Raw genomic sequence first — 57306 nt, 5'->3', positions numbered from 1 at the left:
GCGGCCGGTGACCGGTTGCAGCGGCTCGATGCGGTCTCGTTCGACCGGCAGAAGGAGGTCGACCGGACGCGTTTCGCGATCCGGGACGCCCAGCGGCTGGCGATGACGGGGCGCAGCACCCCGGATCCGCGGCACGCGCAGCCGCTGGACGACGCGGTGGCGCGGCTGGAACGTGCGGTCGCGGGCCTGGAGGGGCGGCATCCGGACTGGTGGCACTTCCTGACCGAGACCGAGGCGGTACGGCAGACGGCGGCCCGGGTGGTGCAGGACATTCGTGAGTCCCGGGGCGGTAGTACGTAGTACGGGGTCGGGGACAGGAACGGCGACGGGTAGCTGATCTCGTGCGCGCGCCCGTACGCGGGCCTGTTGTACGGCCGGTACGGGGCTCTGTTGCGCGGCCGGTACGCCGCCCTCTCGCACGGTCCGTACGCCGCCCTCTCGCACGGCCCGTACGCGGGCCTGTTGCACGAGCCGTGCGCAGCCCCGTTTCCATTTCGCGGCGCCCACGCGGCACAGCACGCCGTGCACCGCCGGGCCCGTAGTGCCCTCCCCGCGGTGACGTCACGGGGCGGGTCCTCCCCGGAGCGATGGCGTGAAGTGGCGGGTGGGCGGATCCTGGAGATTGAGTTGAGTACGGCCCAGGCGGCACCTCTGTGCAAAGGAGGCCGGACATGGCTACTGGGGCTCCTGGCCAGGCTCTGCCCGGGGGGCGGTTCCACCGGGCAAAGCGACGCCCACGGCTCGATGAGCATCTGCCCGTTGACCACGGGCTGAGCACGGTCTACCGCATCGGCGCCGGGCTGATGGGACTGGTACTGGTCGCCTTCGGCGTCCTCGGACTGACCCACAACATCGGCTTCTTCGGCACCGGCGGCGACACCGTGGCCGGGCTGCAGACCAACGGCGCCCTGAGCGTGCTCTCGATCGTCGTCGGTGCGATCCTCTTCGTCGGCATGGTGATCGGCGGGAACGTCGCCTCGAACCTCAACCTCACCTTCGGCATCCTCTTCCTCCTCAGCGGGTTCGTGAACCTGGCGCTGTTGCAGACCGACGCGAACTTCCTCGCCTTCAAGATCCAGAACGTTCTGTTCAGCTTCGTGGTGGGCCTGATGCTGATGGTCTTCGGCATGTACGGACGGGTCAGCGGCGGCCTCCCGTCCGACAACCCGTACTGGCGCGCCCGACACCCGGAGGAAGCGGAGCGTTTCGACCGCGGCGAGTGGCGTCCCGTACCCGGTATGACGGCCGGACGGCAGGCGATGGTCGTCAAGATCCAGGGCGCGTCGCACGCGGGGCGCGGTTCGTTCGGTCCCGGGACCAGCGGGAGTGGCATCCGCCGCAGTACTACGGGAGCGCACGGCCCTGCCGGAAGCATTGACAGTAGTGGCAGCAGCGGCGGCGGCAGCAGCAGCACCAGCGGCACCGAACCAGGGGCATCAAGCCAGAGCCGGTCAAGCGAAACGAGTGAGTCCAGAGGGGCGGGCGGCGCGAGCGGCTCCGGCGGCGACAAGCCATGAACCGACCGTGAGCCGACCGTGAGCCGGCGTCGCGCGGAGGCGTCAGGGCGTGCCGAGGAGGGATCGGGGTTCGGCACGCCCTGACGTGACGTCGCATGCATCAGTCCGAGGTCCGGAGGCCGGAGACCGGAGAACGGGGCCGGAGGCCGGGGTCGGGGACCGGGATCCGGAGCCTGGGGCCGGAGAGCGGGGAACGGAGGCCTGGGGCCGGAGAACGGGGAACGGGCACGGGGAACGGAAGCAAGGAGTGGCAGCATGAGCCGGTCGGGGCAGCCCGCCCCCGCCGCGGGGAGCAGTGTGCAGCACGCGGCGATCGAAGCGCTCGCCCAGCGGATCCTCAAGGGCACCTACGAGGAGGGCGAACCCCTCGTCATGCCGGAGTTGATGGCGGAGCTGGACGTCAGCCAGACCGTACTGCGGGAAACGGTGAAGGTGCTGACCACCAAGGGACTTCTCGGCACCGATCAGCAGCGCGGGACGTTCGTGCTTCCCCGGGCGGAGTGGAACCTGCTGGACACGGACGTACTGCGCTGGAAGCTCGCGGCCGGCGTGTCGTCCGACTTCTTCGCTGACGTGCTTGAACTGCGGCGTTCCATCGAGCCGGCCGCGGCCGCACTCGCCGCGGAGCGCCGTACCGACGACGACCTGGCCGCCCTGGACACGGCGCTCAGCACCATGGCCGTGACCGACGACGACCCCGAGCTGCTGGTACGCGCGGACGCGGACTTCCACACGGCGCTGCTGATCGCGTCGAACAACCGGTTCTATGCGCAGCTGCACCGGGTGATCGTGCCGGTGCTGGTCCAGCGCGCCCGGGCGGTGCTCGGTGCCGACGGCGCCATCGAGCACCCGCACGCGGTGCACGCCACGGTCCGGGACGCGGTGCGGGACCGGGACGTGGATGGCGCGTACATGGCGATGCTGGAGCTGCTCGACAAGTCCGCGCGCGAGCATCCCTAGGCACCGCTGTTGCTCGCCCGTGCCGCTGCTGCTCATCTCCCTGCCGCTGTTGGGCCCTCCTCCCCTCCCTCCCCTCTCGCCCTCCATCCCCTCCCTCCCCTCCGCTGCCTTTCCCCTGCGCGACTGCGCAGCTCCGCCCCGGTGCCGTTACGGCCCCCTCGGGAGGGGGCAGATGCCACCGTTGGCTGGTGGGCTGGGGTGAGCCGGTGGTCGAGGGGCGGGCGGAGCCGGTGCGGGCGGCCGTGGAGGTGCTGGCCGAGTACCTCCTGGGGCAGGAGCCGGCGCGGATCTGCCCGCTCGCCCCGGTCGCCCTGGCCGCCCTGGCCGCCCTGGCCTCCAAGTCGCGTTCACCACCCCGAACTTCCTCATCCAGGAGCAGTCCCTCGGCATCCACTACCACCAGGACGCCGAGCTGCTCGACTACGTCGTGGACCCGGAGCCGTTCCGCTTCCACGGCGGCTCACTGCTGCGGACCGAGCGTTCCGGCCTCGGCGTGGAGGTCGACGAGGCCGCCGTACGGGCCGCCGACGCGCGCGGGCACGCCTGGCGGAATCCGGTGCGGCGCCACGAGGACGGGTCGTTCGCCGAATGGTGAACCGAACGGTGAGCTGAACGGAGACCCGAACGGTGAGCTGAACGGAGACCCGAACGGTGAGCTGGACGGAGACCCGAACAGTGAGCTGAATAGTGACCCGAACAGTGAGCTGAGTAGTGACCCGAACAGTGAGCTGAGTAGTGACCCGACCGGTGAGCTGAATGGTGACCCGACCGGCGCCGTATTGTCCGACGCGCCTGTCAGTCCGGACCGGAATAATCGGAGTCGGAGGCAGCACCCGCGCGACCGGACGACCCACCCGCTTGGCATCTGCCGGGCGGGAACGGGAGAAAGTAGGAAACGCCATGGACTTCAGCACAGCGCTCCGCGCCGAGCGGCTGGTCGCCATCATCCGGGGCAGTGACGCGGAGGCGTCCTTCCGTACGGTCATGACCCTCGCGGAGGCGGGGCTGCCGCTGGTCGAGATCTCGCTCAGCGGGAAGGACGCGCTGGGCGTCATCCGGCGGGCCCGCGCCGAGCTCGGCGACGCCGCCTGGATCGGCGCCGGCACCGTCCTGACCGGCAGCGACGCCCGGCGCGCCGCGGAGGCGGGTGCGAACCTCATCGTCACGCCCGGGCTGGGGGCGGGGCTGGAGGAGTCGGTGCGGCAGGGGCTGCCGACGCTCGCCGGGGTGCTGACGCCGTCCGAGGTGATCGCGGCGGAGGCGCTGGGCGTCTCGGCGCTGAAGCTGTTCCCGGCGTCGGCGGGCGGCCCGGCGTATTTGCAGGCGCTCCGCGCGCCCTTCCCCGAGCTGCCGTTCGTGCCGGTGGGCGGGGTGGACGCGGCGACCGCGCAGGCGTACTTCGACGCCGGGGCGGTGGCCGTGGGGGTGGGCTCGCCACTGGTCGGGGATGCGGCGGACGGCGGCGATCTGGATGAGCTGCGCAAGCGCGCGGCGGAGTTCCGGACGGTGTGCGCCCGGTGACGGGAGGCAGTTTGCGCCCGATGACGGGAGGCGGTTTGCGCCCGGCGACGGGAGGCGGTTTGCGTCCAGTGGCGGGAGGCGGTCTGCATCCGGTGACGGGAGGCGGGTTGCGCCCGATGACGGGAGAGGGCCCGATCACGGGAGCCGGTTTGCGCCCGGTGATGGGGGAGCGCCCGGCGACGGGAGAGGCCCCCGTGGTGGGAGAGGGCCCGGCGACGGGAGAGGCACCGACAACGGGAGAGGCCCCCGTGGCGGGAGAGGCACCGGCGACGGGAGAGCCCCCAGTGGCGGGAGAGGCACCGGTGAAAAGAGGGGCGGGGACGGGAACGGGGACGGATGCGGAAGCCGGGGGCCCGGGGCCGGAGGCCGAGGAGGAGCAGGGCGAGCGGCCGCTTCTCCCGGCCCGGCCCGGCCGGCCCGACGTCCTCACCTTCGGCGAGACCATGGTCGCCCTACGCGGCAGCGGCCCGCTGAGGCTCGGCGGCACGATGCAGGTCTCCGTCGCGGGGGCGGAGAGCAACGTGGCCATCGGTCTGGCCCGGCTCGGGCACGCCGTGAGCTGGGCGGGCGCGGTCGGCGACGACGAGGCCGGGCAGTTGGTGCTCCGTACGCTGCGGGCCGAGGGCGTCGAGGTGTCCGGCGCCACCGTGGACCCCGGCGCGCCGACCGGGCTGCTGATGTTCGAGCCACGCCTGCCCGACGTCACCCGGGTGCACTACTACCGCACGGGTTCGGCCGGCTGCCGGCTCACCGCGCACGCGATCGAGGCCGCCTTCGACGCCGCCACGCCCCGGATCCTCCATCTGACGGGCATCACCCCGGCCCTCGGCCCCACGGCCCTCGCGGCGTCCCGGCACGCCCTCGAACTGGCCCGCCGGGACGGCGCGTTGATCTGTCTCGATGTGAACTTCCGCGCCCGCCTGTGGTCCGCCGAGGACGCTGCCGCCGTGCTCCGGCAGTGGATGCCGCGCGTGGACGTGCTGATCGCCTCGGACGACGAGCTCCCGCTCTGTCTGCCCGAGGGGGCGGGCGGGGCAGACGGGTCCGGTGCCGGCCGGATCGCCGCGCTCGCCGCGCAGGCAGAGCCGCTGCTGGAGCTGGGCGTCGCCGAGGTGGTGGCGAAACTGGGCGCGGACGGGGCCGCGGTCTTCACCGGTGACGAGCCCCTCCACCGGCCCGCCACACCGGTCCGCGCCGTGGACGCCGTGGGTGCCGGGGACGCGTTCGTGGCGGGGTACCTCTCGGCGCTGCTGGACGGCGAGGGGCCCGCGGGACGCCTGGAGCGGGCCGTGACCACCGGGGCGTTCGCGGTGGCCTCGCACGGCGACTGGGAGGGCGCGCCGACCCGTGCGGAGCTGGGCCTGCTGGGCGCGCCGCCCGGGACCGTCGTGCGCTGACCGGCGCCGCGGTTAATCTGTGGCCATGCCTCGTTACGAATACCGGTGCCGCCCCTGCGGCAGCACCTTCGAGCTGAACCGGCCGATGGCCGAGTCCTCCGCCCCGGCCGTCTGCCCGGAAGGCCACGAGGACACCGTGAAGCTGCTCTCCACGGTCGCCGTCGGCGGCTCGGCGGCCGCCCCGGCCCGGAGCGCGCCGAGCGGCGGGGGCGGCGGCTGCTGCGGAGGCGGCTGCTGCGGCTGACCCGCCACGGCCCGCCCCACCGCGGGCCCGCGTCCTGCCGTCGGCGGGCGGCCGGCGGCTGCCCGCCGCTCGTGCCCGCCGACCGGTTGCGCGGTCTGTCCGCCCGCTCGTGCCTGTTACCGCTTGCGGGCCAGCGTCACCCCGTCCGCCACGGTGAGCATCACCGCCTCCATCCGGGCGTCCGCCTGCACATGGTCGTTGAACGCCCGGATCGCCAGCGCCGATCCGGTGGCCGCCGGGTTGACGACCTCGCCTTTGTAGAGGACGTTGTCCGCGACGATCAGGCCGCCGGGCCGCATCCGCGGTACCAGCTCCTCCCAGTAGGCGATGTAGCCGCCCTTGTCGGCGTCCAGGTACGCCAGGTCGATATGCGGTTCGGACGGCATCGCCCGGAGCGTCTCCAGGGCGGGCGCGATGCGCAGGTCGATGCGGTCCGCGACGCCGGCGCGGGCCCATGCCTCCTGGCCGTAGGCCGTCCACTCCTCCGAGATGTCGCAGGCGATCAGCGTGCCGTCCGCGGGCAGCGCCTGGGCCATGGACAGCGCCGAGAAGCCGGTGAAGGTGCCGACCTCGACCACCTGGCGGGCACCGATCAGCCGCACCAGGAACGCCAGCAGGGCGCCCTGCTCCTCGGCCGACTGCATCGCCGCGGCGTCGGGGAACTTCTGGTGGGTGAGCTCCACGATCTCGCGCTGTGCGGGGTTCAACTGCGGGTTGTGGGCGAGGACGTAGTCGTACATCTCCGCCGTGATCGGCGTGCTCTTGGACTCGGCCACGGGCTCTCCTCCAGATCGAGATCGGGTGTCGGCCGATCACCGGAAGTGCGGCCGGCCGCCCTCGCGAGACTAGCCGAGGTCCGGGGCCGCCCAGCGGTTTTCCACAGCCCCCAGGAAAGCCCGGACGATCTCCTCGCCCGCGGCGGCGCCCCGGGCGTCGAGCGCGCTCACGTGGCCGGCCTGCCAGCCGGAATCGGCCAGTTCGCCGTGGCCCGGCCGCCAGCCGCGGTCCGCGGCCAGCAGCAGGTCCGCGTCGAGCAGGGAGTCACCGGCGGCGAGCACCTGGGACGCCCCGGTGCGACGGGCCACCTCCGCCACGGCCGCGCTCTTGGTCAGCGGCCGGGGCACCGCGTAGATCTTGCGGCCCTGCAGGGAGACGGTCCAGCCGCGCTCCCCCGCCCAGCGGGCGAGTTCCTTGACCCAGGTGTCGGGCAGCAGCGCCCGCTCGACGACGAGGTAGGCGAAGAGGTCCTCGGCGACCCGCTCCTTGAGCAGCCAGGCCGGATCGGCGGTGCGGACCAGGTGTTCCCGGATCTCGGCCAGGGGCGCGCACTGCGCGGCGAGCCGCTCCGCGACGGTGCGCCGCCAGTCCGGGTCGGACTCGCCCCGGACGAGCAGATGGCCGCCGTTGGCGCAGATCGCGAACTCCGGCGGCGGGCCGGGGAGATGGATGCGGCCGTACTGCTCGCGGGTGCGGGTGGTGGTCGGGACGAAGGTGGTGCCGGCGGCGAGTTCGGCGAGCAGCCCGGCGGCCGTCTCGGTCATGTAGGAGAGCGGTTTGCCCTGGTAGACCTCGACGCACAGCAGCCGTGGAGCCTCGGCGTCCGGCATGTCGAGGCCGAGGGCCGGGGCCGAGTAGATCAGCGTGCGGTCGAGATCGCTGGCGACGACCGTGCTCATGCCGAGACCACCGCCTTGCCGTCGGCACCGGTGGCGCCGCGGGTGAAGCGCGGGTGGATCAACCCGACGCAGCTGTAGGGGAGTTCGTCGACCTCTTCGACGGGCACGCCGCGCTGTTCCGCCAGGAGACGGACATGGTCGAGGTCGGTTCCGGCGCCGCGTCGGGCCAGGATCTTCCAGGGGACCCGGCGCAGCAGCACGCGCGTGGTCTCGCCGACGCCGGGCTTGACGAGGTTGACGTCGTCGATGCCGTACTCCGCACTGATCCGCTCGACGGCCGCCCAGCCCTCCCAGGTGGGGGTCCGATCGGCGCCGGCCAGCTCCTTCACCTCCGCGGCGACGTCCTCGGCGACCTCGTCGAAGCAGGCGCTGACCGTGTCCAGGAACGCCCGCGAGACATCGGCGCCGGCCAGTTCGCGGTAGAACTTGGCGCCGTGGAAGTCGTCCGGGCCGACCAGGTCGTCGCGCAGGACCGTGCGCGATATCAGGCCGGAGACGGTGGAGTTGAGGCAGGCGGACGGGATGAGGAAGTCGTCGCGGGTGCCGTAGGTCTCGACGCAGCCGCCGGGGTCGGCGAGCACGGCGATCCGCGGGTCGAATCCGGGGAAGTCGGCCAGGGCCTGGGCGAGTTCGCGGGTGATGGCGCCCTTCCCCGTCCAGCCGTCGACGAAGACGACGTCCGCCGGGTCGTGGTGGGCGGCCAGCCAGCGCAGTGCGGTGGTGTCGATGCCCCGGCCGCGGACGATGGAGACGGCGTAGTGCGGCAGGTCGAGGCCGTGGGCGTGCCGGGCCCAGCGGCGCATCAGCACGCCGACGGGAGTGCCCGCCCGCGCCAGGGACACCAGTACGGGGCGGGGGCTGCGCTCGGCGAGCACGGTCTCGGTGACCGTGCCGACGGCGCGCGCGATCCGGCGCGCGGAGCCCTGCAGCGCACTGTGGAACAGCGCCTGGTAGCGCTCGCTCGGCTGGTACTCGACCGGCAGCGACTCGGCGTAGTGGGCGCCACCGCGCTGGATCGCCTCCTCGCGTTCCTCGGTGGGCGCTTCCAGGGTGACGTCGGACAGGTCCTGCAGCAGCCAGCCGACCTCGTCGGCGTCGTAGGAGGAGAAGGCGGGGCCGCGCAGCGGCTCGGGGAGGGGCATGGGGGCGGCCTGGGGTTGCGGGGTGTACGAGGGGACGACGGCGAGCAGCAGCCGGTCGGTGTGGCCGGCGAGCCGGTCCAGCAGGCCTCCGGGGGCCTGTAGTTCGGGGCGGTCGCCGTGCGAGTCCACCACGGCGACGACGGCGTCGAAGCGGCGGTCCGGGTCGCTGCCTGCGGCGACGTTGTAGGCGTACCGCTCGCCCGGGCCGTCGGCCGGCCGGTCGTGGGCGGGGAAGGACAGCCGGGTGCGTATCGCGTAGCCGGGGTCGTCCACGGGGAGGACGGGCGAGCGGGTGGTGGTCGAGAAGTGCACCTCCGCGCCCGCGCCGAGGTGGGAGTCGAGGGCCCCGGCCAGCCGCAGCGGCGCGTACATCAGCTCCTCGTTGCCGAGGACGAGGATGCGGCGGGCGCCGTCCAGATGGGGCGCGAGGCGGGCCGCCATGCCCGGGAGTGCCGCCTCCAGGCGGGCGCGGTGCGCCGGGGTGAAGCCGTGCCGCCCGCCGTCCGGCAGCCCGGCGGGCCAGCCGAGGTCGATGCGTACGACGTCCGCGCGGGCTCCGTCCTCGGGTCCGGGCGGGCCTTCCGGAGTCGTCGGTTCCACCGGCGTGCGGGCCTCGTGTTCCGCGACCAGCGCCTGCCCGCGGGCCAGCACGTCCTCGGGCAGGCATACGCCCCCCGCGGCGAGCGTCACGAGGTCGACCCGGGCGCCCAGTTCCGCGGCGAAGTCCTCCAGCCGGCCGCGGTCCGCGTCGGAGCGCATGTCGACCAGGGCGACGACGACGTAGTGGGCGCGCGGGAAGCGGGCGTGCAGCGCGCTGATGGTGTTCAGGACGGTGCGGCCGGTGGAGAACTCGTCGTCGACGAGCACCAGCGGCCCGTCCCCCGCGAGGAGTTCCCGGTCCTCGGGGAGCAGCAGGTGCGAGGTGGCGTGGCTGTGCTCCTCCTCGAACCCCGCCTGGTGGGCCACCCCTTCGACCGGCCGGCGGGTGGAGTGCAGATACGGCGCGAGCCCCAGCCCGTCGGCGACGGAGTGCCCGAGACCGGTGGCGGTCTCGGCGTAGCCCAGGACGACGGCGCGGGCGGCGGCCTCGTCACCGAGCAGCGCGCGCACCCGGCGCCCTAGGCCCACGCCCGCGCCGTGCACCACGTCCGGCCGCTGCGGTACGTGCTTCCCGAGCACGTTCGAGACGAGCAGGTGGGCCCGCTTGGGGTTGCGCCGCAGCGCGAGTCCCAGCAGGCCGGTCAGCTCGTCCCCGCCGCTCAGCGAGACGCCGAGCCGGCCGGCGACCCATTCTCCCGTCCAGACCACGCGTTCCGTCTCCTCCGTCGTGCCGTTCATGTCGTTCGTCGTGTCCAGGTGTTGGTGCTCAGGTCTGCGGCAGGCTCGCCGTCAGCAGTTCCACGAAACCGATGCCCTCCCGGGCGACGCCGAACGCCTCGGCCCGCAGCAAGGTGCGCTCCGCCCAGGCGCGGTGCGGCTTCACCTCATTCATCTTGTTCGTGTAGGCCGAGCGCAGGACCCCGCCGTCGCAGCGTTCCGGCCGCAGGATGTCGACCGCGTCGCTGAACTCCTCGTGGCTGACCACCGAGAGGGCGTGCACCGGCGCGACGTGCGAGGGGTGGATGCAGGTCTTGCCCTGCAGGCCGTTGGCGCGGTCGAGTTCGATCTCGCGCAGCAGGCCGTCCATGTCGTGCTCGATCAGCGCGGTGCGCAGTTCCTCGGCGCGTCCGAGGAACGGCGAGCGGCGCAGCTGGGGCTTGAACATCCGCTCGTGCAGCCGGAAGTACTCCCAGACCGGCCCGGTGACGGTGAAGCCGGTGCCGTCCGCCCGGCCCAGCACGTTCACCACGTCGGCGATCACGGAAGCCACGATCTGGACGTCGTACGCCGTCATGTCGGGCGCCCTGCGCAGCCCGTAGGCGGAGCAGAAGTCCGTGACGCCCAGGCGGAGGGCGAGCACGCGGTCCCGGTATTTGTCGACGGTGCGGGCGATGCCCTGGAGTGTCTCGGGGCGGGTCTCCAGGTGGAGCAGCTCCGGGGATTCCAGTACCGGCATCGCGAACAACCGCCGGCCGCAGTCGGACTCGGCCGCGGTCAGCGCTTCGAGGAACGGCACGCCACGTTCTTCGGTGAACTTCGGAAGTACAAATCCAGACAGTCGCTGCGCGGCCGGGCCGATACGGCGGATCAGGTCCGGTATCTGCGTGGCCGTCCGTACCCGGATGAACAGCAGCGGCAGGTCCGTGCCCGTCTCGGCCGCCTCGTCGAGCAGTCCGAGTTGCCGTACGAGGTTCTCCTCGCCGGCCGCGACGTCCCCGTCCCCTATGGAATCCTCCAGGCACAGGACCATGGACGTCACGCCGCGCCCGGCCTGTTTGAGCACGTCGGAGGCGAGTCGCGGCCGGGTGGCGGGGCTGTAGAGGGTGGCGCCGAGGGCGGCCGCAAGCGTGCGGGCCGGGGAATCCGCGGTGAACTCCACCGGCTCCTGGTGGAACAGTGTCTTCCGGATGTCGGGCGGAAGATGCCCAAAATGCCGCATATAACTCCCCGAATACATGCGGGACCCGGGCCCCCCGCTGCGTCTCGCTGTCTGGATCCAGCCGGTAATCGTACGTCTGTGGGGGTGGGGTTGGTTCCCGCGTGCGTGAAAATCACGTAACCCTCATGAGGCGCCCGGGTGTCCGGACAGACGCCCGACGCACCGGCTCGCGGGCCCCGCGTTGTCCCTGCCACCTCCGGGAAGGCAGGATTGCCGCATGACGCACGCGATGTTGAAAGGGTCGAACGTACCCCTCGACGCCACGGCTGTCCGGGCCGTCCTGCGCTGGACGCCCGGCGCCGACGTTCCCGACGTCGATGCCTCGGCGCTGCTGGTGGGGCCCGAGGGGCGCGTGCGTTCCGATGAGGACTTCGTCTTCTACAACCAACCGCGGCACCCGAGCGGTCTGGTGCGGCATCTGCCCAAGGCCCCGCTCGACGAAAGTCTGGCCGAAACCATCGAGGCGGACCTGGCCCAACTGGATCCCTCGATCGAACGGGTCGTACTGGCCGCATCCTCCGACGGCGGTGCCTTCGCGGGCGTAGCCGACCTGCGTGTGCTGCTGTACGACGCGGCGGCGGGCGACGGCGAGCCGATCGCGGTCTTCGACGTGGTACCCGAGACCGGCGACGAGACCGCCCTGATCTGCGGGGAGTTGTACCGCCGTGCCGAGTCCTGGAAGTTCCGCGCCCTGGGACAGGGGTACGAGAGCGGCCTGACGGGCCTGGCGACCGAGTTCGGCATCTCGGTGGAGGAGAACGACGACGGGGCCGGTGGCGACGCCCCCTCGGAGGGCGCGGCAACGGCCCCCGCGGCAGCGGCACCGGAAGCAGCCGCGCCCGCCTCGGACGCCACCACGGCGGTCGCCCCGCCCCCGCGCAGCGAACCGGCCGGCACCGGCGCCGTCACCCCGCCGCCCAGCACCTGGCCCGAGGGGGCGTCCGGCCCGGGAGCCGCGGCCGACGCGCAGACCTACCCGGCGTCGGACCCGGAGGCCGTCACCCAGCACGTGGCGGACGCGATGCCCGAACCCTTCTCGGCCGCTCCGCTCCCGCCTGCGGGCGCCGCGCCCCAGCCGCCGACGGCCGCACCGACGGGCGGTTACGGCTACCCGCCGCACGTCCCGCCGCCGCCCACCCAGCCCCCGGCCCAGCCCGGCTACGGCTACCCCGGCCCGCCCCCGCAGTACGCGCCGCAGCAGCCGCCACCGCCCGCGTACGGCTACCCGCAGCAGCAGCCGGCCCCGGCGTACGGCTACCCGACCCAGCAGTACCCCGCGCCGGACCCGTCCTTCGTGCTGCCGCCGCAGGGCCCTCAGTTCCAGCGCCGCTAGCCGGCGGCCGGCCGGGCCGGTGCGGTGCGGTGCGGGTCAGACCTTGGACTTATATCCGCGCCCCCACTGGAGGCCCCAGCCGTACAGCCGGTCGAGCTCCGCCTGGAAGCCGTAGACGTACTTGACCTCGCGGCGCACCGTGAGCTCGCCCTTGGTGTTCTCCAGCGTGAAGATCGCGCAGGACCGGGCCTGTGGCGCCCGCTCGTCCAGCTTGACCTCCACCCGCGGCCCGCTGCTCGGATAGAGCGTCACGACCGCGTGCGTGCGGTCGAACGCCGGCGTGCCGTCGTAGATGTAGACGAAGATCAGCAGCCGCTTGATCTCGTCGCGGTGGTCCAGGTTGATGTACAGCGTCTCGCCGGACCCCGAACCGAACCGGTCGTCGCCGCTGAGCTGCACGAACGGCGGGCCGTTGAGGTCCCCGAGGAAGTTCCCCAGCGGCTGCACCACGCCCTTGGTGCCGTCCTTTAGCTCGTACAGGCAGGCCAGGTCCAGGTCGACGTTGACCACGGCCGGGCCCTGCGCCTGGACGATCTCCGGCTTGAAGAGCTTGCCGGGGTGCCGCAGCAGCCCGCCCCTGCCCTGTCCGCCCCGCTCGTGGAAGTCGGAGGTCCGCATCTGCCAGTGCAGATTGACCCGCAGATGCCCGGCCGCCGCGCCCTGCTTGGTCAGCGAGATGACCGGACTGCGTTTCGTCAGCTCGACGACGTATGACGCCCCGCCGCTGTCGAAGTCGAATTTCTGGGCGCCACCGCGCCACAGGTTCCCCAGGAACGACACCTTGCCCACCCCATACCTCGGCCCCAATTACCGCGGGGCGGCCCGGGGTCCGTACCCCGGGCCGCCCCGCAGAGAGCGTTCCTCAATCAGCGCCGCGTCACACGCCGGACGCGACTTCCGGTTTTGCTCCGGAGGTGTCGCCCGGCTTGCCCTCGCGCCGGTTGCGGATCACCGACGAGGCGAACGAGAGGCCGATCAGCACCACACCGACCAGACCGGTGACGACCTCGCTGATCTCGTACTTGATCGTGATGAGCAGGATGACGGCGAGCGCGCCGATGGCGTAGTGCGCGCCGTGCTCCAGGTAGACGTAGTCCTCCAGGGTGCCCTTGCGGACCAGGAAGACCGTCAGCGAGCGGATGTACATCGCGCCGATGCCCAGGCCCAGCGCCATCATGAAGATGTCGTTGGTGATGGCGAACGCGCCGATGACGCCGTCGAAGGAGAAGGACGCGTCGATGACTTCGAGGTAGAGGAACAGGAAGAACGCGGCCTTGCCCGCCAGGCCGACCGCCGAGCCGGCCCCCTTCGTCGCGGGCGTCGCGGCGGCCGCGGTGGCCTCCTCGCCGTCCTCGTCCTCCTCGTCCTCCAGCTTGCCCTCGAAGTAGCCCGAGATGCCGCCCACGACGAGGTACGTGATCAGGCCCGCGACACCGGACAGCAGGACCGTGGCGGTCTTGTCACCGCCGCCGTGCGCGACGTCCGTCGCCACCGTCATCGCGCTCACCAGCAGGGCGACCAGCGCGACGATGACGGAGAGCATGTCGAGCTTGCCCATCTTGGCCATCGGCTTCTCGATCCAGGAGAGCCACTTGTAGTCGCGCTCCTCGAAGATGAAGTCGAGGAAGATCATCAGCAGGAACATCCCGCCGAAGGCCGCGATGGCCGGGTGGGCGCTGGTGACCAGCTCCTGGTAGTGCGCCTTGTCGTTGAGGGCGAGCTTGACCGCCTCGATGGGCCCCAGTTTCGCGGTGATCGCGACGATCACGACCGGGAAGACCAGGCGCATGCCGAACACCGCGACGAGAATGCCGATGGTGAGGAAGATCTTCTGCCAGAAGGCATTCATCTTGCGCAGGATGCCTGCGTTGATGACGGCGTTGTCGAACGAGACCGAGATCTCCAGAACGGACAGGATCCCGACGATCGCGAGCCCCTGCCACCCCCAGAGCACGCCGGCCAAGGCGAGACCGATCACCGTGATGGCGAACGACCAGCCAAAGGTTTTCAGGAGCACTGCCTACCCAATCCCTCGCTGTGTGGGTCCCCCGCGCGCAGCGCGCGGCGCTTTACGAAACGTTGACCCCGAAGTCTAGAGCGATGCCCCGGAGACCCGACGCGTACCCCTGTCCTACTGCCCGGAACTTCCATTCGCCGTTGTGGCGGTACACCTCGCCGAAGATCATTGCGGTTTCACTCGATGCGTCCTCACTCAGGTCGTAACGGGCGAGTTCACTGCCGTCGGCCTGATTCACGATCCGGATGAAGGCATTGCTGACCTGGCCGAAACTCTGGCCGCGCAGATCCGCCTCATGGATCGAGACCGGAAAGACGATCTTGTCGACCTGTTCGGGCACCTGCGAGAGGTCCACCAGGATCGACTCGTCGTCGCCGTCGCCCTCACCGGTGAGGTTGTCACCGGTGTGCTCCACGGAGCCCTCGGGGCTCTTGAGGTTGTTGTAGAAGACGAAGTACTCGTCGCCCAGCACCCGGCCCGACCGGCACAGCAGCGCGCTGGCGTCGAGATCGAAGGGCGCGCCGGTCGTGGACCGCGCGTCCCAGCCGAGGCCCACCATGATCTGGGTGAGATTCGGCGCGGCCTTGGACAGGGAGACATTGCCCCCCTTGGCGAGCGTGACACTCATCGTTCGCTTCCTCCCCGGTGTCGTACGGGCCCGCCCTGGCGCGGCCCGGCTCCTTCCACGCGCGCCCGGCGCCGCACTCCCCGGACGGGGCGTACGGCGCCGGGCGCGGTCACTCTCCCGGCCGGGCGGCCGCCACTGCGGCACTTGCCCGGCCGAACGTCGGCGATCGGCTCGGGGCCGGTCAGACGTTGACGCCGAAGTCCTGGGCGATGCCGCGCAGGCCCGAGGCGTAGCCCTGGCCGATCGCGCGGAACTTCCACTCCGCGCCGTTGCGGTACAGCTCGCCGAAGACCATGGCGGTCTCGGTCGAGGCGTCCTCGCTCAGGTCGTAGCGCGCCAGCTCGTTGTTGTCGGCCTGGTTGACCACGCGGATGAAGGCGTTGCGGACCTGGCCGAAGCTCTGCTGGCGGGTCTCGGCGTCGTAGATCGACACCGGGAAGACGATCTTGGCGACATCGGCGGGAACGGCGGCGAGGTTCACCTTGATCTGCTCGTCGTCGCCCTCGCCCTCACCGGTGATGTTGTCACCGGTGTGTTCGACCGAACCGTCGGGGCTCTTCAGGTTGTTGAAGAACACGAAGTTCTGGTCGTTGGCCACCTTGCCCTGGTCGTTCGTCAGCAGGGCGCTGGCATCCAGGTCGAAGTCCGTACCGGTGGTGGTACGCGCGTCCCAGCCCAGACCGACGACGACCGCGGTCAGATTGGGGGCTTCCTTCGTCAGCGAGACGTTGCCGCCCTTGCTGAGGCTGACTCCCACGAGTCCTCCCGTAGATTCGAGGGGTACGTAAAGATTTGCGCCCCCATCGTGCATGGCATCGGATCAACGAATTGATCCTAGTGACCGGTTCCCACCGATTGCAGATATCGCACCTGGATCGCTGCGGATGTCGGCGCGGCGTGCTCCGGCGGGTGGGAGAGCGCCCCGGTTCAGAGGGCTTCGAGGGCCTTGACGTAGTCGTTCAGGTCGCGGGCGTCGGGCAGGCCGTTGACGACCGTCCAGCGGACCACGCCCTCCTTGTCGATGACGAAGGTGCCGCGCACCGCGCAGCCCTTCTCCTCGTCGAAGACGCCGTAGGCGCGGGAGGCCTCGCCGTGCGGCCAGAAGTCCGACAGCAGCGGGTACTCCAGGCCCTCCTGCTCGGCGAAGACGCGCAGCGAGAACGGGGAGTCGTTGGAGACGGCCAGCAGCTGGACGTCGTCGTTGACGAACTTCGGCAGCTCGTCGCGGAGGGCGCACAGCTCGCCGGTGCACACGCCGGTGAAGGCGAAGGGGTAGAAGAGGAGGACGACGGCCTTCTCGCCGCGGAAGTCGGAGAGCTTGACCAGCTCGCCGTGCTGGTTCTTCAGCTCGAAATCCGGAGCCTTCGTGCCGACCTCGATCGCCATGGGGGTGCTTCCCTTCCGCTCACGCTCAACAGAACGCGACCACCCTACGCGCCGGGGCACCTGGTCGGGGACCCGACCTGAGCGGGGCCGAGCCCCCTCCGGAACAGGGCGGAGGGGGCTCGGTGGCGGATGAGAGGCCCGCGGCTCAGCGCTTGCCGGACTTGGGCGTGACCAGCCGGCTGCCGGTCCAGTCCTTGCCCGCGTTGATGCTGCGGGTCTGCGACAGGCCCGCGGTCTGCGCGGCTTCGTTGATGTCGCTGGGCTCGATGTAGCCGTCACGGCCGGTCTTGGGCGTCATCAGCCAGATCTGGCCGCCCTCGTCGATCAGACCGATGGCATCCACCAGCGCGTCCGTGAGGTCGCCGTCTTCATCGCGGAACCACAGCAGAACGACGTCGGCCACATCGTCGTAGTCCTCGTCGACGAGATCCTGGCCGATCACGGTCTCAATGGCTTCGCGGAGATCCTGGTCGACGTCATCGTCGTAGCCGATCTCCTGGACCACCTGTCCGGGCTCGAACCCCAGCCTGGCGGCAGGGTTGGTCCGCTCCTCCGCGTGGTCCGCGGTCGCGCTCACGGATTGCCTCCTGTCATGTTTCGGAAAATGCTCGGGGACTCCGCGCGTGCGCGGAGCATTGGGCGTAGTCCACACGGGCCGGGCGGATCGCGCAAGTACCCGGCGGTCCAGACCGCCGAAACGGTGACGTTTGGCGGCGTCTCGCCGCAACCGCGACCCCCGGGAGACAGGGTGAAGTGATTCACACCACAGCGTTCTGCGGGGTTTATCGGGTAGTCGCGCGTGACTGGTCCCTTCGGGGGGTGGCCGGGCCCGGCACCGGATCTCATTTCGGAGAGCGTACGTCCGTACGCGAAGCACTTTCGGCGTGGGCGTATGGTTGCGATTTGGCCGACCTGAGAAATCGGCCTTTTCAGCGCCATCTCTCAGCGGATGGTTACCCATCGGTAGAGGTGACGTATCGCTGTGGCTCGGTACACGATGGAAGACGGCGCGACACCAAGGCAGAGACAGCATTCGTCCCGTGCACGGCATGAATAGCGTGCGGAGCACGACACGACCCGAACACGAAGGAACAGCGTGGCTTCCGGATCCGATCGCAACCCGATCATCATTGGCGGCCTTCCCAGCCAGGTCCCGGACTTCGATCCCGAAGAGACCCAGGAATGGCTCGACTCGCTCGACGCGGCCGTCGACGAGCGAGGCCGGGAACGTGCCCGCTATCTCATGCTCCGGCTGATCGAGCGGGCCCGCGAGAAGCGCGTGGCCGTGCCGGAGATGCGCAGCACGGACTACGTCAACACCATCGCGACGAAGGACGAGCCGTTCTTCCCCGGCAACGAGGAGATCGAGCGCAAGATCCTCAATGCGACCCGGTGGAACGCCGCCGTGATGGTGTCCCGCGCCCAGCGCCCCGGGATCGGCGTCGGCGGCCACATCGCCACCTTCGCGTCCTCCGCCTCCCTCTACGACGTGGGCTTCAACCACTTCTTCCGGGGCAAGGACGAGGGTGACGGCGGCGACCAGATCTTCTTCCAGGGCCACGCCTCGCCCGGTGTCTACGCCCGCGCGTTCCTGCTGGACCGGCTGAGCGAGGCCCAGCTGGACGCCTTCCGCCAGGAGAAGTCCAAGGCCCCCAACGGCCTGTCCAGCTACCCGCACCCGCGGCTGATGCCGGACTTCTGGGAGTTCCCGACCGTCTCGATGGGCCTCGGCCCGCTCGGTGCGATCTACCAGGCCCGGATGAACCGCTACATGGAGGCCCGCGGCATCGCCGACACCTCCAAGTCGCACGTGTGGGCCTACCTCGGCGACGGCGAGATGGACGAGCCCGAGTCGCTCGGCCAGCTGTCCATCGCCGCCCGGGAGGGCCTGGACAACCTGACCTTCGTCGTGAACTGCAACCTGCAGCGCCTGGACGGCCCGGTCCGCGGCAACGGCAAGATCATGCAGGAGCTGGAGTCGCAGTTCCGCGGCGCCGGCTGGAACGTCATCAAGCTGGTCTGGGACCGCAGCTGGGACCCGCTGCTCGCGCAGGACCGCGACGGCATCCTGGTCAACAAGCTCAACAGCACCCCCGACGGCCAGTTCCAGACGTACGCGACCGAGACCGGCGCGTACATCCGCGAGCACTTCTTCGGCGACGACCACCGCCTGCGGAAGATGGTCGAGAACATGACCGACGACCAGATCCTGCACCTGGGCCGCGGCGGTCACGACCACAAGAAGATCTACGCGGCCTATGCGGCGGCCAAGGCGCACAAGGGCCAGCCGACCGTGATCCTCGCGCAGACCGTCAAGGGCTGGACGCTCGGCCCGAACTTCGAGGGCCGCAACGCGACCCACCAGATGAAGAAGCTGACGGTCGACGACCTCAAGGGCTTCCGCGACCGGCTGCACCTGCCGATCCCGGACAAGGACCTGGAGGACGGCCTGCCGCCGTACTACCACCCGGGCCGGGACTCCGAAGAGATCCAGTACATGCACGACCGCCGCAAGTCGCTGGGCGGGTACGTGCCCACCCGTGTCGTGCGGGCCGAGCCGCTGCAGCTGCCGGACGACAAGGCCTACGCGGGCGCCAAGAAGGGCTCGGGCCAGCAGAAGATCGCCACGACCATGGCGTTCGTCCGCATCCTGAAGGACCTGATGCGGGACAAGGAGATCGGCAAGCGCTTCGTGCCGATCGCGCCCGACGAGTACCGCACCTTCGGCATGGACGCGTTCTTCCCGTCGGCCAAGATCTACAACCCGCTGGGCCAGCAGTACGAGTCGGTGGACCGCGAACTGCTCCTGGCCTACAAGGAGTCGCCGACCGGCCAGATGCTGCACGACGGCATCACCGAGGCGGGCTGCACGGCCTCGCTGATCGCGGCGGGCTCCGCCTACGCCACGCACGGCGAGCCGCTGATCCCGGTCTACGTCTTCTACTCGATGTTCGGGTTCCAGCGCACCGGTGACCAGTTCTGGCAGATGGCCGACCAGCTCGCGCGCGGTTTCGTGCTCGGCGCCACCGCGGGTCGTACGACGCTGACCGGTGAGGGCCTCCAGCACGCCGACGGCCACTCCCAGCTGCTCGCCTCGACGAACCCGGCCTGTGTCGCCTACGACCCGGCCTACGGCTACGAGATCGCCCACATCGTCAAGGACGGTCTGCGGCGGATGTACGGCGAGAACTCCGAGGACGTCTTCTACTACCTGACCGTCTACAACGAGCCGATCGTGCACCCCGCGGAGCCGGCCGACGTCGACGTCGAGGGCATCCTCAAGGGTCTGCACCGCATCAAGCCCGGTGAGAAGGGCGAGCACGCCGCCCAGATCCTCGCCTCCGGCGTCGCGGTGCCGTGGGCGATCGAGGCCCAGCAGATCCTCGCGGACGAGTGGAACGTCAAGGCCGACGTGTGGTCGGCGACCTCCTGGAACGAACTGCGCCGCGACGCGGTGGAGGTCGAGGAGCACAACCTGCTGCACCCGGAGGAGGAGCAGCGCGTCCCGTACGTGACGCAGAAGCTGCAGGGCGCCGAGGGCCCGAAGGTCGCGGTCTCGGACTGGATGCGTTCCGTCCCGGACCAGATCTCCCGCTGGGTCCCCGGTACGTACCAGTCGCTGGGCGCCGACGGCTTCGGCTTCGCGGACACCCGTGGCGCTGCCCGTCGCTTCTTCCACATCGACGCGCAGTCCATCGTCCTGAGCGTGCTCACCGAGCTCGCCAAGGAGGGCAAGGTCGACCGTTCCCTGCTGAAGCAGGCCATCGACCGCTACCAGCTCCTGGACGTCGCGGCCGCCGACGCGGGTGAGGCCGGCGGCGACGCCTGATCCTCCCGCGGCCTGCCGCCGCACCGCTTCCGTCGCGCCCCCCGGCCGGTGTCCTCCACCGGCCGGGGGGCGCGGTGGTGTGCGGCCCGGCGGGCCGGCGGCTCGCGGTGGCGGCTGCGGTGCGCGGTTCATCGCTCCCACACCTTGAACGCCCTTACCTGGTAAGGGGATCGGGGCACCCAGGTGCCGCCGCCGGGGTAGGTGTTGTACTCGGCGGTCTCGGCGCACTCCGCGCTCTGGTAGGTGGTGACCGGCCGGCCCATCCGGTTGGCGAACGAGGCGGCGCTGATGCCCTTGGGCAACGGGATGCAGCTCTCGATGTCCGTGTCGGACAGCTCGAAGGTCCGCCGCTTGCCGGCGAAGTCCGCCCTCGGCCAGAGGCACAGCTGCCCCGCCGCGCACTCCCCCGAGGCCGCGGCGGTGCGGCCGGTGGTGGCCGCGTGCGCGGGGACGGTGCCGAGCGCGGACGGCAGGGTAAGCACGGCGGCCAGGGTGGCGAGGCCGGTGAACAGCGCGGTGGCGGTGGTGGTGGCGGACGTGTGCGGACGCAGACGCAGACGCATAGGAATCTCTCCCCCGTGAGGTACGTGACGTTCCGCGGCGGGCGGCTGCCCGCGGCGGGTTCGTCATCGACCTTCGCCGGGCCGCGGGGCGGTTGCCAAGGCCCGGCCGGGTCCACCACCCGGATCAGGTATGTGGACAAGCGGACCGGACCGAAACGGCGCTGCGGCGTACCAGGTTGACGTGGCTCGGGCCGGCCGAGCGGTCCGCCGAAACCGTTCTTCGCGGCCTTCTGCCGGGAGCGGCGCCAAGGGCGTCACCTGTAATGCGCGCAGGGGCCGGGTCGGTTCCCGGACCGGCTCACCAGGATGAGGGATTCGGCGTTCCGGAAGGGGCCAACTGCCGCTTGGCCCGCGGCCGATGGGCCGTACGGCGGCCCGGAGCGGGGGGTTGACGCGGCGGGTGCCAGTTCCGCGCGACGGGCCGGCACGGGCGGCGTGCGCGACGGGGCGGCGATGGCGCGCGGGGAAGGCGGCGTGCGCGACGGCTGCGTACGCGACGGCGCGCGGCCCGCCGAGGACTGCCTCGACCGGCCGCGCGCCGGGTGATACGGGGTGGGCCCGGGGCGCTCACGTGCCCGGGCCGCCCGGGTCAGATGTGGCCGACGCCGGCTCCCGCCTCGGCGTTCGCACCGCGCTTGGTGAAGAGCGCGACGACCGCCGCGACGACCGCGACACCGCAGGCGACGGTGAAGGCCAGGCCCATGCCGGACACGAAGGTGTCGTGCGCGACCGAGGTGATCTTCTGCGCGAACTCCGGCGGGGTGTGCTTCGGGACCGGTGCGATACCGGCCGAGACGGCGTCGGAGACCTTCGGCATCTGGGCGGGCGGGATCGGCGGGAGGCCGGCCGACTGCCACTTGCCCGGCAGGTCGTTCTCCACGCGGGAGGCCATCACCGCGCCGAGCACGGCCGTACCGAGGCTGCCGCCGACCTGCATGGCGGCCTGCTGGAGACCGCCGGCGACGCCGGAGAGCTCCAGGGGCGCGTTGCCGACGATGACCTCGGTGGCGCCGACCATGACGGGCGCGAGTCCGAGGCCGAGCAGCGCGAACCAGACGGACATCGGCCCGGTGCCGGTGGCGGTGTCCAGCCCGGACATGCCGTACATGGCGACCGCGGTGAGGACCATGCCGCCGACCAGCGGGATGCGCGGGCCGAACTTGGTGATCAGGGCACCCGCCACCGGGGAGCCGACGATCATCATGCCGGTGAGCGGGAGGAGGTGCAGACCGCTGTCCACGGGCTTCATGCCGTGGACGTTCTGCAGGTAGAACGTCACGAAGAACAGGCCGCCCATGAAGGCGAAGGCCATCAGCACCATCAGGATCGTGCCGGCGGTGAGCGGCACGGAGCGGAACATCCGCAGCGGGATGAGCGGTTCGCGGACCTTGGTCTCCAGGAGGGCGAACAGCGCGAACAGGACCACGGCCCCGATCAGGAAGCCCCAGGTCTTCATGTCGCCCCAGCCCCAGTCCGTCGCCTTGATCAGCGGCCAGATGAGGCAGAACATCGCGGCGGAGAGCAGCACGATGCCGGGGACGTCGAACGAACGGGGGGCGTTCTCCGCGCGGTGGTCCTTGAGGATCACCAGGCCGAGGACCAGGGCCAGCACGCCGACCGGGACGTTGATGAAGAACACGGACTGCCAGTTGACGTGCTCGACCAGCAGTCCGCCCACTATGGGGCCGCCGGCGGTGGAGGCGCCGATGACCATGCCCCAGATGCCGATCGCCATGTTGAGCTTCTCGGCCGGGAAGGTGGCGCGCAGCAGTCCGAGGGCGGCGGGCATCAGCAGCGCCCCGAACAGGCCCTGGAGCACGCGGAAGACGATGACCAGCGTGACCTGGCTGGAGAAGCCGATGGCTCCGGAGGCGGCGGCGAAACCGATGATGCCTATGAGGAAGGTCTGCCGGTGACCGAAGCGGTCACCGAGCTTTCCGGCCGTGATCAGCGAGACGGCCAGGGCGAGCATGTAGCCGTTGGTGATCCACTGCACGTCGCCGAACGAGGCGTTGAGATCTTCCTTGATCGCCGGGTTGGCGATGGCGACGATCGTGCCGTCCAGGGCCACCATCATGACGCCGATGGCGACGGAGAAGAGGGTCAGCCACGGATGGCCTCGCAGCCCCCTCGGGGGCTCCGGTACGGGAAGTTCCGGCGCGGCGTGGGCGACCGGGGTCTGAGAACTCATACCCGAAGGGTAATGTCAGCGACTGACAATTGACAAAGCGATTCATGAGTCGGTAACTGTCATCTCCCTCACAGGTAACCTGAGCAGCGAGAACACCACGGAAAGGCGGCGCAGGATGGCCACCTCGACGCCGCAGACGGCCCCCGGAGGCGGACTGCGCGAACGCAAGAAGCAGCGCACCCGTGACGCCCTGATCCGCGCGGCGCTCGAACTCTTCACGGAGCAGGGCTTCGAAGAGACGACCGTCGACGAGATCGCCGAGGCGGTGGACGTCTCCCAGAGGACGTACTTCCGGTACTTCGCCAACAAGGAGGACGTGGCCTTCGCGGTCCAGGAGATGGTCGAGGCCCGCTTCCTCGACGAGCTGACCGCGCGCCCCGCCTCCGAGGATCCGCTGACCGCACTGCGCAACGCGGTGATGGTGGCGTGGGACGACATCGGCAGCGCCATCGAGTCGGTGATCCCGGTGGAGCTGCACATGCGGACGTACCGGATGATCGAGTCCACGCCCACCCTGATCGCCTCCCACCTGCGACGCTCATCCGAAGTGGAGGAGCGGATAGCGGAGTTGATCGCCCGGCGGGAGGGGCTGGACGTCGACGCCGATCCGCGGCCGCGGGTGCTGGTCGCCGCGTTCTGCGGGGTGATGCGGGTGGCCGGCAAGGTGTGGGGCGAGGGCGCGGACTGCAGCGTGGCGTCCATCCGCGCGCTGACCCGGTCTTATCTGGATCACATCCAGCCGGCGATCGGCGGCGACTGGCGTTCCGCCCGCTGAGGCCGTATCGCCCGCAACTGCCCGTAACGGACAGCCATCGTTGAGCAACCCATTAATCGCATGATGAGACGGCTTCTGCACGACTGAGCGCGAGAAATCGGCAATTCATGTCCGGTTTGGTCGAAATACCCGCCGCGAAACGTGATATCACTCACGGGCCCGGCAGCTGGCCTGCCCTGTCTCCTAGGGTGGCCCGCGGTGACTTCCTTCCCGGGCCTGGGCCCCTCCTCCGGTTTTCTGCAGTCCACCGCCTGGCGTGCGGCGCTCGCCTTGGCGGTGGTGTTCGTGATGCTCGCCATGACCGGCTGGACGGCCGTCAGAGGCACCAAGGACGACGCCAACCCCCTGGCCACGGCGAGAAGCGCCTGGAAGCACGCCACCTTCCTCGGGCGCCCGCTGCCCGACCCCAACGCCTCCCCGGCCACCCTGCGGGCCTTCTTCGGCACGCTCACCGGCGCCCAGAAGCAGCGGCTCGCCACCCGCTATCCGCTGGTCGTCGGCAACATGGGCGGCGCCCCCGTATCCCTGCGCTACCGGGCCAACCGGATGGCGATCGACGACGCCCGCGCCGTGGAGCAGCGGCGGATGGGCGACCGCCGGCTGACGCCCGTGGGCCGCCAGGAAGCCGGCCGGCTGATGCACCGCTTCGAGTCGATGATGAGCCGCGGACGGCAGATCCTCGCCTTCGATCCGGCCGGCGGCGGCCGGGCCGCGGAGGTCTTCGGCAGCCTCCCGGCGGCGAAGCGGGTCTCCGTAGTGGTGCCCGGTGTGGACACCAACCTGGCGACCTTCGAGCGGACGGCGCGGGCCACCGCCGCGCCCGTCGGCATGGCGCGCTCCCTCTACGAAGCCGAGCGCGCGGCCAAGCCGGGTGTGCGGACGGCTGTCATCGCCTGGGCCGACTACACCACGCCGTCCGGCCTCGGTGTCGAGGCCGCCACCGGGAAGCTCGCCGAGGCCGGCGCGGTCCGGCTGCGCGCCCTGGTGAAGTCACTGCCGTCCTCCGACACCGTCTCGCTGTTCTGCCACAGCTACGGCTCGGTGGTGTGCGGCGTCGCCGCCCGGCGCCTGCCGGCGAACGTCGAGGACATCGCGGTCGCGGGCAGCCCCGGCATGCGGGCGGAAAGCCTCTCCGGCCTCGGTACCCGCGCCCGGGTCTGGGCGATGCGGGACTCCGACGACTGGATCCAGGACGTGCCGTACCTGGAGGTCGGCGGGCTCGGCCACGGCGCCGACCCGGTCGATCCGTCCTTCGGCTCCCGGATCCTGTCCGCCGACGGCGCCGTCGGGCACGCCGGCTACTTCGCTCCCGGCACCCGCAGCCTGCGCAACTTCGCGCTCGTCGGGGTCGGGGCGCTCGACTCGGTGGACTGCGCGACCGACGATCCGCACTGCAGCACGGGCCTGGCCTGATCTCCCCCGCAGAAACGGCCGGTTCCCGCCGGCGCGGCCCGGCGCCCGGGGACGGGCCGGGCCGACGGGAACCGTCCTCAGCAGCGGGCGCGTCAAGGGAACAAGGGCCGGAAGCGGCGGGGCCGGCGGCCCATGACGCGCGTAGTTCCGGCAGGCGCCTTCGAGGTGTCCGGAAGGGGGACGGGCGGGCAACCGCCCGCATACGATGAGCCACATGGGTGATGTGCTGGCCGGTTTTCATGCCGTCTGGGAGTTCGACACAGACTCGGTACTCATCCGCTTCGAACGGGGGATCCGCAGGCCGAAGCTCTTCCAGGCGCTCGGCGAGCGACGCATTCCGTACGAGGCGCTGAGCTCCGTCGAGGTGATCGAGGGCAGACGCGGCACGGTGGTGCTGCGCGCCGTGCCCCGGCCCGGCGCCGACCCCCTGATGGAGGCGGCGAACGGGCAGCTCAAGGAGGAGGCCGACCCGTACCGGCTGGTGCTGCCGGCCGAGCGCGAGACGCTGGCCGAGTTCTACGCCGACGAACTGCGCACGGCGCTGGGCCCCGACGCCAAGGAACCCGCCGAGCGTCATCTGGTGACCGCGCCGGAACCTCCGCTCCACTTCAAGGCGTACGACGGCAAGGCGTCCTTCGACGGCCGCTCGGTCGCCTTCCGCTGGTTCTGGACGGGCGCGTCGTCGGCCAAGTGGAAGTGCGGCGACCAGACCTTCCCGGTGGGCGAGTTGGCCGGCGTCGAATGGCGCTCGCCGGAGATCTTCAACGGCTACCTCCGGCTGCTGGAACGCGGGGCGGCCGAGCCGGGGAAGGGCGAGGCCGATCAGGACCCGGCCGCCGTGGTGTTCGGGCTGGGGTACGGCCCGGTCCACGAGTCCCTGCCGTTCGCCGCCGCGGTGCTGCAGGCCGTGCGCGCCGCCGGGCCGGAGCAGGAGACCGCGGAGCGCGAGCCGGTGTGCCGCCGGGCCGGGGACGCCCGCCGGGACCCGGCGGACATCGCGGACCGGATACGGCACCTGGGCGAGCTGCACGGGGCCGGGCTGCTGACGGACGACGAGTTCAGCGCGAAGAAGGCCGAACTGCTCGCGGAGCTGTAGGAGTTCGGGTCCCGGCCGCCCGCAGGACGGCCGTCTCCACGCGGGGCGTATGCGCGGTGTCGTACCGCGGTGGGTCATACCGTGGTACGGGTCCGAAGGCCGACCCGTGGTATGACGCCCGGGTCCCGGCGGTCCGCTTACATTGACTTCGCAATGAACGGACGATCCCCCACCCCAGCCCCCGAGGCGGCCCGCAGCGCCGAGCGCGAGCCGGCCCGGTCGAGAGCGCTGCGCGCCGCACGGCAGGCGCTGCGCATCCTCGCCGTCGAGCTCGGCACCCCGACCGAGCCCGGCATCCCCCTGTTCGCCGGTGTGCAGAACCGCTGGCTGCGCCGGGTGCCGTATCTCGTCGCCTTCACGTTCACGGTGTCCTTGCTGCCGACGACCATCAACGTCCTCGGCAACGACTACGGCATGCACGGCGGCTGGGCCGGCGCGCTCGCCATCGCCCAGACGGTGCCCTTGATGCTGGCCGTGACCCGGCCGCTGCAGGCCTGGTGGGTGATCTTCGCCGCGGATGTCCTCTGCGCCCTGGGGCTCACGGTGGTCGACGGCGTGGCGGACCGCGCCTGGCCCTGGACGCCCCCGGCGATCGTCGGCTATCTCGCACTGATGCTGGCGCTGTCCCTGCGCGAGCGCCGGCGCACCCTGATAGCCGTCTGGCTGACGACCGGCTTCGCCGGAATACTCTCCGAGACGATGACCCCGGAGCGCAGCCAGAGCACCTGGGTGCTGACGTTCGTGCTCGCCGGCGTGATGCTGCTGATGGGCGCCACCCTGCGCGAACGAGGCGATGCACAGCGGAAGTTGATCGAGCAGGAGACCATCAGCGAGGCCGAACGCGCCCGCCGTACGCTCCTGGAGGAACGCACCCGGATCGCCCGCGAGCTGCACGACGTGGTCGCCCACCACATGTCGGTGATCACGGTCCAGGCGGACAGCGCTCCGTACCGCATCAGCGGGATACCCAAGGAGGCGGAGGAGGAGTTCGGGTCGATAGCCGCGACCGCGCGCGAGTCCCTGGCGGAGATGCGCCGGCTGCTCGGTGTGCTGCGCAGTGAGGAGACGGAACGGCAGGGCGGCGGCCCGGAGAAGACCCCGCAGCCCGGGGTGGCGATGCTGCCGAAGCTGGTGGAGGGGACCGTACGGGCCGGTGTGCCGGTGGAGTTGGTACTGCCGAAGGAGCCGGTGGTGCTCGAACCGGCGGTGGATCTGTCGGCGTACCGCATCGTGCAGGAGGCGCTGGCCAATGTGGTGCGGCACGCCCCCGGCGCACAGACCCGGGTGTCGGTCGTCACGAGCGCGGACCGCACCCGGCTGACGGTGCTGATCGTCAACTCCGCCCCGCCCGTGCCGTCCGCACCCTCCGCGCCGCTGGAGACGTCCGGGACCGGCCACGGTCTGGTCGGGATGCGGGAGCGGGTGCGGCTGGTGGCCGGTTCGCTCGACACCGGTCCCCTGCCCGACGGCGGCTTCCGGGTCGCGGCACAGCTCCCCCTCGCCCCCGCGCCCGGCACCGCGGCACCCGGCGACCCGGCGCCCGGTAGCCCCGCCTCCGGCCTTTCCGTCTCCCCCTCGGCATCTCCCCTCTCAGAGAAGGATTCCGGCTCTTCATGACCACGCGCGTGATCATCGTCGACGACCAGGCCATGGTGCGCGCGGGGTTCGCCGCACTGCTCGCCGCGCAGAGCGACATCGATGTGGTGGGCGACGCCCCGGACGGTGTGCAAGGGGTGGAGCTGAGCCGTCGGACGCACCCCGATGTGGTGCTGATGGACGTCCGGATGCCGGAGATGGACGGGCTGGAGGCGGCCCGGCGCCTGCTCAGTCCGCCGCCCGGCGTCACCCACCGCCCGAAGGTGCTCATGCTGACCACCTTCGACGTCGACGACTACGTCTACGAGGCATTGCGCGCGGGGGCCTCGGGCTTCCTGCTCAAGGACGCCCCACCGGCCGATCTGATATCCGCGGTGCGCGTGGTGGCGGCCGGGGAGGCGCTGCTGGCGCCGTCGGTGACCCGTCGGCTGATCGCCGATTTCGCCCGCCAGCGGCCGGCCCCCCGTAAGGACCGCGCCTCGCTGCGGCTGAACGGCCTGACCCCGCGGGAGACCGAGGTGCTGGAGCTGATCGCCCGTGGTCTGTCGAACCAGGAGATCGCCGAGGCGCTGATCCTCGCCGAGCAGACCGTGAAGACCCACATCGGGCGGGTGCTGGCCAAGCTGGAACTACGGGACCGCGCCCAGGCCGTGATCTTCGCGTACGAGTCGGGGCTGGTGTCCCCGGGGAGTGGTGGCTAGAGCGGCAGGCGGGAACGGTACGGTCTCGGCGGCCCCGGTTGCCGGCCCTCGCGGGGCCTGCGGCAGGGGCCGCGCCCCGTCACCGCACCCCGGCTGCCGGCCAGCGCACCCCTACGCGCCACCTGCGGCCCTGCGCGGCCACCTACTGCCCTGCGTCCCTGGTCCCCGCCCGTCCGTGCTCCTTCCTGAGGACGAGTGCCGTGGCGGACCCCCTACCCCGGTATCACCCGGGAGTTGGCACCGCGGTGTGACGCCGCGTCCTACACCGTCTCCCTACCTTTCCCCCGCCACGCCAATGGGAGAGGGAGACACACCATGTCCGTGCTGCGCACCGTCGCTCGACGCAGCAAGCGCACGCTGATCACCGCCGCGCTCGCGGTGACCGTGGCCGCCGGAACCGGCGGCTGGGCGGCCGGTTCCGCGCAGACCGCCGTCACCGGCCCGCCGCCCGGCGCCGCCGCCTGGCGCGCCGACCACTCCCTCGGCGTGCGGCTGCCGGATCCGGCCACCGCCCGACCCGCCGCCGTCGCCCGCTTCTTCGCCTCGCTGACCGACGCCCGGCAGCAGGCGCTCGCCGTCCGCCACCCGCTCGTCGTGGGCAATCTCGACGGCGCCCCGATCGCCTTGCGGTACACCGCCAACTCCCTTGCCCTGAAGGCCGAACGAACCCGTCAGCTGGCCCGTGCCACCGATCCGGCCGGCACCCTCCAGGACCACCAGCAGGCCAGGAAGGCGGCCGACCGGTGCGCCGCGCTGCTCAGGCCCGGCCGTCGGATCCTCGCCTTCGATCCGCGGGGGCGCGGCCAAGTGGCCGAGGTGCACGGAGACTTGACGACCGCACGCCACATCGCCGTGATCGTGCCGGGCTCGGACATCGACCTGGCGTCGTTCGACCGCAGCAGGGACCCGTACGGCACGCCGACCGGGATGGCCAGGTCGCTGCGTACGCAGCTGGCCGCCGACGCGCCCGGGACCGGTACCGCCGTCATCGCCTGGGTCGGGTACACCACCCCGGTCGGCATCGGGCCGGACGCCGCGACCGGCCGGCTCGCCGAGGCCGGCGCGCCCCGACTGGCCCGTTTCCTGTCCGGTCTGACGGCCACCGGCGTCCCGGCACCGGCCCTGCTGTGCCACAGCTACGGGTCGGTGGTCTGCGGACTGGCGGTGCCGTGGCTGGGCGGTCAGGGCCGCATCGCCGACCTGGTCGTGTTCGGCTCCCCCGGTATGCGCCGGGACGACGTGACGGAGCTGCACACCTCCGCCCGGGTCTGGGCGGCCCGGGACGCGACCGACTGGATCGGCGACGTACCGAACGTCGAGCTGCTGGGCCTCGGTCACGGCGCGGACCCCACCGACCCCGCCTTCGGCGCCCGGCACGTCTCCGCGGAACGGGCCGAGGGCCACACCGGCTACTTCGCCCCCGGTACGGACTCGTTGCAGAACTTCGCGGCCATCGTGCTGGGCCGGTACGGCCAGGTCAGCTGACGTGTGCACGCGGCAGGCAGCAGGCGGCGGGGCAACAGGCGGCGGGTGACATCGCACGGCGCCAAGGCACCCCGGGCCCCCGTACCCCGCCCCCGGGCCCCGTACTCCGTACCCGGCCCCCTGCCCCCTGCCCCCTGCCCCCTGCCCCCTGCCCCCTGCCCCCAGCACCCCGCACCTTCAAGGCACCACTGCACCACCCATCTTCAGGACGCAGAGGCCAAGGACACCCATGAAAACCACAACTCCATCCACCGTCCGCTCAGCCGTCCGCGCCATCGAGGCGCGTACCCCCGTGGAGCGGGACCGGGCGATCGACGGGCTGCGCGCGCTCGCGCTGCTCGCGGTACCCACCGGCCACTGGCTGCTCGGCGGCTTCACCCTGGACTCCGGCGGTGCGCTCCACAACGCCAGTCCGCTGACCACCTTGGGCCTTCTCGCGCCCGCCAGTTGGGTGCTGCAGATGCTCGGCATCTTCTTCCTGGTAGGCGGCCATTCCTCGGTGCTGTCCTACCGGCGTGCGATCGGGCGCGGCGAGTTTGTCGGCGGCTGGCTGCGCGGACGGCTCGTCAGGCTGGGCCGGCCGGTGCTCGGCGTGACGGCCGTATGGGCGGCGCTGCTGCCGCTGCTCCACGGTGTGGGCGTGCCGGAGGCGACCCTGCGGACCGGCGCGACGCTGGTGATCCAGCCGCTGTGGTTCGTCGGCGTGTACGCGGTGATCACCGCGCTGACGCCGTACTGCGTCCGCGCGGCGCGCCGTATGGGAGCCTGGGCGGCCGCGCCGCTGCTGGTGGCCGTGGCGGCGGTGGACTTCCTGCGCTACGGGCCGTTCGCCGATGCCATGCCGTCCTGGCTGAGTCTGCTGAACCTGCTCCCCGGCTGGATGTTCGCCTATCAGCTCGGCGTCTCCTGGGGCGAGCGGCGGCTCGGCCGACGCGCCGCCTGGACGCTGCTGTTCGGCGGGGCGGCGCTGTTCGCGGCGCTGCTGCTGTTCTTCCACTACCCGGCGAGCATGGTCGGCGTCCCGGGCCAGGACCGCACGAACTCGCATCCGCCGTCGCTGCTGGTGCTGGCGCTGGCCGCGGCCCAGTCCGGTGCCGCGATCCTGCTCCGGGACCGGATCGCCCGGCTCCTGCGCCGGCCCGCCCTGTGGGCGCCGGTCGTGGTCGTCAACCTGTCGGCGATGACGATCCTGTGCTGGCACCAGACGGCGATGCTGTCGGCGGCGGTGCCCGCGTCCTTCCTCGGAGCGGTGCCGGGTCTGACCGTCGCGCCCGTCACGCCGGGGTGGGTCCTCGCCCGGCTCGCCTGGCTGCCGGTCTTCGCCGTCGCGCTGCTGCTGATCGGCCGCAACACCCGCCGTTTCGAGGCCCCTTGGACGGGCGTCACCCGGGCCCGCCGGGCCCTCGCCGCCCTCCTGGCCACCGCGTTCGCGGCGTTCGCGCTGGGCCTGGCGTAGGGCCCGGGCGCGCCGGCCCGGAACCGGGTGTCCGACGACCGGCTGCCCAGGGGCCTACAGCCCGGGGACCGCGGACCGGGGCGCGCCGGCCCGGGGACCGGCCGCCCGGGGCGTGCCGGCCGGACCACCCGGATCCCTCCGGGCCGGTCCGCCGGACACGCCCCGCCCAGCGCCGGAACTACTCCCGCCCCGCCGACGTGTGCGTCATGTCCGCGTAGCGGTCGCCCGCCACCTTGTCGGCGATCGGCTCCAGCAGGGCCAGTTCGTCGTCGGTGAGCCGGATCCGGGTGGCGGCGGTGTTCTCCTCGACGCGGTGCCGCTTGCGGGTGCCGGGGATCGGGACGACGGCCAGGCCGCGTACGGCGGCCTGCTGCTGCACCCAGGCCAGGGCGATCTGGCCGGGCGTGGCGCCGTGGGCGTCGGCGACCGTGCGGACCGGCTCCAGCAGCGCGGCGTTGGCGGCCGCGTTGTCGCCGGTGAAGCGCGGCTGGGTTCGGCGGAAGTCGTCCGCGCCCAGCTCCTGGTCGGCGTGCACGAACGCGCCGGTCAGGAAGCCGCGGCCGAGCGGCGAGTAGGGCACCAGGCCGACGCCGAGCTCGGCCGCGGCCGGCACCACGCCGGCCTCGATGTCCCGGCTGAAGAGGGACCACTCGGACTGGACGGCCGCGATCGGGTGGATGGCGTGCGCCGCGCGCAGTTCGCTGCCGGTCACCTCGCTCAGCCCCAGGTGCTTGACCTTGCCCTCGGCGACCAGTTCGGCCATCGCCCCGATCGACTCCTCCAGGGGGACGTCAGGGGTGCGGCGGTGCATGTAATAGAGGTCGATCTCGTCGACGCCCAGACGCTTGAGGCTGCCTTCGACGGCCTGGCGGATGTACGCGCGGTCGTTGCGGATGATGCGCCGGTACGGGTCGTCCGGGAAGTCCGGGTCGGGCGCGATGGCGAACTTGGTGGCCAGCACGACCTCGTCGCGGTGCGCCCGGATGAACGGGGCGATGAACTTCTCGTTCTCCCCCCGGCCGTACATGTCGGCGGTGTCGTAGAGCGTCACGCCCAGTTCCAGCGCGCGCTCCAGGGTGGCCCGCGCCTCGTCGGCGTCCGTGGGGCCGTAGGCGAAACTCATGCCCATACAGCCGAGGCCCTGCACTCCGACCCGCGGGCCGCCGGTGCCCAGCTCGACCGTCTCGATCTTCTCGCTACCCATTAGGACCTCAGAACCTCTCGGACGCCCGCCGGGCGTCGGCGTAGATGTTGATCTTGTGGTCGAGTACGTCCAGCGTGCCCTGCAGCTCCGCTATGCGCTGCCGCACGTCCTCGCGGTGCGCGGTCAGCAGCTCCTCACGCGCGGCGAAGGTGCTCTCGCCCGCACGGACCAGCTCGGCGTAGCGGACCATGTCGGCGACCGGCATGCCGGTCAGCCGCAGCTTGGTGACCAGGCCCAGCCAGTCCAGATCGCGGTTGGTGAAGCGGCGCTGACCGGTGTGCGTACGGTCCACGTGCGGCATCAGCCCTATCCGCTCGTACCAGCGGAGGGTGTGGGCGCTGAGCCCGGTGTGCTCCGCCACCTCGCTGATCGTGTACCGGTCCTGGCCGGTGGGCTTGGGGTGCGGGGGCGGCGGGGTGCTGCAGTCGCGGACCCGCACCGGCCGTTCGGCGGTCGCTGCCGCGCCGCTCGTCACCGGTTCGCTCTGCGTGACCGTCATGCCCCGTCTCCCCTGTTTCGCCGGATTGCTCTCGACTCCGCCGCGGACCTCGCGGCTTTTCGCCGGATGCCTTGCGACGTCCTCAACGCTAGAGAGTTGGAGCGCACTCCAAGCAAGCGCGGATCGGGCGCAGACTTGACCTGAATTTGGGGAGGTTAGGCTCGGAGCATGCAGAGCCTGCGGATGATCGAGAACTGGCCGGTGCCCACCGCTGCGGCCGCCGTCGTACGAGCCGATGGGTCGGTGGCCGGATCGTACGGCCCTCTGGAGCAGAGGTTTCCGCTGGCGTCGGTGACCAAGCCGCTGGCCGCGTACGCCGCCCTGCTGGCCGTCGAGGAGGGCGCCGTCGAACTGGACGAGCCGGCCGGACCGGAGGGGTCCACGGTCCGTCATCTGCTCGCGCACACCTCGGGGCTCGCCTTCGACGAGCAGCGCGTGATGGCCGCGCCCGGGACCCGACGGATCTACTCCAACACCGGTTTCGAGGTGCTCGGCGACCACATCGCCAAGGCGACCGACATCCCCTTCGGGCAGTACGTGCACGAGGCGGTGCTTCAGCCGCTCGGCATGACCGCGACGGAACTGCCCGGCTCGCCCGCCAAGGACGGCGTCTCCTCGGTCGCCGATCTGATCCGGTTCGCGGCCGAGCTGCAGGCACCGCGGCTGCTCGCGCCGCAGACGCTCGCGGAGGCGACGCAGGTGGCCTTCCCCGGGCTGACGGGTGTGCTGCCGGGGTACGGCCACCAGAAGCCGAACGACTGGGGGCTGGGTTTCGAGATCCGTGACGGCAAGTCGCCGCACTGGACCGGCGCCGGCTCCTCGCCCCGCACCTACGGCCACTTCGGGCAGTCCGGAACGTTCCTGTGGGTGGACCCGGATGCCGGGGCCGCCTGTGTGGCGCTGACCGGCCGGGCCTTCGGGCCGTGGGCGATCGAGGTCTGGCCGCAGCTGACCGACGCGGTGCTGAACGAGCTGGCGCGGCCGGCCTGACACCGCGGGCCGGCGGCCGGGCGCGTCCCGTAGGAGCACGAAGCGGAATCGCGCCCGCCGCCCGCTCACCCGTACACCGGCTCCGGCCCCATCTCCCACATCAGGCACTCCGCCGCCGCCAGCGCGGTCAGCTCCAGGCCCGTCCCGTCGGTGATCCGCGCCGCACCGCCCGCCTCCAGGCGCTCCTCGCCGATCGTGACCGCGCCCCGCACGACGTGGACGTACACCCGCTCCGCGTCCGGGACGGCGGTGCGCTCGCCGTCGGTGAGGCGGCGCACGTGCAGCAGGGCGCCGGCCCGCGGGACCGCGTACGGTGTGCCGTCGGCGATGCCGCGGACGACCTCGTACGCCGGCTCCCCGCCGAATTCGCGGGGCGCCAGCCACATCTGGACGAAGCGCAGCGGCGCCCCGCCCCCATTGCGTTCGACGTGCCGTACCCCGCCGGCGGAGCTGAGCCGCTGAAGATCGCCGGGACGTACGGTGGTCTCGTGACCGGCCGAGTCGCGGTGGGTCAGCTCACCCTCGACCACCCAGGTCACGATCTCGGTGTCGCGGTGCGGATGCTCGTCGAAGCCGGCACCGGCCGCCAGCCGCTCCTCATTGCAGGCGATGAGCGCCCCGAAGCGCAGATTGTCCGGGTCGAAATGGGGCCCGAAGGAGAATGCGTGCAGTGACTCGATCCCTGCGTCCGGATCGCCGCCCCGATAGCGTTCCTCGCCCCTGCGCACCTGAATCATGGGCCCACGGTAGCCCCGCCCCCTCACCTCCCCGCCCCGATAGTGCAGGCTTGTCCCGTGTCTGAACCCGCATCGCGCGACGCGCACCCGCACTCCGCGACCCTCCGGCGCCTGGAGAATTCCTCCGGGACGCTGGCGGCCGCGGCCATCGCCCGCATGGACGCCACGCTGCCGTGGTACCGCGCGATGCCCCCGGAGAACCGCTCCTGGATCGGCCTGGTCGCCCAGGCCGGTATCGCCGCGTTCACCGAGTGGTTCCGGCATCCGGAGACCCCGCAGGCGATCAGCACCGACGTCTTCGGCACCGCCCCGCGCGAGCTGACCCGGGCGATCACGCTGCGCCAGACCGTGGAGATGGTCCGCACGACCATCGAGGTCATGGAGGCGGCGATCGACGATGTCGCGGCCCCCGGTGACGAGTCCGTGCTGCGCGAGGCGCTCCTGGTCTACGCCCGGGAGATCGCCTTCGCCACCGCCCAGGTGTACGCCCAGGCCGCCGAGGCCCGCGGCGCCTGGGACGCCCGCCTGGAGTCGCTGGTGGTCAACGCGGTGCTCTCAGGGGAGGCCGACGAGGGCGCGGTCTCCCGGGCGGCGGCACTGGGCTGGAACTCCCCCGAGCACGTGTGCGTGGTGCTGGGCACCGCCCCGGACGGCGACAGCGAGCTGACCGTGGAGGCGATCCGAAGGGCCGCCCGGCACGCCAAGCTGCAGGTGCTGACCGGGGTGCTGGGCTCGCGCCTGGTGGTGATCGCGGGCGGTTCGGACAATCCGCTCAAGGCGGCGAAGGCGCTGATCGGCCCGTACGCCGCCGGTCCCGTGGTGGCCGGCCCGGTGGTCTCCGACCTGCTGGCCGCGACCCGTTCCGCGCAGGCCGCGGCGGCCGGTCTGCGGGCGTGCGCGGCCTGGCCGGACGCCCCCCGTCCGGTACTTGCGGACGATCTGCTTCCGGAACGCGCGATGGCCTCGGACCCGGTCGCGCGGGAGCAGTTGGTGGAGGAGATCTACAGACCGCTGGAGGAAGCCGGGTCGGCGCTCCTGGAGACGCTGAGCGTCTATCTTGAGCAGGCGAGCAGTCTGGAGGGCGCCGCCCGGATGCTGTTCGTCCACCCCAACACCGTGCGCTATCGGCTGCGACGTGTGACGGACGTCACCGGGTGGTCACCCTCTGATGTGCGCTCGGCCTTCACCCTCCGTATCGCGTTGATTCTGGGGCGTCTGGCTGACGGTGAGGCGCAACTCTAGACTTTTGTCGGAGACCAACAATTCCCCCGATGGTTCTTCGTCCTTGTCCCCACGGGCGGGCGGAACCACCCACAAGAGAGAGTGTGAGGGTGCTCGTACTCGTCGCTCCCGGCCAAGGCGCCCAGACGCCCGGCTTCCTGACCCCCTGGCTCGACCTCCCCGGTGTCGAAGACCGGCTCCGTGAGTGGTCGGCCGCCATCGACCTCGACCTGGTCCACTACGGCACGAAGGCGGACGAAGAGGAAATCCGCGACACCGCGGTGGCGCAGCCGCTGCTGGTGGCGTCCGCCCTGATCTCCGCCCGTCAGCTGTTCGCGACGGATGACGACTTCTCCTCGAAGGTCGGCGCCGCGGCCGGCCACAGCGTCGGTGAGCTCGCCGCCGCCGCGCTGACCGGCACGCTCTCCGACGAGGCCGCGATGGGGCTGGTACGCCGCCGCGGCCTGGCGATGGCCGAGGCCGCCGCCGTCACCGAAACCGGTATGGCCGCCCTCCTGGGTGGCGACGAGGCCGTCGTGCTGCCCCATCTGGAGCGGCTGGGCCTGACCCCGGCGAACGTCAACGGCGCCGGACAGATCGTCGCAGCCGGCACCGCCGAGCAGATCGCCGCGCTGGTCGAGAACAAGCCGGAGGGCACTCGCCGGGTCGTACCGCTGAAGGTGGCCGGCGCGTTCCATACTCACCACATGGCACCCGCCGTCTCCGCGCTGGAATCCGCGACCGCTTCGCTGTCGGCCGCCGATCCGCACACCCGTTACGTCTCCAACAAGGACGGACAGCTGGTCTCCTCCGGTCAGGAACTCGTGCAGCGGCTGGTCGGCCAGGTGGCCAACCCCGTGCGCTGGGACCTGTGCATGGAGACCTTCAAGGCGCTCGGCGTCACCGCGCTCATCGAGGCCGCCCCCGGCGGCACGCTCACCGGCCTGGCCAAGCGCGCCCTGCCCGGCGTGCGGACCCTCGCCCTCAAGTCGCCCGACGACCTCGACGCGGCCCGCACGCTGATCGCCGAGGCGTCCGCCGCCACCGCTGCTGGCTCGGCACCGGCCGAATAGGAGTCCGAAGCGCATGACCTCGAAGATCAAGCCCTCGAAGGGCGCTCCGTACGCGCGGATCATGGGCGTCGGCGGCTACCGGCCGACCCGTGTCGTGCCCAACGAGGAGATCCTCAAGCACATCGACTCGTCCGACGAGTGGATCCGCTCGCGGTCCGGCATCGCGACCCGCCACTGGGCGGGCCCCGAGGAGACCGTGGCGCAGATGTCGGTCGAGGCGTCCGGCAAGGCCATCGCCGACGCCGGGATCACGCCCGAGCAGATCGGCGCCGTGATCGTCTCCACCGTCTCGCACTTCAAGCAGACCCCGGCGATCGCGACCGAGATCGCGCACCGCATCGGCGCCGGCAAGCCGGCCGCCTTCGACATCTCGGCGGGCTGCGCGGGCTTCGGCTACGGACTCACCCTCGCCAAGGGCCTGGTGACGGAGGGTTCGGCGGAGTACGTTCTGGTCATCGGCGTCGAGCGGCTGTCGGACCTGACCGACCTGGAGGACCGTGCGACGGCCTTCCTGTTCGGTGACGGCGCCGGCGCAGTGGTCGTCGGCCCGGCCAACGAGCCGGAGATCGGCCCGACGGTCTGGGGCTCGGAGGGCGACAAGGCCGACACGATCAAGCAGACCCTCGGCTGGGACGTCTACCGTTCCACGCCGTTCCCCGGAGGCGACGGGCCCGAGGCGCGCCCCGCCCTGGAGGAGATCCGGTACCCCGCCATCACCCAGGAGGGCCAGTCGGTCTTCCGGTGGGCGGTGTTCGAGATGGCGAAGGTCGCCCAGCAGGCGCTGGACGCGGCCGGAGTCAGCCCGGACGACCTGGACGTCTTCATCCCGCACCAGGCCAACATGCGGATCATCGACTCGATGGTGAAGACTCTGAAGCTGCCGGAGAGCGTGACGGTCGCCCGCGACGTGGAGACCACCGGCAACACCTCGGCCGCCTCCATTCCGCTCGCCATGGAGCGGCTGTTGGCGACCGGGCAGGCCAAGAGCGGCGACACCGCGCTGGTCATCGGCTTCGGGGCGGGTCTCGTGTACGCCGCGACGGTCGTTACCCTCCCCTAGGCAAGATCTGCGCAGCACCGTCCGTCTCCGGACGTGCCGGTCGCCGCACGGATCTTCACCGCAAGTAACGCAGTTTCCCCTTAAAATGACCGAAGGAGCGCCATCATGGCCGCCACTCAGGAAGAGATCGTTGCCGGTCTCGCCGAGATCGTGAACGAGATCGCCGGGATCCCCACCGAGGACGTCCAGGTGGACAAGTCCTTCACCGACGACCTGGACGTTGACTCGCTGTCCATGGTCGAGGTCGTCGTCGCCGCCGAAGAGCGCTTCGACGTGAAGATCCCGGACGACGACGTCAAGAACCTCAAGACCGTCGGCGACGCGACCGACTACATCCTCAAGCACCAGAGCTGATCCAGCTCCCGCGCATGTCGCCACCCCGCGGTGGCGCCGTCGATTCAGACCCCTCTACCCGTGGAGTAAGAATTCCCGTGAACGCGACCAATCGCACCGTGGTCGTCACCGGTATCGGCGCAACCACACCGCTGGGTGGCGACAGCGCTTCCACCTGGGAGGCCCTGCTCGCCGGACGCTCCGGTGTCAGCACCCTCGACCAGGACTGGGCCGCCGACCTGCCTGTCAAGATCGCCGCTCAGGCGGCCGTCGACCCGGGGGAGGTCCTTCCCCGGGCGCAGGCGCGCAAGCTGGACCGTTCGGCGCAGTTCGCGCTGATCGCCGCCCGCGAGGCCTGGGCGGACGCCGGTTTCACCGCCAAGGCCGGTGAGCCGGACGCCGGCGCCGGCGCGGCCGGCTCGGTGAACCCGGACCGGCTCGGCACCGTCATCGCCTCCGGCATCGGTGGCGTGACCACCCTGCTCGGCCAGTACGACATCCTGCGGGAGAAGGGCGTCCGCCGTGTCTCCCCGCACACGGTGCCGATGCTGATGCCCAACGGCCCGTCCGCCAACGTCGGCCTGGACGTGAACGCCCGCGCGGGTGTGCACACCCCGGTCAGCGCCTGTGCGTCCGGTTCGGAGGCGATCGGCTACGCCATCGAGATGATCCGTTCGGGCCGCGCCGACATCGTCGTCGCGGGCGGTACGGAGGCGGCCATCCACCCGCTGCCGATCGCCGCGTTCGGCAACATGATGGCGATGTCGAAGAACAACGAGGACCCGCAGGGCGCCTCCCGCCCGTTCGACGTCGCCCGCAACGGCTTCGTCCTCGGTGAGGGCGCCGGGGTGATCGTCCTGGAATCCGCCGAGCACGCCGCCAAGCGTGGCGCCAAGGTCTACGCCGAGGCCGTCGGCCAGGGCGTCTCCGCGGACAGCCACGACATCGTGCAGCCCGAGCCGTCCGGCAACGGCATCGCGCACGCCCTGCAGAACCTCCTCGACGGCAGCGACCTCGACCCGGCCGAGATCGTGCACGTCAACGCGCACGCCACGTCCACGCCGCAGGGCGACCTGGCCGAACTGAAGGCGCTGCGCAAGGTCTTCGGCGACGACACCGACCACATGGCGGTCTCCGCCACCAAGTCGATGACCGGTCACCTCCTGGGCGGCGCGGGCGGCGTCGAGACGGTCGCCGCCATCCTGGCGCTGTACCACCGGGTGGCGCCGCCGACCATCAACATCGACGAGCTCGACCCGGAGGCCGACGCGGACATCGTCCGCGGCGAGGCCCGCAAGCTGCCGGCCGAGGGCCGGATCGCGGCGCTGAACGACTCGTTCGGCTTCGGCGGCCACAACGTCGTGCTCGCCTTCCGCACGGTCTGAGGCACACCAGCAGACGCACAGGCAGGGCCCGCCCGGTGACACCCCACCGGGCGGGCCCTTCGCCTTCCGGCCCGGCGCTCCGATCCGCCCTCAGCCGCGCCCCATCGCCCTCAGCAGCTCTCAGCCGCCCTCAGCCGCCCTCAATCGTCGAAACTGGCGAAGTACGCCGCGGCGCCGTCCTCGTCCCCGTGGCCCTGCGCCTCGGCCCGGCGGAAGCGCTCGGCGGCCGCCTCGGCCAGATCCACCCGTACGGCGGACCGACGGGCGGCCTCGGTGATCAGCCGGGTGTCCTTTCGGGCGGCGGAGACCGTGAAGCTCGCGGGGTACTCACCGGACAGGATGAGCTCGGACTTCATCCGCAGATACGGCACGTCGAGCGGCCCGCCGGCGACCGCCGCGAGCACCTCCCGGGGGTCCACGCCCAGCCCCTTGGCCAGCGCCATGGTCTCCCCCGTGCCGGTGATGAGGGTCATCACCCAGTTGTTGACGACCAGTTTGAGCCGGCTGGCGGCCCCGCGCGCGCCGTCCTCGCCCACCCACTGGGTGCGGCTCCCGACGATCCCGAAGACCCGCTCGGCGCGCTCCCGCACGTCCGGCGCGCCGGCCGCCAGAATCGTCAACTCCCCTTTCTCGGCCGGTGCCTTGGTGCCCAATACGGGGGCGTCGACGAACCGCAGCCCGTGGTCGTCGGCGAACCGGGCGAGCGGGGTGAGCGCTTCGTCGCCCACCGTGCTCATCTGGAGCCAGACGGCGCCGACGGGCAGCGCCGGGGCGGCCCGCCGCACCGCGTCGAGGACGGCGTCCCCGTCGAGCAGCATGGTGAGCACCACATCGGCGCCGTCCACCGCCTCGGCGGGCGTGTCGGCGATCCGCACCCCGTCGGCCGCCAGCGGCTCGGCCCTGGCCCGGGTGCGGTTCCAGGCGCGGACGTCCAGTCCGGCCCGGGCGAGGTTGCGGGCCATCGCCGCGCCCATGATTCCGGTGCCCAGGACGGCTACTGACAGGGTGTCGGGAGAATCGTTGTCGGCCATGAGGGCACGCTAGGTCTTCGAGCGCGCTCCAAGGCAACCATGGCGGTGTGTCGCCCCTCGGGCGCCGCCGCGGCAGTGTCGGACGACCCGGCAGAGACAGCGCGCCTGGCTCCTCACACGACTTGACGCAACCAGCACACGGGCGCGTCGCCCCTCACACGACTTGGTGCAGCCAGCGCACAGGCGCGTCACCCCTCACACGACTTGGTGCAGCCAGCGCACAGGCGCGTCACCCCTCATACGACTTGGTGCAGCCAGCGCACAGGAGCGCCCTCACCGGCGTACCGGAACGGCTCCAGTTCGTCGTCCCAGGGCTTGCCGAGGAGCTTGGCGACCTCGGCGGCCAGCTCCGTCTCGCCGCGCGCGGAGCGGGCGACGGCGGCGCGCAGCCGGTCCTCGGGGATCAGGATGTCGCCGTGGATGCCGGTGACGGCGTGGAAGATGCCCAGGTCGGGGGTGGAGCTGTAGCGCTCGCCCTCGGCGGTGGCGCAGGGTTCCGCGGTCACCTCGAAGCGCAGCAGGTGCCAGCCGCGCAGCGCGGAGGCAAGCTTGGAGGCCGTCCCGGCCTCGCCCTGCCAGGAGAATTCGGCTCTCCAGGTGCCCGGCGACGCCGGCTGCCGGATCCAGTCGAGGTTGACGCGCACTCCGAGGACGCCCGCCACGGCCCATTCGACGTGCGGGCACAGCGCGCGCGGAGCGGAGTGGACGTACAGAACTCCACGTGTCGTCACCGGGACCTCCAGTGCGGTTCGAGGTTCGCCTTCCCCAGCGGCCTCGTGCCCGTTCCGGTTGCGGCCGGGACAGTTGTCATTCTGCCCCAGTGATCACTTCGGCACCAGCATGCGAGGTGACCTACAGTAAACACCATTAGGCGGAATTTGCCGCAAAAGGGACAGGAAATGACGTGATGTAATTTGTCTGTGCCGACCGCACGTGCCACTTTGGGTCACCGCCCGGCAGGCACGGGGCAAAGCTACCGCGCGGTGCCGGACGAGGGGGTGACGTACCGTCGGTACCCGAAGAGATATCACTCGCACGCCGGAGGGGACAGGGGATGACCCAGATCGATCGGCCCTTTCGCCCCCGTCGCCACGGTCGTCGCGTACTCCGCACACGCACCGTCACCGCCGTCTCCGCCCTGCTGCTCGCCCTCGCCTCCTGTAGTGACGGCGGCAGCGCGGGCCCGCACTCCAGCCCATCGGCCGGACGGCAGGCGAAACCGGCGCCCGCCTGGCGCACCCACCCCGGCTCGATCGCGGCGCTCGGCGACTCGATCACCGTCGGCTTCAACGCCTGCACCATCCTCTCCGAGTGCCCCGAGGTGTCCTGGGCCACCGGTACCGACCCCAAAGTCGACAGCCTCGCCAGACGCCTGGTGAAACGTCCCGCCACCCACAGCTGGAACTTCGCCCGGGCCGGCGCCCTGATCAACGACCTGCCCGGCCAGGTAGCCGCCGCGGCCGTACGGAAGCCCGAACTGGTCACGATCCTGATCGGCGCCAACGACGCCTGCCGCCCCGATGTGGGGGCGATGACCCCCACGACCACCTTCCGCGCCGACTTCACGCGCTCCCTGAAGACGCTGCGCCGCTCCCTGCCGCACACCCAGGTCTACGTGGCCGCGGTACCCGACCTGATGCGGCTGTGGTCCGAAGGGCGCAAGAACCCGCTCGGCAAGGAGGTCTGGAAGTTCGGCATCTGCGGCTCGATGCTTCGCGCCCCGGACGACCTGACCAAGCCCGCCCAGGACCGGCGGCTGAAGGTGCGCGAGCGGGTCATGGCGTACAACTCGGCGCTGGCCGAGGTCTGCGGCAAGGACCCGCTGTGCCGCTTCGACCCCGCCGTCTTCGACTACCGCTTCACCGGCCGCCAGTTGAGCACCTGGGACTGGTTCCACCCGGGCACCGGCGGCCAGAAGGAACTGGCGGAACTGGCCTTCCGGACGATCACGCGTCGGCAGGGGTAGCGGCCCCTCCCCCGGGACGCGCGGCACGCAGACGCGCCCTTCCGCCGGACGCGGCTCGCGGCCAGGCATAGGCTCATGCCCATGAAAACGCAGGTCAGCAGGGAACTCTTCGGCACGCTGGACGACGGAACCCGCGTCGACCGCTGGACCCTGGAGGCGGGTACCGGCCCGGACGCCCTACGGGTCCGGGTCCTCACATACGGCGGCATCATCCAGACCATCGAGGCCCCCGACCGGGACGGCAGGTCCGGCCAGCTGGCGCTCGGCTTCCGCGACCTGGCCTCCTACGTGGTCCACGGCGGCTCCCACTTCGGCGCGTTGGTCGGCCGCTACGCCAACAGGATCGCCGGGGCAGCCTTTCCCCTCGACGGCAGGACGAACCCGCTGACGGCGAACGACGGGCGCAACTGCCTTCACGGCGGCTCGCGCAACTTCTCCCGGGTGGTGTGGGACGCCCGCCCGATCGAGAACGGAGTGGAACTGCACCGGGTCAGCCCCGACGGCGAGGAGGGCTTCCCCGGCAACCTGGATGTCCGGGTGACGTACACCCTCTCCCCCGGCCCGCGCGGCGGCACCCTGCACCTCTCCTACGACGCGCACACCGACGCCCCCACCGTCGTGAACCTCACCAACCACACCTACCTCCACCTGGGCGGCGACGGCAGCGGCAGCGCCACCAGGCACGAACTGCGGCTCGCCGCGAGCCGCTACACGCCCGTCGACGACACCGGCATCCCGCTCCCCGGCGCGCCGGCCGAGGTCGACGGGACCCGCTTCGACTTCCGGACCACCCGCGCGGTGGGCGGCCGGTACGACCACAACTTCGTGCTGGACGGCGGCGTGACCACGGCCCCGCGCCCGGTCGCGGAGCTGTACGACCCGGCCTCCGGCCGCACGCTGGAGCTGGCCACGACGGAACCCGGCCTGCAGCTCTACACCGCCGACCACCTCGACGGCTCCCTGACCGGCTTCTCCGGCCTGCCCTACGGCCCGGCGGCCGGCCTCGCCCTCGAAACCCAGCACTTCCCGGACTCCCCCCACCGCCCGGACTACCCCAGCACCGCCCTGCGCCCGGGCGAGGTCTACCACTCGGAGACCGTGTACCGCTTCTCGGTACACCCACGGGAGACGGGCGGCACAGCGTGAGCCGGGGCCCCTTGGGGGCTGGGGGCCAGGGGCTGGGGACCTTTGCGGCTAGGGGGCTGGGGGCTGGCGCCCTTGTGGCTAGGCGGCTAAGGCTGGGGGCTGGGGGCCATGAGGCTCCCCAGGAAGGTCAGCCCCTGGGGGTGAGGTGCCGGGGGTGGGATGAGAGGTGAGGGGGGCTCCCCTAGGGGACTCTCATACCGTGCGGTGATGCCAAAGGTCATACCCTGCGGTGACGCTTCCCGATTCGCGATACCCGAAGATGATCAGTATCCGTCCCATCGGGGGCCGGAACCGCTTCGGTCCCCTTCCTTTCGCCTCGGGAGAAGTATCGTCATGGCCCGCCTCCGCGCTTCTCATCTCGTCCTGTCCTGTGCGGCATTGACCGCGCTGGTGGCCGGCTGCTCGCTCTCCGGTTTCGGTCCGACGAAAGAGGCGAAGCGCACGTACACCGTGGACGGAAAGATCTCTGCTCTCTCGGCGACGACCCACGGCGGCGACATCGAGGTGGTACCGGTCGCGGCCGGCGGCTCGGTGAAGGTCACGGAGAAGTACCGCTACAACGACCGCAAGCCGACCCCGTCGCACAGCGTCAAGAACGGCCGGCTGACGCTGAAGGCCGAGGACTGCGGCATGGGCCGCAAGTGCGAGGTGGACTTCCGGGTGCTGCTGCCGCGCGATGCCTCCGTCAATCTGCACACCAGCGGCGGGGACGTCATCGTCCGCGGCACCTCGGGCGCCATCGACGCGGAGACCAGCGGCGGAGACGTCACCATCACGGATTCCACGGCCCGCAGAGCCCAGGCCAGAACGAGCGGTGGAGACGTCGAACTGACGCTGACCACGATGCCCGACGACGTCTCGGCCCGCACCAGCGGAGGCAACGTCACCGTCCGCCTCCCGAAGGGAAGCTACGCGGTCAACGCCACAACCTCCGGCGGCACCAGCAAGGTCTCCGTGCCGACGGACCCGAAGTCCCCGCACAAGGTAACGGCCCACACCAGCGGGGGTGATGTGGCGGTGCAGACCTCTTAAGACGGTTGCCGGTTCGTCGTGGGCCACTCGTCATCGCCCGCTCGCCGTCGCCGAGTGCGCGGGATGCCGGTGGGGGCGAAACGACGGAAGTGTGAGGGGGAGGGAGGGGGGAGGGAGGGGGAGGGGGCCCGGTCCCAAGGAACACGGGTCAAGGTGGCGGCGACCGGCCTGGTCATCAGGCGGCGACCGGACCTGGCCATCAGGCGGCGGCTGGCCGTGCCTGGCCGTCAGGCGGGCGGTGGTCGGCCTCCACTGCTGTCAGGCGGTGAGGAGTGGGCTGTCAGGCGGCGGTGACCTCGGCTGTGAGGCGGCGGTCGGTGAGGCTGTGTGCGGCCTCGACGGTGTAGACACCCTTGATCCGGAGCCAGTCGCCTGTCTCCTCGTCCCAGATTGCGAAGGCACGGTCCGGCAGCGGGATCTCGGCCTCGGCGCTCTCGCCTGGGCCGGCCTCGACGACGGCGAAGCCAACCAGCCAGCGGATCGGTCGTTCGGGGGCCTCTGTGGTGACGTCGGCAGTCGCCCCCGTCGGGGCGGCCGGGGCGGACTCGGTGCCGTACGGGGCGGGCGTGTTGGCGCCCCGGGCAGGCGGGGTGTTGTTCGGGCTGCTGGGGGTGCGGGTGGGGGTCAGGTAGATCTGGACGGTCTCGCGGCCGGGGCGGGTGCCGGTGTTGCGGAGGCGTACGCGTACGGAGTCCGGGGTGGGGTCCAGGGACTCGTACTGCCAGTCGGTGTAGCCGAGGCCGTGGCCGAAGGGGTAGGCGGGGGTGGGTAGTGAGGTGGACCGCTGCCAGGCGCGGTAGCCGATGAACAGTCCTTCGGCATAGGAGAGTTCGCCGTTGATGGGCGTGACGGTGGTGACCGGGGCGTCGTCGAGGCGGGCCGGCCAGGTGGTGGGGAGCCGGCCGCCGGGTTCGTGGATCCCGAGCAGGACGTCGGCCAGTGCGGCACCGGCCTCCTGTCCCGGGAACCAGCTCAACAGGATCGCGGCGACCTGATCGCGCCAGGGAAGTTCCACCGGAGAGCCGGAGTTGACCACGACTACGGTGCGCGGGTTGACCGCGGCGACGCGGGTGACCAGCTCGTCCTGGCGGCCGGGCAACCGTAGATCGCCGCGGTCGAAGCCCTCGGACTCGACCTCTTCGGTCGTGGCGACCACCAGGACCGCGACATCGGCGGCGGCCGCCGCGCGGACCGCTTCCTCGATCTCGGCGTCCGGGTCGAGCTGCGGCGCGCTGTGGCCGAGGGTGAAATTCAGTGCGTCCAGGCCCTCCCCCAGCCCGAGGCTGCGCGGTACGAAGCGGAGGGTGACGTCGACCCGTTGCCCCGCCGCCAGTTCCGTCGTCACGGTCTGCTCGGCGGGCTTCATGTACGCCTCGAAGGGGTCGCTTCCCTCGGGTGCGACGGTGTCGTCGAAGAGGACCGTGTCGTCCACGGTCAGCCGGAGGGCGCCGGTGCCGGCGACGGCGAAGGTGTGGGTGCCGCTGAGCTGAGGGATGTAACTGCCGGCCAGTTCGACGGCGTTGAGGTTGTGCCGGGTGACGCCGGCAGGGAAGCGGCCCATCACCTGCACTTTGCCGTCGAACTGCGGCGTTTCTGCCAGCAGGTTGCCGTGCCCGTCGAGGTAGCGGGCGCGCAGGGCGAACCCGTCGCGGGCGTGCGGGATCCGGGTGCGCGGGTCGGCGCCGACGGCGAAGGTGACGTCGACGTCGTCGGGCAAGGCCGCGCGCAGTCCTTCCAGCGGGGAGACGATGCGGTCGGGGAAGACGGTCGCGGATCCGCCGCCGAGCACCCGGGCGTCGCGCGCGGTGGCGCCGATGACGGCGAGGGAGCGGATCGCCGTCGCATCGAGGGGCAGCAACGGGCGTGCGCTGCCCATTGGTTGGGTGGCCACCTTTTGGTGGGCTACCGGTTTGTCCTTACGGGCTACCGGTTCGTCGGCCACCGGATCGTCGACCACCGACTCATGCGCTACCGGTTCGTCGACCACCAACTCATGGGCTACCGGTTCACCCGCTACCGACTCGTCAGACATCGATGCGTCGGCCGTCGCCCCACCCCCCATCGACCTGCCCTCCATCGGCTCACCCGCCACCGGCTCGTTGCGGAGCAGGACGAATGAGCGGCGGGCGATTTCGCGGGCCAGCGCGGGGCCGTCGATTTCCTGGGGTACGTCGGCCGGGGCGACGGCGGCGGGTACGTCGGCGAGGCATCCCGTCCGGGCGGCGAGCAGGAGCACGCGGCGAACCGCGTCATCCACCTCGTTTTCGTCCACCTCACCAGCTCGGACGGCCCCGGCGAGCGGGGCGCCGTAGACGGTGCGCGGGCCGGGCATCGCCACATCCAGGCCGCCGCGGAGCGCGCGGACCGTGTCGCGGGCGGCCGTCCAGTCGGAGACGTTGCAGCCGTCGAAGCCCCATTCGCCGCGCAGGACCTCCTGGACGAGATAGCGGTGTTCGGTCATCGTCGAGCCGTTGACCTGGTTGTACGCGGTCATGATGCCCCAGGGGCGAGCCTGGGTGACGATGTGCTCAAACGGCGCGAGGTACAGCTCGCGCAGCGGGCGGGGCGCGATGCGGTTGTCGACGGTGAGCCGGTCGGTCTCGGCGTCGTTGCCGACGAAGTGCTTGACCGTAGTTGCGACGCCGCCTTCCTGCACGCCACGTACGTATCCGACGCCGATCTCGCCGGTGAGGAACGGGTCTTCCGAATAGCACTCGAAGTGGCGGCCGCCCAATGGGGAGCGGTGCAGATTGACGGTGGGCGCCAGGAGGACATGCACGCCCTTGCGGCGGGCCTCCTGGGAGAGGAGGTGCCCGGCGCGCCGGGCGAGTTCGGGGTCCCAGGTGGCGGCCAGCGCGGTGGGGCTGGGCAGGGCGACCGAGGGGTCCTCGGCACTCCATTCCTGGCCGCGTACGCCGATCGGGCCGTCCGACATCACCAGCGACCGGAGGCCGATCTCGGGGATGGCGGGGAGGGTCCACATGTCCTGGCCGGACAGCAGCCGAACCTTGGTGTCCAGGTCCAGCGCGGCAAGCGCTCGTTCGACGGCCTCGGCATGTTCGTCGGCCGTGTCGCGGGACGGGCGGTGTGACTGGGCGTCGGTCATACGGCTCTCCGGTCTCGCTGTGGGGCCTGTTGGGATGGTTGGGGCTGTGGGGACTGTTGGGATAGTTGGGGCTGTGGACCTGTGGGACCTGTGGGACTTGTGGGACTTGTGGGACCTGTTGGCCTGTTGGGTCGGTGGGGCCCGGCGGGGGTGGCCGCGGGCGTCACGCGGATCCCCTGGCCGGATTGTGATCCGCTGACCTCCTGAACGGTAGGCATTGTGATCCGTCCGTTATCTTCCCGTACGAGTTCTCCACGCCGGGGTTACGCTCGGCCCGTGACTGCACGAGATCGGGGCGCCTCCCGCGACGGCCGCACGGTGCCGCGGCGGGGCGGTGGCGGACGGGAGGCCCAGCGCGCGGAGCGGCGGGAGGCCATCTTGGAGGCCGCCGTGGAGCTCATCGCCGAGCGGGGCTACCGCCGCACCTCGCTGGCCGCCGTCGCCGAGCGCGCAGGGCTGACCCAGCAGGGCTTGCTGCACCACTTCCCCACCAAGGAGCTGCTGCTGGTCGGTGTGCTGGAGGCGCGCGACCGTTGGGATCTGGCCTCGTCCGCGGCGGCGTCCAGGACCTGGCGGACCGACACCCTCGCCCAGCTCGTGGACTACAACGCCACCCGCCCCGGCATCGTCCAGACCTACACCGTCCTGTCCGCCGACAGCGTCACCGAGGGCCACCCCGCCCGCGCCTTCTTCGAGTCCCGCTTCCAGGCCGTACGGGCGGCGATGGCTGCGGCGCTAAGGGCCGAGTTCGGGGAACGGCTGCCCGGTGGCCTGACGCCGGAGCGCGCGGCTCCGCTGCTGGTCGCGGTGATGGACGGGCTCCAGTTGCAGTGGCTGCTGGACCCGGAGAACGTCGATATGCCTGCGGCGTTCCGGGACTTTGTGAGGTTGCTCGGGGGCGGGGAGGACGACAACCGGGGCTCCGGAACGCCTGCCGGAGGGGTGTGAGGCAGGGCCTACTGGAAGGGGCGGGAGACAGGGCTATCGGAGGGGTGTGAGGCAGGAGGTCGTCATCCCGTCCGGGCTGTACTTGGCGCGTCGGCCGGGTAGTCCCCGTCGGCACCGTCGGCATACTGCTCGCCCGCGGGCGCGGAGGATGCCGGGGGCAGCTCTGGCATCCCCGGCAGCCCCGACGCCCGGACAGCCCGGACAGCCCGGACAGCCCGGACAGCCCGGACAGCCCGGACAGCCCGGACAGCCCCGACAATACCGGTCGCGAAGTGTCAGGTGCGGGCTGCAACCGGACCGAACCCGAACACGAACCGTGCGGGAAGCGCTATCCGTACCCGGGCAGGGCCAGGTATCCGCCCTCTACCGTCGCGCCCGCGCCCCCGCTTTACTCACCCCATGAGATCCCCATTTGCCCCCTCGTGCCCGCGCCGCGTCGGGCGCTCAACTGCTCGGCTGGGCACGCTCGGTGTCGCCCTGCTGGCCGCCGCTGTGCCGCTGTCCCTTCCGGCCTCGTCGGCCGCGGCAACCACGACGTCCGTTACGACCGCCCATACCTCTGCGGCTGCGGCTACGGCTGCGGCTACGACGATGGACCTCTCCGTGGAGGAGGACCGGCTGTCGCAACCCGCTCCTCAGGAGATCCTGCGGCGCAGTGGATTTGTCGTGTGGCCGCGGGAGTTCGCGCGCGGGCTGGCGCGGATGCGCACATACCCGCAGGCCAGACGGTATGTGGAGGCTGAAGGTCGGGCGTTGTGGCGGCGAGCCGTGGACCGGGTGCAGGGGCGCGGGCCCGTGGGCGGTGATCTCAGCCGGGACGACGACCGCCCGCTGTATTGGGCACGGTTAGGAATGTCGAAAGAACTGCGGCAATGGCAGCCCGGCTTCGGGCTGTCGCCCACCCAACGGGAGGCGTTGCTGCACTCGTTGGAACGTGGTTCGCGGGGCCAGGACTCGATCGAGCTGCCCGCGGGGAAGCACCTGCTGCGGATCGTGGTGACCGGGTTCGACCCGTTCCAACTGGATGACGATCCACGGCGGAGCAACCCGTCGGGAGCGGCGGCGCTCGCGCTGGACGGGACGACGATACGGACCGCGTCCGGTGAGTCGGCGCGGATCGAGGCCGCAGTCTTCCCCGTACGGTGGGCCGATTTCGCGCGGGGGACCGTGGAACGCACGCTGGCACCGTATGTGCGGCGCGGGCCGCGGCAGGTGGATCTGTTCACGACGATCAGCCAGGGCCGACCGGGACGGTTCGACGTGGAGCGCACCAACGGCGCCTGGCGGGGCGGCTATCCCGACAATGTGCAGGAGTCGCGTACCGAGACCGTCCCTATTCCGCCCGGGGTGCCCACCGTGACGCCGCAGCCGCAGTGGACGACCACCAGCCTGCCGTACGCGCGGATCGTGGCCGCCGGCACCGGGCCGTACCCGGTGGTCGATCACACCGCCGTGACGGAGATCCCCGCGGGCGGCACGACGCCTGTCGTGCGGCCGGACGGGCCGACTCCGGGGTCGACCGCCCGGGCCGGAGGCGGTGGGGACTATCTGTCCAATGAGATCGCTTATCGGGCGACGCTGCTCCGGGATGCGGTCGGACGTCCGACGCTGCCGGGCGGGCATCTGCACACTCCCGTCCTGGAGTTCGGGCCCGGGAACACGGATCCGGCGGACGGGCAGGTCACCGACCCGGTCCTGGTGCAGAACCGGATGGCGATCACCCGGCAGGTGCGGGAGATCGTGACGGTGGCGGCCGACTCGGCGGGCGGCACTGCGGCCGGTGCCTCGTAGCGGAGGGAGGGTACGAGACCTCGGGACGGTGGGAGTCGTGCGGGGCCTGGTGGCGGAAGGAGTCGTGCGGGACCTCCTGGCGGAAGGAGCCGTGCGGGACCTCCTGGCGGAAGGAGCCGTGCGGGATCTCGCGGCGGAAGGAGTCGTGCGGGGCCTGGTGACGGAAGGAGGATGCGCGCAGGAGGGTTGAGCGAGCTGGGCGTACAGCCGGAATGCCACCGGACAGGCCCGCGAAAAGTTATCCACAGGCCCGCACGCGTCGATGCCGCGGCGGGCATCATGGGGGAATGATCACCGCAGCCGCACAATTCGCCGCCGTGCCAGGGGATATCGAGGCCAACGCCGCGCGGATGGCCACGCTCATCGGCGAGGCCGCCGGCCGTGGCGCCGGCCTGGTGGTTTTCTCCGAACTCGCCCTGACGCACTACGACCTGCGGCTCATAGCGGCCGATCCGGACCGGCTCACGGTCGCTCCCGACGATGACCGGCTGACGCCGGTCCGGGAGGCCTGCCGGGCAAACGGGGTGGCGGCGGTGGTGAACGCTGCGGGCCGGTCCGTCGAGCCCGGCGGCCGGCCGACGATCTCCTCGTTCGTCTACGGGCCGGACGGCGCCCTGTTGACCCGTTACGACAAGGTCCATGTTTCCGAGGACGAGAGCAAGGTTTTCGCGCCGGGCAGCGCGGAGGGCCGGTTCTTCCTGGGCGGGATCCGGTTCGCGCTGGCCACGTGCTTCGACAGCAGCTTCCCCGAGGTGCCGGCGCGGGCCGCGGCGGACGGTTGCCGGGTGTATCTCTCCAGCGCCTTCCACGATTCGGCGGAGCGGTTGGCACGGTACGGCGAGATAGCGCGGGAGCACGGACTCCTCGTCCTGCTCGCCAATGGGATGGAGGTCGGCAGTCCTGGGCCGGCCTGCGGACTGAGCGGGATCTGGCTGCCGTCGGGTGAGCGGGTGGCGGCGGCCGCCGAGTGGACCGCGCCGGTGCGGGGCGGCGGTGCGGAGCTGGTGCTGAGCGACGTCCGTGACCTGATCACGCTGAGGTCGGACCCGGCGGTGGCGGCCATACCGGTCAAGGAGTGCGGTGAGCCGCTAGTGGACGTGCGGACCGCGGCGCCCGACCTGCTGGTGGCCGCGGACCATCGCGACGGACGGGGTGCGTTCGCGCACCTGCGGGAGGGGGTGTTGCAGCGGCTGCTGGACGCACAGCGGGCGCTGCCGGCCGGACTGCGGCTGCAGTTCGTCGAGGGGTACCGCCCGCCGGGACTCCAGCGGCGCTACTTCGAGCAGTACGCGGACGAGCTGCGCGCCGCGCACCCGGACTGGGACGGGGCCCTGGTCCATCAGGCCGCCAGCCGGTATGTGTCCCCGTCGGAGATAGCACCGCACAGCGCGGGTGGCGCGGTGGACCTGACGCTCGTCACCGCGGAGGGCGAAGAGGTCGACATGGGGACGCCGATCGACGCCTCCCCGGAGGAGAGCGACGGTGCCTGCTACACGGCCGCGCCGGGGCTGTCATCCGCGGCCCGCGAGCACCGCCGCATATTGAGCGCCGCGCTCACAGCCGCCGGGCTGGTCAACTACCCGACGGAGTGGTGGCACTGGTCCTACGGCGACCGCTACTGGGCAGTGGCGACCGGCGCGGACCATGCACTGTACGGACCGAAGGAGCTGGAGAGGGAGAGGGATAAGGAGATGGGGGCGGGTACGGGCACGGGGGCGGAGAGCGGGGCGAGGACGGAGATGGGGGCGGGATGAGGAGGCAGACGCAGATGGGGATGGCGGTGGACGGATAGCGGTGGACGGATAGCGGGGCCCCGGCCGGCGCCGCTGCGAGGGCGGTGACGCGGCCGGGGGGCGCGGCGGGGCACCGCCCCGTACACGCCGCTGCTTACCTGCCGTCACCCGCGTCCTGAGTGGATTCCGGCACCAGGGCTTCCAGCTCGGCGCGGGTGGGGTACGAGGGCTGGGCGCCCGGCTTGGTGACGGCTGCGGCTCCGACCCGTACGGCGAAGCGGGCGGCCTCGGGGAGGGCGTCGCCGCGGGCCAGGCGGGTGGCCAGCGCGCCGGTGAAGGCGTCGCCGGCGCCGGTGGTGTCCACGGCCTTGACGCGTACGCCGGGTACTTCCGTGGTCCCCGAGGCGTCCAGGACCAGCGCGCCGGCGCCGCCGAGGGTGACGACGACGGAGCGGGCGCCCTGGTCGCGCAGTGCTCGTGCCCACTCGGCGGGCGTGCCGTCCGCGAGGCCGGACAGCTGGCGGGCCTCGTGCTCGTTGACCACCAACGGGTCGGCCACCGCGAGGAGTTCGGAGGGCAGTGCCGTCTCGGGCGCCGGGGAGGGGTTGAGGACGACCCGGGTGCCGGCCTGTTCGGCGGTGGCTGCGGCGGCCCGTACGGACTCCATGGGGATCTCCAGCTGGAGGGAGAGCACCGCGGAGGCGGCGATGGTGTCCTTCGCCGCGGCCACGTCCTGCGGGGTGAGGGCGGCGTTGGCGCCCGGGGAGACGACGATGCTGTTGTCGCCGTCCGGGTCGACGATGATCATCGCGGTGCCGGTGCGGGCCGTCTCGTCCACGATGACCGGCGAGACGTCGGTGCCCGCCTCGCGCTGGGCGTGCAGCAGTAGTTCGCCGTAGGCGTCGCCGCCGACCCGGGCCAGCAGCGCGGTGCGCCCGCCGATCCGGGCCGCGGCGGCCGCCTGGTTGGCGCCCTTGCCGCCGGCCGATTCGACCAGGTCCGTGCCGGGCACGGTCTCCCCCGCGCCGGGCCGCCGCTCGACCCGTACCGTCAGATCCGCGTTGGCCGAGCCGACCACCAGGACGTCATACATGCGCCGTTCTCCCGTTTCCGAGCGTCGCCCGGTCCCGCCGATGGCTGCCCATGCGCCGCTCTCCTTCTCTTCTCGTGTGTGGTGCGTTGCTTGTGGTGGGTTGGTTGTGGTGCGTTGCGCGTTGCTTGTTGGGTGTTGCGTTGGTGGGTGCGTGTTGCGTTGGTTGGTGTGCGTTGGTTTGTGTGCGTTAGTTGGTGTGCGCTGGTTGCTGCGTGTTAGTCGTCTTGTTGCTGTCGTGCGTGTTGTTGCTGTTCACGTGTTGTCGCGGTCGTGCCTGCCGTCGTTGTCGTGCCTGCCGTTGTTGTCATGACTGCTGTGGCTGTTCGTGTGTTGTTGCTGTTGGGTCTGTCGTTGTTGTCGTGTGTGTTGAGTGAGCCCGGACCATGCGGCGGCGGCCCACGTGCCAGGCCGCCGCTGTGCCTCATCCGGCGTCGAACGTGGCCGCGTTCTTGCGGGTCACCAGGACCACCGGCACCTTGACCGACTGCGGCAGCTTCTCACCGTGGGCGGCCTTCAGGGCCCAGTCCACGGCTTGTTTGCCGAGGAGTTCCGGCTGCTGGGCGAGGGTGGCGGTCAGGGTGCCGTTGCGGACGCCCGTGATGCCGTCGGGGGTGCCGTCGAACGCCACCACCTTGACGTCCTTGCCCGACCGGCCGCCCAGCGCCTTGGCAGCGCCGAGCGCCATCTCGTCGTTGGCGGCGAAGACCCCGGTGATGTCGCGGTGGGCCTGGAGCATGTTGGTCATCACGTCCATGCCCTTGGCACGGTCGAAGTCGGCGGGCTGGCGGGCGACGACCTGGATGCCGGGGTACGTCCTGAGGCCCTCCTCGAAGCCCCGGCCGCGTTCGCGGGCCGCGGAGGTACCAGGCTGTCCTTCGAGGAACGCCACCTTGCCCTTGCCGCCGAGCGATTCGGCCAGCGTCTTCGCGGCGAGCCGGCCGCCGGCGACGTTGTCGGAGGCGATGGTCGAGCCGACCGTGCCGCCGTTGACGCCGCGGTCGAGGGAGATGACCGGTACCTTCGCCCGGTTGGCGACGCCGACGGCCGGGACGGCGGCGTCGGAGTCGACCGGGTTGATGATGGCGGCCTTGACGTTCTGGCTGGTGAACGTCTCCATCTGGTTGATCTGCTGGGTGGGGTCGTTCTGGGCGTCGGTGATGTTGATGTGCAGACCGCGGGCTTCGGCCTCGGCCTGGGCGCCCTTCTTGATGCCGACGAAGAACGGGTTGTTCATCGTGGACAGGGCGAGCCCCAGGTCGGTGTTGCCGCCGCGGTCGCAGCCGGTGAGGGTGAGTGCGAGGGCGGCCGTGACGGTCGTGGCCACCGCCCTCGCGAGCGTCCCGCTTCGAGCCCCCTCGCGGACGTTCCTCCCGGCATCGCTACGAGCACCCCCTCGGGCGTCCCTGTGGACATCGGCATCGCTGCGGGGATCGTTACCGGCTTCGCTGCGGGGATCGTTACTGGCATCGCTGCGGAGCCCCGCGTGGGGCGCCCGCGCCCGCGTCCGCGTCCCCGCGCGGGCCCCCGTCCCCTTCCCCGCCCCCGCGCTCATCGCGTGCTCCGGCGGCGCAGGGTGTCCAGGAGGACCGCGAGGGCGATGACCAGACCGGTGGCCACCTGCTGCCAGAAGGCCGAGACGCTCAGCAGGTTGAGGCCGTTGCGCAGCACGGCCAGGATCAGGGCGCCGATGAGGGTGCCGGACGCCTTGCCCGATCCGCCGGAGAGGCTGGCCCCGCCGATCACCACGGCCGCGATCGCGTCCAGTTCGTAGCCGGTGGCCGCCTGGGGCTGGGCGGAGGTGAGGCGGGCCGCGAGCACGATGCCGGCGACCGCCGCGAACAGCCCGGACAGCGCGTAGATGACGAGCTTGCGGCGCTTGACGTGGATGCCGGAGAGGCGGGCCGCTTCCTCGTTGCCGCCGATCGCGAACATCGCGCGTCCGGCGTACGTACGGGCCAGGATCAGTGCGGCGACCAGTCCCATGGCGATCATGACGAGCACCGGCACCGGCAACCAGCCACCGAGGGTGTCACCGAGCCTGCTGACCGAGGCCGGGAAGGGAATCGGCGAGCCGCCGGAGATGACCAGGGCCAGCCCGCGGCCCACGGACAGCATCGCCAACGTCGCGATGAACGCGGGCAGTTTGCCGTACGCGACCAGTGCGCCGGAGAGCAGTCCGGATCCCGCGCCGACCGCGAGGCCGAGGAGTACGGCGATCCCGACGGGCAGGCCCTGGCCGGTGGCGGCCCAGGCGACGACGGTGGCGGCGAGCGCGGCGACCGAGCCGACGGACAGGTCGATGCCGGCCGAGACGATCACGAACGTGACGCCGAAGGCGAGGATCGCGGTGACCGATGCCTGGACGCCGACGTTGAGGAGGTTCTGACCGTTGAGGAAGTCCTTGGACAGCGCGGCCATCACCACGACCAGGGCTGCCAGACCGCCGAGCGGGCCGTTTTTGAGGACCGTCCGGGAGAACCACGCCGCGGGCCGGGCGCCGCCCGAACCGCGGTCCGGTGCCCGTCCCACCGCCTCGGCGGCGGCTCCCGTCTTCAGCTCAGCGGACATCGGAGCCCTCCATCGCGCTCGTGTTGGGGTGGTTGCGGCGGCCGGTCACGGAGTCGGCGCCGCGGCTGGTGACGGACTCGGCGCCGCGGCCGGTATCGGGGTCGGCGCTGCGGCCGGTATCGGAGTCGGTGCCGTGGCCCGTGTCCTCGCCGGTACGAGCATCCAGGCACTGGCCCATGTCCTCGCCGGTACGAGCATCCGGGAACTGGCCCGTGCTGTACGGGGGCCGGAGGGCCAGCTCCATCACGGCGTCCTGGGTGGCCTCTTCGGCGGTGAGTTCGCCGGCCAGCCGGCCCTGGGACATCACCAGCACCCGGTCACTCATGCCGAGCACCTCCGGCAGATCGCTGGAGATCATCAGAACCGCCCGGCCGGACGCCGTCAGTTCGTTGATGAGCTGGTAGATCTCGACCTTGGCGCCGACGTCGATACCCCGCGTGGGCTCGTCGAGGATCAGCAGCCGGGTGTCCGCGAGCAGCCACTTGCCGATGACGATCTTCTGCTGGTTGCCGCCGGAGAGCGTCCGGGCGGGCTGCGCCAGGCCGCTCATCCGGACCTTCAACTGCTCGGCCACGGTGGCCGCCCGGCGTCGCTGCGCGCCGCGGTCCACCAGCCCGCCGCGGGTGTCGCGGGCGAGCCGGGCAAGGGTGAGGTTGTCCTGGAGGGACGCGTCCAGGACCAGGCCCTGGCCCTTGCGGTCCTCCGGTACGAGACCGAGTCCGGCGCGCATCGCGGCACGGACGTCGCCGCGGGCCAGCCGCTCGCCGTCGATCTCGACCGTGCCGGCGTCGTACGGGTCCACCCCGAAGACCGCCCGGGCCACCTCGGTGCGGCCCGCGCCGACCAGTCCGGCCAGGCCCACGACCTCACCGGCCCGCACCTCGAAGTCGATGTCCTGGAAGGCCGGTCCGGTCCCGCGGCCGTG

47 protein-coding genes and 3 pseudogenes (2 of these 50 running past the window's edge) are annotated in these 57306 nt (G+C 71.5%); 28 read left to right on the top strand and 22 right to left on the bottom strand.

What is annotated here, in order from left to right; all coding sequences use genetic code 11:
- The 7 genes and pseudogenes from AB0G35_RS04925 to AB0G35_RS04895 form a co-directional block, all read left to right on the top strand.
- A protein-coding gene (locus AB0G35_RS04925; RefSeq protein WP_360943719.1) for a hypothetical protein crosses the window boundary here: on the top strand, positions 1-300 show its 3' end. It extends 993 nt beyond the left edge of the window; only the last 300 of its 1293 coding nucleotides appear in the window; the start codon falls outside the window, past its left edge; it ends in the stop codon at positions 298-300.
- Between the two features lie 371 nt (positions 301-671).
- Positions 672-1517, top strand: a complete 846-nt coding sequence (locus AB0G35_RS04920; RefSeq protein ID WP_360943716.1) for a DUF4383 domain-containing protein — start codon at positions 672-674, stop codon at positions 1515-1517.
- A gap of 255 nt (positions 1518-1772) precedes the next feature.
- Entirely contained in the window at positions 1773-2477 is a 705-nt protein-coding gene (locus AB0G35_RS04915; RefSeq protein ID WP_360943713.1) for a FadR/GntR family transcriptional regulator, read from the top strand.
- 290 nt (positions 2478-2767) lie between these two features.
- Positions 2768-3072, top strand: a pseudogene (locus AB0G35_RS04910) (enolase C-terminal domain-like protein); the annotation flags it as partial.
- Between the two features lie 305 nt (positions 3073-3377).
- On the top strand, positions 3378-3998 hold the full coding sequence (locus AB0G35_RS04905; RefSeq protein ID WP_360943710.1) for a bifunctional 4-hydroxy-2-oxoglutarate aldolase/2-dehydro-3-deoxy-phosphogluconate aldolase: 621 nt from the start codon (positions 3378-3380) through the stop codon (positions 3996-3998).
- A 302-nt stretch (positions 3999-4300) separates the two neighbouring features.
- Positions 4301-5395, top strand: coding sequence for a sugar kinase (locus AB0G35_RS04900; RefSeq protein ID WP_360943707.1), 1095 nt, complete (start codon positions 4301-4303; stop codon positions 5393-5395).
- A gap of 25 nt (positions 5396-5420) precedes the next feature.
- Positions 5421-5639 carry a zinc ribbon domain-containing protein gene (locus AB0G35_RS04895; protein ID WP_030806040.1) on the top strand — a complete coding sequence of 73 codons (219 nt, stop codon included), beginning with the start codon at positions 5421-5423 and terminating at the stop codon, positions 5637-5639.
- A gap of 116 nt (positions 5640-5755) precedes the next feature.
- On the opposite strand, the gene AB0G35_RS04890 is transcribed toward AB0G35_RS04895, so the two are convergent.
- The 4 genes from AB0G35_RS04890 to AB0G35_RS04875 all read right to left on the bottom strand — a co-directional run bounded on the left by AB0G35_RS04890 (position 5756) and on the right by AB0G35_RS04875 (position 10996).
- Entirely contained in the window at positions 5756-6379 is a 624-nt protein-coding gene (locus AB0G35_RS04890; RefSeq protein WP_360943840.1) for a class I SAM-dependent methyltransferase, read from the bottom strand.
- 105 nt (positions 6380-6484) lie between these two features.
- On the bottom strand, positions 6485-7315 hold the full coding sequence (locus AB0G35_RS04885) for an HAD family hydrolase (RefSeq protein WP_360943704.1): 831 nt from the start codon (positions 7313-7315) through the stop codon (positions 6485-6487).
- Positions 7312-9795 carry a phosphoribosyltransferase gene (locus tag AB0G35_RS04880; protein WP_360943701.1) on the bottom strand — a complete coding sequence of 828 codons (2484 nt, stop codon included), beginning with the start codon at positions 9793-9795 and terminating at the stop codon, positions 7312-7314. Before AB0G35_RS04880 ends, AB0G35_RS04885 begins: the two co-directional genes overlap by 4 nt.
- Before the next feature lie 28 nt (positions 9796-9823).
- Positions 9824-10996 carry an HpcH/HpaI aldolase/citrate lyase family protein gene (locus tag AB0G35_RS04875; protein WP_360943698.1) on the bottom strand — a complete coding sequence of 391 codons (1173 nt, stop codon included), beginning with the start codon at positions 10994-10996 and terminating at the stop codon, positions 9824-9826.
- Between the two features lie 217 nt (positions 10997-11213).
- Here AB0G35_RS04875 and AB0G35_RS04870 point away from each other — a divergent pair, with 217 nt between their 5' ends.
- Positions 11214-12329, top strand: a complete 1116-nt coding sequence (locus AB0G35_RS04870) for a TerD family protein (protein WP_360943695.1) — start codon at positions 11214-11216, stop codon at positions 12327-12329.
- A gap of 36 nt (positions 12330-12365) precedes the next feature.
- Here the strand turns inward: AB0G35_RS04870 and AB0G35_RS04865 are convergent, their stop codons facing one another.
- The 6 genes from AB0G35_RS04865 to AB0G35_RS04840 all read right to left on the bottom strand — a co-directional run bounded on the left by AB0G35_RS04865 (position 12366) and on the right by AB0G35_RS04840 (position 16937).
- Positions 12366-13109 carry a Tellurium resistance gene (locus AB0G35_RS04865; protein ID WP_351529310.1) on the bottom strand — a complete coding sequence of 248 codons (744 nt, stop codon included), beginning with the start codon at positions 13107-13109 and terminating at the stop codon, positions 12366-12368.
- A gap of 97 nt (positions 13110-13206) precedes the next feature.
- Positions 13207-14346, bottom strand: a complete 1140-nt coding sequence (locus AB0G35_RS04860) for a DUF475 domain-containing protein (protein WP_360943691.1) — start codon at positions 14344-14346, stop codon at positions 13207-13209.
- 52 nt (positions 14347-14398) lie between these two features.
- Positions 14399-14974 (bottom strand): TerD family protein, encoded by a 576-nt coding sequence (locus AB0G35_RS04855; protein ID WP_360943688.1) that lies wholly within the window; start codon positions 14972-14974, stop codon positions 14399-14401.
- Between the two features lie 181 nt (positions 14975-15155).
- The gene (locus AB0G35_RS04850) at positions 15156-15731 is read right to left on the bottom strand and encodes a TerD family protein (protein ID WP_033268713.1); all 576 of its coding nucleotides are present in this window, start codon (positions 15729-15731) and stop codon (positions 15156-15158) included.
- A gap of 170 nt (positions 15732-15901) precedes the next feature.
- On the bottom strand, positions 15902-16360 hold the full coding sequence (locus tag AB0G35_RS04845; protein ID WP_030806072.1) for a peroxiredoxin: 459 nt from the start codon (positions 16358-16360) through the stop codon (positions 15902-15904).
- Between the two features lie 145 nt (positions 16361-16505).
- Positions 16506-16937 (bottom strand): DUF3052 domain-containing protein, encoded by a 432-nt coding sequence (locus AB0G35_RS04840; RefSeq protein ID WP_030414571.1) that lies wholly within the window; start codon positions 16935-16937, stop codon positions 16506-16508.
- A 519-nt stretch (positions 16938-17456) separates the two neighbouring features.
- On the opposite strand from AB0G35_RS04840, the gene aceE reads away from it, so the two are divergent.
- Positions 17457-20189, top strand: coding sequence for a pyruvate dehydrogenase (acetyl-transferring), homodimeric type (aceE, locus tag AB0G35_RS04835; protein ID WP_360943683.1), 2733 nt, complete (start codon positions 17457-17459; stop codon positions 20187-20189).
- Positions 20190-20317: 128 nt separating this feature from the next.
- Here the strand turns inward: aceE and AB0G35_RS04830 are convergent, their stop codons facing one another.
- Positions 20318-20752 (bottom strand): peptidase inhibitor family I36 protein, encoded by a 435-nt coding sequence (locus AB0G35_RS04830; protein WP_360943680.1) that lies wholly within the window; start codon positions 20750-20752, stop codon positions 20318-20320.
- Between the two features lie 589 nt (positions 20753-21341).
- The gene (locus AB0G35_RS04825) at positions 21342-22943 is read right to left on the bottom strand and encodes an MFS transporter (protein ID WP_360943677.1); all 1602 of its coding nucleotides are present in this window, start codon (positions 22941-22943) and stop codon (positions 21342-21344) included.
- Between the two features lie 115 nt (positions 22944-23058).
- Between AB0G35_RS04825 and AB0G35_RS04820 the strand changes: the two genes are divergently transcribed.
- The 7 genes from AB0G35_RS04820 (at position 23059) to AB0G35_RS04790 (ending at position 31465) form a co-directional block, all read left to right on the top strand.
- On the top strand, positions 23059-23718 hold the full coding sequence (locus AB0G35_RS04820) for a TetR/AcrR family transcriptional regulator (RefSeq protein WP_360943674.1): 660 nt from the start codon (positions 23059-23061) through the stop codon (positions 23716-23718).
- A 198-nt stretch (positions 23719-23916) separates the two neighbouring features.
- Positions 23917-25131 (top strand): alpha/beta hydrolase, encoded by a 1215-nt coding sequence (locus AB0G35_RS04815; protein ID WP_360943671.1) that lies wholly within the window; start codon positions 23917-23919, stop codon positions 25129-25131.
- Between the two features lie 214 nt (positions 25132-25345).
- Positions 25346-26227, top strand: a complete 882-nt coding sequence (locus tag AB0G35_RS04810) for a DUF4429 domain-containing protein (protein ID WP_360943668.1) — start codon at positions 25346-25348, stop codon at positions 26225-26227.
- A gap of 153 nt (positions 26228-26380) precedes the next feature.
- Positions 26381-27844, top strand: coding sequence for a sensor histidine kinase (locus tag AB0G35_RS04805; RefSeq protein ID WP_360943665.1), 1464 nt, complete (start codon positions 26381-26383; stop codon positions 27842-27844).
- On the top strand, positions 27841-28524 hold the full coding sequence (locus AB0G35_RS04800) for a response regulator transcription factor (protein WP_360943662.1): 684 nt from the start codon (positions 27841-27843) through the stop codon (positions 28522-28524). The genes AB0G35_RS04805 and AB0G35_RS04800 overlap by 4 nt, the downstream gene beginning before the upstream one ends.
- Before the next feature lie 315 nt (positions 28525-28839).
- Positions 28840-30009 carry an alpha/beta hydrolase gene (locus AB0G35_RS04795; RefSeq protein ID WP_360943659.1) on the top strand — a complete coding sequence of 390 codons (1170 nt, stop codon included), beginning with the start codon at positions 28840-28842 and terminating at the stop codon, positions 30007-30009.
- 229 nt (positions 30010-30238) lie between these two features.
- Entirely contained in the window at positions 30239-31465 is a 1227-nt protein-coding gene (locus AB0G35_RS04790) for an acyltransferase (protein ID WP_360943656.1), read from the top strand.
- 178 nt (positions 31466-31643) lie between these two features.
- Here AB0G35_RS04790 and AB0G35_RS04785 read toward each other — a convergent pair whose 3' ends face one another.
- A complete protein-coding gene (locus AB0G35_RS04785) occupies positions 31644-32669 on the bottom strand; it encodes an aldo/keto reductase (protein ID WP_360943653.1) in 1026 nt (341 codons plus the stop codon).
- A 7-nt stretch (positions 32670-32676) separates the two neighbouring features.
- Positions 32677-33168 (bottom strand): MerR family transcriptional regulator, encoded by a 492-nt coding sequence (locus tag AB0G35_RS04780; protein WP_360943650.1) that lies wholly within the window; start codon positions 33166-33168, stop codon positions 32677-32679.
- Between the two features lie 168 nt (positions 33169-33336).
- Between AB0G35_RS04780 and AB0G35_RS04775 the strand changes: the two genes are divergently transcribed.
- Entirely contained in the window at positions 33337-34158 is an 822-nt protein-coding gene (locus AB0G35_RS04775) for a serine hydrolase domain-containing protein (RefSeq protein ID WP_360943647.1), read from the top strand.
- A gap of 65 nt (positions 34159-34223) precedes the next feature.
- On the opposite strand, the gene AB0G35_RS04770 is transcribed toward AB0G35_RS04775, so the two are convergent.
- A complete protein-coding gene (locus AB0G35_RS04770; RefSeq protein ID WP_360943644.1) occupies positions 34224-34895 on the bottom strand; it encodes a pirin family protein in 672 nt (223 codons plus the stop codon).
- A 57-nt stretch (positions 34896-34952) separates the two neighbouring features.
- On the opposite strand from AB0G35_RS04770, the gene AB0G35_RS04765 reads away from it, so the two are divergent.
- From AB0G35_RS04765 to AB0G35_RS04745, 5 genes are all read left to right on the top strand, one after another.
- Positions 34953-36137, top strand: a complete 1185-nt coding sequence (locus tag AB0G35_RS04765) for a helix-turn-helix domain-containing protein (protein ID WP_030414586.1) — start codon at positions 34953-34955, stop codon at positions 36135-36137.
- 89 nt (positions 36138-36226) lie between these two features.
- Complete coding sequence (locus AB0G35_RS04760) at positions 36227-37189, top strand: ACP S-malonyltransferase (protein ID WP_360943641.1); 963 nt, start codon at positions 36227-36229, stop codon at positions 37187-37189.
- Between the two features lie 13 nt (positions 37190-37202).
- The gene (locus tag AB0G35_RS04755) at positions 37203-38249 is read left to right on the top strand and encodes a ketoacyl-ACP synthase III (protein WP_261951733.1); all 1047 of its coding nucleotides are present in this window, start codon (positions 37203-37205) and stop codon (positions 38247-38249) included.
- A gap of 105 nt (positions 38250-38354) precedes the next feature.
- Positions 38355-38603 carry an acyl carrier protein gene (locus tag AB0G35_RS04750; RefSeq protein WP_006605825.1) on the top strand — a complete coding sequence of 83 codons (249 nt, stop codon included), beginning with the start codon at positions 38355-38357 and terminating at the stop codon, positions 38601-38603.
- A 77-nt stretch (positions 38604-38680) separates the two neighbouring features.
- Positions 38681-39967 carry a beta-ketoacyl-[acyl-carrier-protein] synthase family protein gene (locus AB0G35_RS04745; protein WP_360943637.1) on the top strand — a complete coding sequence of 429 codons (1287 nt, stop codon included), beginning with the start codon at positions 38681-38683 and terminating at the stop codon, positions 39965-39967.
- A 140-nt stretch (positions 39968-40107) separates the two neighbouring features.
- Here the strand turns inward: AB0G35_RS04745 and AB0G35_RS04740 are convergent, their stop codons facing one another.
- Positions 40108-40998: an NAD(P)-dependent oxidoreductase gene (locus AB0G35_RS04740; protein ID WP_360943635.1), complete on the bottom strand. Its 891-nt coding sequence runs from the start codon at positions 40996-40998 to the stop codon at positions 40108-40110.
- Between the two features lie 236 nt (positions 40999-41234).
- Positions 41235-41729 carry a DUF3145 domain-containing protein gene (locus AB0G35_RS04735; RefSeq protein ID WP_030414591.1) on the bottom strand — a complete coding sequence of 165 codons (495 nt, stop codon included), beginning with the start codon at positions 41727-41729 and terminating at the stop codon, positions 41235-41237.
- A gap of 323 nt (positions 41730-42052) precedes the next feature.
- On the opposite strand from AB0G35_RS04735, the gene AB0G35_RS04730 reads away from it, so the two are divergent.
- The 3 genes from AB0G35_RS04730 to AB0G35_RS04720 all read left to right on the top strand — a co-directional run bounded on the left by AB0G35_RS04730 (position 42053) and on the right by AB0G35_RS04720 (position 45142).
- Entirely contained in the window at positions 42053-42964 is a 912-nt protein-coding gene (locus tag AB0G35_RS04730) for an SGNH/GDSL hydrolase family protein (RefSeq protein ID WP_360943632.1), read from the top strand.
- Between the two features lie 81 nt (positions 42965-43045).
- Entirely contained in the window at positions 43046-44110 is a 1065-nt protein-coding gene (locus tag AB0G35_RS04725) for an aldose epimerase family protein (protein ID WP_360943629.1), read from the top strand.
- Between the two features lie 333 nt (positions 44111-44443).
- Positions 44444-45142, top strand: coding sequence for a DUF4097 family beta strand repeat-containing protein (locus AB0G35_RS04720; protein WP_360943626.1), 699 nt, complete (start codon positions 44444-44446; stop codon positions 45140-45142).
- A 280-nt stretch (positions 45143-45422) separates the two neighbouring features.
- On the opposite strand, the gene AB0G35_RS04715 is transcribed toward AB0G35_RS04720, so the two are convergent.
- Complete coding sequence (locus tag AB0G35_RS04715; protein WP_360943623.1) at positions 45423-48248, bottom strand: glycoside hydrolase family 3 C-terminal domain-containing protein; 2826 nt, start codon at positions 48246-48248, stop codon at positions 45423-45425.
- 276 nt (positions 48249-48524) lie between these two features.
- Between AB0G35_RS04715 and AB0G35_RS04710 the strand changes: the two genes are divergently transcribed.
- From AB0G35_RS04710 to AB0G35_RS04700, 3 genes are all read left to right on the top strand, one after another.
- Positions 48525-49196, top strand: a complete 672-nt coding sequence (locus tag AB0G35_RS04710) for a helix-turn-helix domain-containing protein (protein WP_360943620.1) — start codon at positions 48525-48527, stop codon at positions 49194-49196.
- Between the two features lie 456 nt (positions 49197-49652).
- On the top strand, positions 49653-50987 hold the full coding sequence (locus AB0G35_RS04705; RefSeq protein ID WP_360943837.1) for a pyroglutamyl peptidase: 1335 nt from the start codon (positions 49653-49655) through the stop codon (positions 50985-50987).
- Between the two features lie 287 nt (positions 50988-51274).
- On the top strand, positions 51275-52741 hold the full coding sequence (locus AB0G35_RS04700; RefSeq protein WP_360943617.1) for a nitrilase-related carbon-nitrogen hydrolase: 1467 nt from the start codon (positions 51275-51277) through the stop codon (positions 52739-52741).
- Between the two features lie 133 nt (positions 52742-52874).
- On the opposite strand, the gene rbsK is transcribed toward AB0G35_RS04700, so the two are convergent.
- From rbsK to AB0G35_RS04680, 4 genes and pseudogenes are all read right to left on the bottom strand, one after another.
- On the bottom strand, positions 52875-53813 hold the full coding sequence (gene rbsK, locus AB0G35_RS04695; protein ID WP_360943614.1) for a ribokinase: 939 nt from the start codon (positions 53811-53813) through the stop codon (positions 52875-52877).
- Positions 53814-54234: 421 nt separating this feature from the next.
- Positions 54235-55068, bottom strand: a pseudogene (locus AB0G35_RS04690) (D-ribose ABC transporter substrate-binding protein); the annotation flags it as partial.
- A 302-nt stretch (positions 55069-55370) separates the two neighbouring features.
- A pseudogene (locus AB0G35_RS04685) lies at positions 55371-56381 on the bottom strand (ABC transporter permease); the annotation flags it as partial.
- A protein-coding gene (locus tag AB0G35_RS04680; protein WP_360943834.1) for a sugar ABC transporter ATP-binding protein crosses the window boundary here: on the bottom strand, positions 56371-57306 show its 3' end. It continues 1026 nt past the right edge of the window; only the last 936 of its 1962 coding nucleotides appear in the window; its start codon lies beyond the right edge, outside the window; the stop codon is at positions 56371-56373. The pseudogene AB0G35_RS04685 and the gene AB0G35_RS04680, both read right to left, overlap by 11 nt.

The sequence above is a fragment of the Streptomyces sp. NPDC021749 genome (genome assembly GCF_040640655.1).
In the GTDB taxonomy this organism is placed as follows: domain Bacteria; phylum Actinomycetota; class Actinomycetes; order Streptomycetales; family Streptomycetaceae; genus Streptomyces.
Note: the sequence above shows the minus strand (reverse complement) of the source record. Positions and strands in the feature narration are given on the sequence as shown.

What these genes read in the sequence shown, in the direction of transcription:
- AB0G35_RS04915 (WP_360943713.1), top strand. Translation starts at nt 1,773, where the DNA reads ATGAGCCGGTCGGGGCAGCCCGCCCCCGCCGCGGGGAGCAGTGTGCAG.
- AB0G35_RS04800 (WP_360943662.1), top strand. Translation starts at nt 27,841, where the DNA reads ATGACCACGCGCGTGATCATCGTCGACGACCAGGCCATGGTGCGCGCG.
- AB0G35_RS04750 (WP_006605825.1), top strand. Translation starts at nt 38,355, where the DNA reads ATGGCCGCCACTCAGGAAGAGATCGTTGCCGGTCTCGCCGAGATCGTG.
- AB0G35_RS04875 (WP_360943698.1), bottom strand. Translation starts at nt 10,996, where the DNA reads ATGCGGCATTTTGGGCATCTTCCGCCCGACATCCGGAAGACACTGTTC.
- AB0G35_RS04855 (WP_360943688.1), bottom strand. Translation starts at nt 14,974, where the DNA reads ATGAGTGTCACGCTCGCCAAGGGGGGCAATGTCTCCCTGTCCAAGGCC.
- AB0G35_RS04880 (WP_360943701.1), bottom strand. Translation starts at nt 9,795, where the DNA reads ATGAACGGCACGACGGAGGAGACGGAACGCGTGGTCTGGACGGGAGAA.
- AB0G35_RS04785 (WP_360943653.1), bottom strand. Translation starts at nt 32,669, where the DNA reads ATGGGTAGCGAGAAGATCGAGACGGTCGAGCTGGGCACCGGCGGCCCG.
- AB0G35_RS04795 (WP_360943659.1), top strand. Translation starts at nt 28,840, where the DNA reads ATGTCCGTGCTGCGCACCGTCGCTCGACGCAGCAAGCGCACGCTGATC.
- AB0G35_RS04700 (WP_360943617.1), top strand. Translation starts at nt 51,275, where the DNA reads ATGATCACCGCAGCCGCACAATTCGCCGCCGTGCCAGGGGATATCGAG.
- AB0G35_RS04890 (WP_360943840.1), bottom strand. Translation starts at nt 6,379, where the DNA reads ATGTACGACTACGTCCTCGCCCACAACCCGCAGTTGAACCCCGCACAG.
- AB0G35_RS04730 (WP_360943632.1), top strand. Translation starts at nt 42,053, where the DNA reads ATGACCCAGATCGATCGGCCCTTTCGCCCCCGTCGCCACGGTCGTCGC.
- AB0G35_RS04810 (WP_360943668.1), top strand. Translation starts at nt 25,346, where the DNA reads ATGGGTGATGTGCTGGCCGGTTTTCATGCCGTCTGGGAGTTCGACACA.
- AB0G35_RS04845 (WP_030806072.1), bottom strand. Translation starts at nt 16,360, where the DNA reads ATGGCGATCGAGGTCGGCACGAAGGCTCCGGATTTCGAGCTGAAGAAC.
- AB0G35_RS04775 (WP_360943647.1), top strand. Translation starts at nt 33,337, where the DNA reads ATGCAGAGCCTGCGGATGATCGAGAACTGGCCGGTGCCCACCGCTGCG.
- AB0G35_RS04740 (WP_360943635.1), bottom strand. Translation starts at nt 40,998, where the DNA reads ATGGCCGACAACGATTCTCCCGACACCCTGTCAGTAGCCGTCCTGGGC.
- AB0G35_RS04920 (WP_360943716.1), top strand. Translation starts at nt 672, where the DNA reads ATGGCTACTGGGGCTCCTGGCCAGGCTCTGCCCGGGGGGCGGTTCCAC.
- AB0G35_RS04870 (WP_360943695.1), top strand. Translation starts at nt 11,214, where the DNA reads ATGACGCACGCGATGTTGAAAGGGTCGAACGTACCCCTCGACGCCACG.
- AB0G35_RS04720 (WP_360943626.1), top strand. Translation starts at nt 44,444, where the DNA reads ATGGCCCGCCTCCGCGCTTCTCATCTCGTCCTGTCCTGTGCGGCATTG.
- AB0G35_RS04885 (WP_360943704.1), bottom strand. Translation starts at nt 7,315, where the DNA reads ATGAGCACGGTCGTCGCCAGCGATCTCGACCGCACGCTGATCTACTCG.
- AB0G35_RS04790 (WP_360943656.1), top strand. Translation starts at nt 30,239, where the DNA reads ATGAAAACCACAACTCCATCCACCGTCCGCTCAGCCGTCCGCGCCATC.
- AB0G35_RS04805 (WP_360943665.1), top strand. Translation starts at nt 26,381, where the DNA reads ATGAACGGACGATCCCCCACCCCAGCCCCCGAGGCGGCCCGCAGCGCC.
- AB0G35_RS04820 (WP_360943674.1), top strand. Translation starts at nt 23,059, where the DNA reads ATGGCCACCTCGACGCCGCAGACGGCCCCCGGAGGCGGACTGCGCGAA.
- AB0G35_RS04770 (WP_360943644.1), bottom strand. Translation starts at nt 34,895, where the DNA reads ATGATTCAGGTGCGCAGGGGCGAGGAACGCTATCGGGGCGGCGATCCG.
- AB0G35_RS04905 (WP_360943710.1), top strand. Translation starts at nt 3,378, where the DNA reads ATGGACTTCAGCACAGCGCTCCGCGCCGAGCGGCTGGTCGCCATCATC.
- AB0G35_RS04755 (WP_261951733.1), top strand. Translation starts at nt 37,203, where the DNA reads ATGACCTCGAAGATCAAGCCCTCGAAGGGCGCTCCGTACGCGCGGATC.
- AB0G35_RS04830 (WP_360943680.1), bottom strand. Translation starts at nt 20,752, where the DNA reads ATGCGTCTGCGTCTGCGTCCGCACACGTCCGCCACCACCACCGCCACC.
- AB0G35_RS04895 (WP_030806040.1), top strand. Translation starts at nt 5,421, where the DNA reads ATGCCTCGTTACGAATACCGGTGCCGCCCCTGCGGCAGCACCTTCGAG.
- rbsK (WP_360943614.1), bottom strand. Translation starts at nt 53,813, where the DNA reads ATGTATGACGTCCTGGTGGTCGGCTCGGCCAACGCGGATCTGACGGTA.
- AB0G35_RS04825 (WP_360943677.1), bottom strand. Translation starts at nt 22,943, where the DNA reads ATGAGTTCTCAGACCCCGGTCGCCCACGCCGCGCCGGAACTTCCCGTA.
- AB0G35_RS04725 (WP_360943629.1), top strand. Translation starts at nt 43,046, where the DNA reads ATGAAAACGCAGGTCAGCAGGGAACTCTTCGGCACGCTGGACGACGGA.
- AB0G35_RS04780 (WP_360943650.1), bottom strand. Translation starts at nt 33,168, where the DNA reads ATGACGGTCACGCAGAGCGAACCGGTGACGAGCGGCGCGGCAGCGACC.
- AB0G35_RS04715 (WP_360943623.1), bottom strand. Translation starts at nt 48,248, where the DNA reads ATGACCGACGCCCAGTCACACCGCCCGTCCCGCGACACGGCCGACGAA.